The 57,671-nt window shown below is 65.6% G+C and carries 44 protein-coding genes (1 of these 44 running past the window's edge); 23 read left to right on the top strand and 21 right to left on the bottom strand.

Annotation, left to right across the window (positions count from 1 at the left end; all coding sequences use genetic code 11):
• The 5 genes from AC3A6M_RS22825 to AC3A6M_RS22805 form a co-directional block, all read right to left on the bottom strand.
• On the bottom strand, window positions 1–555 hold the start of the coding sequence (locus tag AC3A6M_RS22825) for an alpha/beta fold hydrolase (protein WP_487855010.1). The gene continues 1,116 nt to the left of window position 1, outside the view; 555 of the gene's 1,671 nt are visible here — the first part of the coding sequence; it begins with the start codon at window positions 553–555; the stop codon falls past the left edge of the window.
• A gap of 36 nt (window positions 556–591) precedes the next feature.
• Window positions 592–3,387, bottom strand: a complete 2,796-nt coding sequence (locus tag AC3A6M_RS22820) for a type VI secretion system Vgr family protein (protein ID WP_487855009.1) — start codon at window positions 3,385–3,387, stop codon at window positions 592–594.
• Between the two features lie 246 nt (window positions 3,388–3,633).
• A complete protein-coding gene (locus tag AC3A6M_RS22815; protein ID WP_487855008.1) occupies window positions 3,634–4,443 on the bottom strand; it encodes a TatD family hydrolase in 810 nt (269 codons plus the stop codon).
• Window positions 4,444–4,449: 6 nt separating this feature from the next.
• Window positions 4,450–5,154: a lipoprotein-releasing ABC transporter ATP-binding protein LolD gene (lolD, locus tag AC3A6M_RS22810; protein WP_487855007.1), complete on the bottom strand. Its 705-nt coding sequence runs from the start codon at window positions 5,152–5,154 to the stop codon at window positions 4,450–4,452.
• Window positions 5,155–5,191: 37 nt separating this feature from the next.
• Window positions 5,192–6,457, bottom strand: coding sequence for a lipoprotein-releasing ABC transporter permease subunit (locus tag AC3A6M_RS22805; RefSeq protein WP_487855006.1), 1,266 nt, complete (start codon window positions 6,455–6,457; stop codon window positions 5,192–5,194).
• A gap of 141 nt (window positions 6,458–6,598) precedes the next feature.
• Between AC3A6M_RS22805 and AC3A6M_RS22800 the strand changes: the two genes are divergently transcribed.
• From AC3A6M_RS22800 to AC3A6M_RS22785, 4 genes are all read left to right on the top strand, one after another.
• Window positions 6,599–7,678: a hypothetical protein gene (locus AC3A6M_RS22800; protein WP_487855005.1), complete on the top strand. Its 1,080-nt coding sequence runs from the start codon at window positions 6,599–6,601 to the stop codon at window positions 7,676–7,678.
• Window positions 7,675–9,372 carry a single-stranded-DNA-specific exonuclease RecJ gene (gene recJ / locus AC3A6M_RS22795; RefSeq protein ID WP_487855004.1) on the top strand — a complete coding sequence of 566 codons (1,698 nt, stop codon included), beginning with the start codon at window positions 7,675–7,677 and terminating at the stop codon, window positions 9,370–9,372. The genes AC3A6M_RS22800 and recJ overlap by 4 nt, the downstream gene beginning before the upstream one ends.
• A gap of 3 nt (window positions 9,373–9,375) precedes the next feature.
• Window positions 9,376–9,774 carry an alternative ribosome rescue aminoacyl-tRNA hydrolase ArfB gene (arfB, locus tag AC3A6M_RS22790; protein WP_487855003.1) on the top strand — a complete coding sequence of 133 codons (399 nt, stop codon included), beginning with the start codon at window positions 9,376–9,378 and terminating at the stop codon, window positions 9,772–9,774.
• A gap of 116 nt (window positions 9,775–9,890) precedes the next feature.
• Window positions 9,891–11,111 (top strand): M24 family metallopeptidase, encoded by a 1,221-nt coding sequence (locus AC3A6M_RS22785; protein WP_487855002.1) that lies wholly within the window; start codon window positions 9,891–9,893, stop codon window positions 11,109–11,111.
• A 3-nt stretch (window positions 11,112–11,114) separates the two neighbouring features.
• Here AC3A6M_RS22785 and AC3A6M_RS22780 read toward each other — a convergent pair whose 3' ends face one another.
• Window positions 11,115–11,582 (bottom strand): YybH family protein, encoded by a 468-nt coding sequence (locus AC3A6M_RS22780; RefSeq protein WP_487855001.1) that lies wholly within the window; start codon window positions 11,580–11,582, stop codon window positions 11,115–11,117.
• Between the two features lie 135 nt (window positions 11,583–11,717).
• Here AC3A6M_RS22780 and AC3A6M_RS22775 point away from each other — a divergent pair, with 135 nt between their 5' ends.
• The 4 genes from AC3A6M_RS22775 (at window position 11,718) to AC3A6M_RS22760 (ending at window position 14,104) form a co-directional block, all read left to right on the top strand.
• Entirely contained in the window at window positions 11,718–12,155 is a 438-nt protein-coding gene (locus AC3A6M_RS22775) for an MbcA/ParS/Xre antitoxin family protein (RefSeq protein WP_487855000.1), read from the top strand.
• The gene (locus AC3A6M_RS22770; protein ID WP_487854999.1) at window positions 12,156–12,851 is read left to right on the top strand and encodes an RES family NAD+ phosphorylase; all 696 of its coding nucleotides are present in this window, start codon (window positions 12,156–12,158) and stop codon (window positions 12,849–12,851) included.
• Between the two features lie 18 nt (window positions 12,852–12,869).
• Entirely contained in the window at window positions 12,870–13,202 is a 333-nt protein-coding gene (locus tag AC3A6M_RS22765; RefSeq protein WP_487855021.1) for a DUF2288 domain-containing protein, read from the top strand.
• A 191-nt stretch (window positions 13,203–13,393) separates the two neighbouring features.
• Window positions 13,394–14,104 (top strand): GAF domain-containing protein, encoded by a 711-nt coding sequence (locus AC3A6M_RS22760; protein WP_487854998.1) that lies wholly within the window; start codon window positions 13,394–13,396, stop codon window positions 14,102–14,104.
• 161 nt (window positions 14,105–14,265) lie between these two features.
• Here the strand turns inward: AC3A6M_RS22760 and AC3A6M_RS22755 are convergent, their stop codons facing one another.
• Window positions 14,266–16,272: a bifunctional 2',3'-cyclic-nucleotide 2'-phosphodiesterase/3'-nucleotidase gene (locus tag AC3A6M_RS22755; protein ID WP_487854997.1), complete on the bottom strand. Its 2,007-nt coding sequence runs from the start codon at window positions 16,270–16,272 to the stop codon at window positions 14,266–14,268.
• A 121-nt stretch (window positions 16,273–16,393) separates the two neighbouring features.
• Between AC3A6M_RS22755 and prfB the strand changes: the two genes are divergently transcribed.
• The 3 genes from prfB to lysS all read left to right on the top strand — a co-directional run bounded on the left by prfB (window position 16,394) and on the right by lysS (window position 19,771).
• A protein-coding gene (prfB, locus tag AC3A6M_RS22750) for a peptide chain release factor 2 (RefSeq protein WP_487854996.1) occupies window positions 16,394–17,498 on the top strand; the annotation gives its coding sequence in 2 pieces (ribosomal slippage) (window positions 16,394–16,474 and window positions 16,476–17,498; 1,104 coding nt in all).
• A complete protein-coding gene (locus tag AC3A6M_RS22745) occupies window positions 17,498–18,175 on the top strand; it encodes an HAD family hydrolase (protein ID WP_487854995.1) in 678 nt (225 codons plus the stop codon). The genes prfB and AC3A6M_RS22745 overlap by 1 nt, the downstream gene beginning before the upstream one ends.
• A gap of 33 nt (window positions 18,176–18,208) precedes the next feature.
• Window positions 18,209–19,771, top strand: coding sequence for a lysine--tRNA ligase (gene lysS, locus AC3A6M_RS22740; protein ID WP_487854994.1), 1,563 nt, complete (start codon window positions 18,209–18,211; stop codon window positions 19,769–19,771).
• Between the two features lie 199 nt (window positions 19,772–19,970).
• Here the strand turns inward: lysS and ppnN are convergent, their stop codons facing one another.
• Window positions 19,971–21,341, bottom strand: a complete 1,371-nt coding sequence (gene ppnN / locus AC3A6M_RS22735) for a nucleotide 5'-monophosphate nucleosidase PpnN (protein ID WP_487854993.1) — start codon at window positions 21,339–21,341, stop codon at window positions 19,971–19,973.
• 314 nt (window positions 21,342–21,655) lie between these two features.
• Between ppnN and AC3A6M_RS22730 the strand changes: the two genes are divergently transcribed.
• On the top strand, window positions 21,656–23,098 hold the full coding sequence (locus tag AC3A6M_RS22730; protein WP_487854992.1) for a peptide MFS transporter: 1,443 nt from the start codon (window positions 21,656–21,658) through the stop codon (window positions 23,096–23,098).
• Window positions 23,099–23,271: 173 nt separating this feature from the next.
• Here AC3A6M_RS22730 and sigJ read toward each other — a convergent pair whose 3' ends face one another.
• Window positions 23,272–24,162 carry an RNA polymerase sigma factor SigJ gene (gene sigJ, locus AC3A6M_RS22725; RefSeq protein WP_487854991.1) on the bottom strand — a complete coding sequence of 297 codons (891 nt, stop codon included), beginning with the start codon at window positions 24,160–24,162 and terminating at the stop codon, window positions 23,272–23,274.
• Window positions 24,163–24,310: 148 nt separating this feature from the next.
• Between sigJ and AC3A6M_RS22720 the strand changes: the two genes are divergently transcribed.
• The gene (locus AC3A6M_RS22720) at window positions 24,311–24,760 is read left to right on the top strand and encodes a carboxymuconolactone decarboxylase family protein (RefSeq protein WP_487854990.1); all 450 of its coding nucleotides are present in this window, start codon (window positions 24,311–24,313) and stop codon (window positions 24,758–24,760) included.
• 132 nt (window positions 24,761–24,892) lie between these two features.
• On the opposite strand, the gene AC3A6M_RS22715 is transcribed toward AC3A6M_RS22720, so the two are convergent.
• Window positions 24,893–25,264 carry a bleomycin resistance protein gene (locus tag AC3A6M_RS22715; RefSeq protein ID WP_487854989.1) on the bottom strand — a complete coding sequence of 124 codons (372 nt, stop codon included), beginning with the start codon at window positions 25,262–25,264 and terminating at the stop codon, window positions 24,893–24,895.
• A 248-nt stretch (window positions 25,265–25,512) separates the two neighbouring features.
• Between AC3A6M_RS22715 and AC3A6M_RS22710 the strand changes: the two genes are divergently transcribed.
• Complete coding sequence (locus AC3A6M_RS22710) at window positions 25,513–26,763, top strand: glycoside hydrolase family 1 protein (RefSeq protein WP_487854988.1); 1,251 nt, start codon at window positions 25,513–25,515, stop codon at window positions 26,761–26,763.
• A 4-nt stretch (window positions 26,764–26,767) separates the two neighbouring features.
• On the opposite strand, the gene AC3A6M_RS22705 is transcribed toward AC3A6M_RS22710, so the two are convergent.
• Together AC3A6M_RS22705 and AC3A6M_RS22700 are read right to left on the bottom strand one after the other, a co-directional pair.
• Window positions 26,768–28,624, bottom strand: a complete 1,857-nt coding sequence (locus AC3A6M_RS22705) for an ABC transporter ATP-binding protein/permease (RefSeq protein ID WP_487854987.1) — start codon at window positions 28,622–28,624, stop codon at window positions 26,768–26,770.
• Window positions 28,625–28,828: 204 nt separating this feature from the next.
• Entirely contained in the window at window positions 28,829–28,993 is a 165-nt protein-coding gene (locus AC3A6M_RS22700; protein ID WP_487854986.1) for a hypothetical protein, read from the bottom strand.
• 26 nt (window positions 28,994–29,019) lie between these two features.
• Between AC3A6M_RS22700 and AC3A6M_RS22695 the strand changes: the two genes are divergently transcribed.
• The gene (locus tag AC3A6M_RS22695; RefSeq protein WP_487854985.1) at window positions 29,020–29,271 is read left to right on the top strand and encodes a hypothetical protein; all 252 of its coding nucleotides are present in this window, start codon (window positions 29,020–29,022) and stop codon (window positions 29,269–29,271) included.
• A gap of 25 nt (window positions 29,272–29,296) precedes the next feature.
• Here the strand turns inward: AC3A6M_RS22695 and AC3A6M_RS22690 are convergent, their stop codons facing one another.
• Window positions 29,297–30,199: a LysR substrate-binding domain-containing protein gene (locus AC3A6M_RS22690; RefSeq protein WP_487854984.1), complete on the bottom strand. Its 903-nt coding sequence runs from the start codon at window positions 30,197–30,199 to the stop codon at window positions 29,297–29,299.
• 136 nt (window positions 30,200–30,335) lie between these two features.
• Between AC3A6M_RS22690 and AC3A6M_RS22685 the strand changes: the two genes are divergently transcribed.
• Window positions 30,336–31,262, top strand: a complete 927-nt coding sequence (locus tag AC3A6M_RS22685; RefSeq protein WP_487854983.1) for an NAD-dependent epimerase/dehydratase family protein — start codon at window positions 30,336–30,338, stop codon at window positions 31,260–31,262.
• 105 nt (window positions 31,263–31,367) lie between these two features.
• Here the strand turns inward: AC3A6M_RS22685 and AC3A6M_RS22680 are convergent, their stop codons facing one another.
• Window positions 31,368–33,641, bottom strand: coding sequence for an OPT family oligopeptide transporter (locus AC3A6M_RS22680; RefSeq protein ID WP_487854982.1), 2,274 nt, complete (start codon window positions 33,639–33,641; stop codon window positions 31,368–31,370).
• A gap of 247 nt (window positions 33,642–33,888) precedes the next feature.
• Between AC3A6M_RS22680 and AC3A6M_RS22675 the strand changes: the two genes are divergently transcribed.
• The 6 genes from AC3A6M_RS22675 (at window position 33,889) to serB (ending at window position 42,645) form a co-directional block, all read left to right on the top strand.
• Window positions 33,889–36,219 carry a penicillin-binding protein 1A gene (locus tag AC3A6M_RS22675; RefSeq protein WP_487854981.1) on the top strand — a complete coding sequence of 777 codons (2,331 nt, stop codon included), beginning with the start codon at window positions 33,889–33,891 and terminating at the stop codon, window positions 36,217–36,219.
• 204 nt (window positions 36,220–36,423) lie between these two features.
• Window positions 36,424–36,849 (top strand): hypothetical protein, encoded by a 426-nt coding sequence (locus tag AC3A6M_RS22670; protein WP_487854980.1) that lies wholly within the window; start codon window positions 36,424–36,426, stop codon window positions 36,847–36,849.
• Window positions 36,850–36,925: 76 nt separating this feature from the next.
• On the top strand, window positions 36,926–37,264 hold the full coding sequence (locus tag AC3A6M_RS22665; RefSeq protein WP_487854979.1) for a hypothetical protein: 339 nt from the start codon (window positions 36,926–36,928) through the stop codon (window positions 37,262–37,264).
• A gap of 79 nt (window positions 37,265–37,343) precedes the next feature.
• Complete coding sequence (locus AC3A6M_RS22660) at window positions 37,344–38,339, top strand: HDOD domain-containing protein (RefSeq protein ID WP_487854978.1); 996 nt, start codon at window positions 37,344–37,346, stop codon at window positions 38,337–38,339.
• Between the two features lie 7 nt (window positions 38,340–38,346).
• Window positions 38,347–41,793: a transcription-repair coupling factor gene (mfd, locus tag AC3A6M_RS22655; protein ID WP_487854977.1), complete on the top strand. Its 3,447-nt coding sequence runs from the start codon at window positions 38,347–38,349 to the stop codon at window positions 41,791–41,793.
• Between the two features lie 6 nt (window positions 41,794–41,799).
• Window positions 41,800–42,645: a phosphoserine phosphatase SerB gene (gene serB / locus AC3A6M_RS22650; protein WP_487854976.1), complete on the top strand. Its 846-nt coding sequence runs from the start codon at window positions 41,800–41,802 to the stop codon at window positions 42,643–42,645.
• Here the strand turns inward: serB and AC3A6M_RS22645 are convergent.
• The 7 genes from AC3A6M_RS22645 to AC3A6M_RS22615 all read right to left on the bottom strand — a co-directional run bounded on the left by AC3A6M_RS22645 (window position 42,642) and on the right by AC3A6M_RS22615 (window position 49,886).
• Window positions 42,642–42,917: a hypothetical protein gene (locus AC3A6M_RS22645; RefSeq protein WP_487854975.1), complete on the bottom strand. Its 276-nt coding sequence runs from the start codon at window positions 42,915–42,917 to the stop codon at window positions 42,642–42,644. The two genes, serB and AC3A6M_RS22645, sit on opposite strands and share 4 nt — an antisense overlap.
• Before the next feature lie 110 nt (window positions 42,918–43,027).
• Window positions 43,028–44,263: a sensor histidine kinase gene (locus AC3A6M_RS22640; protein WP_487854974.1), complete on the bottom strand. Its 1,236-nt coding sequence runs from the start codon at window positions 44,261–44,263 to the stop codon at window positions 43,028–43,030.
• Window positions 44,260–45,813, bottom strand: coding sequence for an ATPase domain-containing protein (locus AC3A6M_RS22635; protein ID WP_487854973.1), 1,554 nt, complete (start codon window positions 45,811–45,813; stop codon window positions 44,260–44,262). Before AC3A6M_RS22635 ends, AC3A6M_RS22640 begins: the two co-directional genes overlap by 4 nt.
• A 20-nt stretch (window positions 45,814–45,833) precedes the next feature.
• The gene (locus AC3A6M_RS22630) at window positions 45,834–47,531 is read right to left on the bottom strand and encodes a response regulator (RefSeq protein ID WP_487854972.1); all 1,698 of its coding nucleotides are present in this window, start codon (window positions 47,529–47,531) and stop codon (window positions 45,834–45,836) included.
• Between the two features lie 4 nt (window positions 47,532–47,535).
• Window positions 47,536–48,981 (bottom strand): DUF7125 family protein, encoded by a 1,446-nt coding sequence (locus AC3A6M_RS22625; protein ID WP_487854971.1) that lies wholly within the window; start codon window positions 48,979–48,981, stop codon window positions 47,536–47,538.
• A 249-nt stretch (window positions 48,982–49,230) separates the two neighbouring features.
• Window positions 49,231–49,518, bottom strand: a complete 288-nt coding sequence (locus tag AC3A6M_RS22620; protein ID WP_487854970.1) for a diguanylate cyclase — start codon at window positions 49,516–49,518, stop codon at window positions 49,231–49,233.
• A 5-nt stretch (window positions 49,519–49,523) separates the two neighbouring features.
• The gene (locus AC3A6M_RS22615; RefSeq protein ID WP_487854969.1) at window positions 49,524–49,886 is read right to left on the bottom strand and encodes a hypothetical protein; all 363 of its coding nucleotides are present in this window, start codon (window positions 49,884–49,886) and stop codon (window positions 49,524–49,526) included.
• A 222-nt stretch (window positions 49,887–50,108) separates the two neighbouring features.
• On the opposite strand from AC3A6M_RS22615, the gene AC3A6M_RS22610 reads away from it, so the two are divergent.
• The coding region (locus AC3A6M_RS22610) for a cadherin domain-containing protein (protein ID WP_487854968.1) at window positions 50,109–57,671 on the top strand (7,563 nt) is incomplete at its 3' end.

Raw genomic sequence — 57,671 nt, 5'->3', positions numbered from 1 at the left:
CTCGCAGGCCATCACCTCCTTCCAGTGGCGGCACACCACGCGCCGGTTATCCGAGGGATTGACTTCGAAAGTATGGTTCAGGCCAACGTACAGCCCGAACAGCAGGCTGCCGTACGAGTCCCAGTGCACCTCGCCCCAGTGGCGATCGCGCGCCTCTTTTTCGAGCATGCCGTAATTCCGTGCCTCCAGCGGCAGGTTGATGTCGCCGCCAGGATCGACCTCCAGCGTTTCCGGGTCGAGGATCAACTGGCGCACGCGGGCCCTGCGGTTCTGCCACACATACGCGGCCGAGAGTCCCTCGATCTTCCCGTTCGGCGGCCGCCAGGCCGCTTCTCCCCGCTTGAGGGCCTGGTTCGCCGGCTTGTTCGGATCCTGCGCCGCCCGCAGGTTCGTGCCCATGATCCCCGGCACCAGAATGACCGGCACCACCTTCGACGGCGGCATCGTGAACAGCCCACGGGTCTTGAGCGCCGTCGGCGTCAGCACCGTGCGTCCGGTCCAGCTGCCGTCCGGCTGGGGGACGAGGTTCGGCAAGGGGCGGGTCGGGTCGGGCATGGGTGCTCCGTGTGCGTGTTGGATGCGGGCCCGGACTCAGGCCCGGGCGGCCGGATCGTCTTCTTCGGGCAGGTAGGCCATGTCGACCCCGCCGATCATTTCGCCGATCAGCAGCGAGGTCCGGCCCTGGTCGTCGGTGCGCCCGGTGACGGTGCGGCCGTCCTCGAAGGTCGCGCGGTAGCGCTGGTTCGGGATCGGCGCGCCGGTCTGCAGGTGGCGCAGCACCACGTATTCGTCCGTGTGGAGGTGGGAGGTCGGCAGGCGCACGTCCCTCGGACTGGCGCCGCCGGGACCGAAGTACATGAAGTCCGAGCCCTTGTGGATCTGCTGGCTGCTGCTCTGGTGCGTGATCTTGCCGTCGGCCCAGTCGGTCGTGGCGCCGGGGGCGATGATCTTCACCGCCGGCGCTTCCAGTTCGATGCGCTCGGCGGCGAACAGGCTGATGCGGCCGGAGGACTTGATCTGGACGTTGCCCAGGTGGGTCTGGACGACGATGTCGCCGCGCCCCGCGCCGAGCTTCATGCCCAGCTCGTGGGCGAACATGCTCAGGCCGCGCGCGGCGCGCAGGAAGATGTTGCGGCCGGTCGAGACCTCGGCGTCGCCGGCGCTCACCACGTCGACCTTGCTCGATGCGCCCAGCGCCAGGTTGTCGCTGCTGGCGAAGATGGCGCCGGCGGGGGCGCTGGCCGCGACGATCGCGGCCCCGCCTCCCGCTCCGTCGGCGGCCACGTTGCTGCCCTCGTGCCAGCGCTTGAGCTTTTCCACCAGCGCGGCCAGGCGCTGCTGCGACGGCTCGTCCTCGTTGTGCACGGCCGCCAGCCTGCCCACTTCGTCGAGGATGCTGTGCATGACCTCGGCCAGGCCGACCAGGCCGGCGCGCGCGAGCTGGCTGGGGGCGCCGGCCTCGCCGCCTTCCGCGCTGATCAGCACGCCCTGCGCGCCGCGCAGCGCCACCGACAGCTCGCTGCGCAGTTCCGCGCCTTCGCCGCGCGGCGTGCCTGCGCCGTGGTCGCGCGGCTCGGTCAGGTAGCCCAGGTTCAGCTCCGAGGCGCCGTGGTCGCTGCCCAGCTGGGCGCTGATCTGGCCGCGGGTGTCGTCGAAGCGCAGCTGGTTGCCGCGCCCGCCGCCGATCTCTCGGGTGCGGGTGCCGGACAGGTAGCGGTTGCCGGGCAGTTCGCCGTAGCCGTTGAAGGCCGGCGGGGCCGAGCGCTGGTTGTAGAGCTGGGCCAGGATGATGGGGCGGTCCGGGTCGCCGCCCAGGAAGGCCACCAGCACTTCGGTGCCGACCCGCGGCAGCCCGACGGCGCCGGACTGGTGCTGGCTGCCGCTGCCGTTGCCGGCCCAGTTCGAGGCCACCCTCACCCAGGCGGAATCGGCCGGGGTACCGGACGCGCCGGCGCCGTGCGCATGCGCGTGGTCGGCCGCGCGCATGCCGGGAAAGCGGATCTTCACCCGGCCCAGGGCGTCGCAGTGCACGTCTTCGTTGGCGGGGCCGACCACGATCGCGCTCTGCAGCTGCGGATGCGGCAGGTCGGTACGCGGGTCGAAGGCCGGCACGATGGGAATGCCGCGCCGTACGGCCGTGAAGGCGATCCGCACGCGCCCGCCGGCATCCGGGGCGGGCGCCGGCCCGGCCGCGTCCTGCAGGGCCGACACCGGCGCCGCCAGCTCGCGCGGCAGGTTGTTGTCGGCCACCAGGCGCAGTTCGGTGATCACGAACTCGCGCCCGGATTCCGGATGGGTGTCGATCTCGGGGTGCCCTTCCAGCGCGAAGTACTGGCCGGCGCAGAAGTCGCGCACGCTGCCCTCGCCTTCGAAGCACTTCGATTCGAATTCGTGGCGGCTCATGCGCACGTGGCCCAGGCGCCAGTGGTCCTCGACGTCGTTGCCGGCGTGCGGCAGTTCGATCAGGTAGTCGTCGAGGGTGGCGGCGAGCTGGTTGCCGTTCGGTCCCTGGTCGGCCATGCCGCGGCTGCTGACCGTCATGAACTGGGCGCCGCCCGGGTTCTTGTAGTCCCAGCTGTGGCGGGTGGTGAGCCCCGGCTGCAGGCGCCGCGCGGCGGTCCAGGAGGTGACGGTGTCGCGGCCGCCGGCCACGCCGTCGCGGTGGTAGCGCACGCTGCCGGCGCCATTCCGTGGCAGGTTGCCGGCGTCGCTGAACAGCACCAGGGTGTGGGCCGGGGTGCGGTCGTGCGCCGGGTCGACCGCGGTGTTGCGGCTGCGACCGGGCCGGAACACCCAGCCGATGCCGCGCCGCTTCAGCAGCCGGCGCACGAAGGCGGCGTCGGATTCGTTGTACTGCATGGTCTGTTCGCGCGGCGGATACTGGCCCTTGTCGAACAGCGGATCGATCTCGAGCTCGAAGGCATTCGCCAGCACGGTGCTGGAGTGGCGCCATTCATCGCACAGCAGTTGCACGATCTCGAGTTCGTTCTGGTAGCGGAACACGCGGCTGCTGGTGCGTTTTTCCATGACCGCGAAAACGTCGCGCAGCACCAGTTCGTAGGCGGCCAGGCCGCCGTCCGAATCGCCGGCGCGCGCCTCGGTGACCAGGCCGCACACGCTGCGCACCTGGCCGCGGTCGGTGACGAACTGGATCTCGGCCGGCAGCGCGATGAATTCCTTGAGCGGCAGGTGCGGGCTGCTGGCCAGGCAGGCGATGCGGTATTCGATGCCGCCGCACACCGCCTCGCTGCCCACCACCCGCTGCGGCAGCAGGATGTCCTCGGCAAGCTGGCCGGCATGCGCGAGGCGCAGGCGCAGGGGGCGGCGGGCCGTGCTCAGGGATGGCTCGATCTGCAACGCCCGCAGGATTTCGCTCGCGCTTTCCACCATGTCTCCTTATGCATACCGCAAAACGGTAGGTGCATTCATTCTTCCATGGGACGGGGAGCAATCCGTTGCCGTCCGTCATACGGTTTAGGCCGGATCAAGATGGAACTTCGCGCGATCGGAATGGTCGTGACCCCTCGGAAACGGGAGCCGATGCGGGCCAGGGTGCGCGCCACGCTCCCATTGGGCGCACGCGATGGCACCATGCGCGCCGGATGGGTCCGGGCGCGAGGGATTAGGCGCAGTTCAAGGTGCGAGCAGGTTTTTCAGGCGCGGGATGGCGGCCAGCGCGCTGCGCCCGGTGGCGCCGCGGACCTCGTCTTCCGGCAGGCCGCGCAATCCGGCCAGCATCCGGCCGATCGCCGGCAGTTCCTCCGGGCTGTTGCGGCCCGGGTGGATCCAGCTCGGGGCGATGTCCGGCGCATCGGTCTCCAGCACGATGGCGTCGAGCGGGAGCTCCAGCGCCAGGCGCCGGATCTGCAGGGCGCGCGTAAAGGTCATGGCGCCGCCGAAGCCGAGGTGGAAGCCCAGGTCGATGAAGTTCCGGGCCTGCTGGAAGCTGCCGTTGAAGGCGTGGGCGATGCCGCCCGGCGGCCGGATCTGGCGAACATGTTTCAACACCTGGTCCTGCGAGCGGCGCACGTGGGTCAGCACCGGCAGCCCGAGGTCGCGCGCGATGCGCAGCTGCTCGCGCAGGAAGCGTTCCTGCTTCTCGCGCATCGCCGGCTCGCACAGCATGGGGATGAAGAAGTCCAGGCCGATCTCGCCGATGGCGACGAAGCGCGGGTCTTCGATCGCCGCCTCGGCCTGGCGGCGCAGCAGCAGCAGGTCTTCTTCGCGCGCCTGCGGCACGAAGATCGGGTGGATGCCGAGCGCGTAGCAGGCGTTCGGCGCCGCATGCGACAGCTCCTTGACGACATCGAAGTTGCCGCTGTCGACGGCCGGGATCACGATCATCGACACCCCGGCCTGCCCGGCCCGGGCCGCGATGTCCAGCGCATCGGGGAGCGCGCCGAATTCATGGGCGTCGAGGTGGCAGTGGGTGTCGATCCACATTACTGGTCAGTTCTCCGGCTGCAGTCCGTGCTCGGTCAGGCGCAGCACGCGGTCGCAGCGGCGCGCCAGTTCCGGATCGTGGGTGACGATCACGAACGCCGTGCCGAGGGTGCGCGAGAGTTCCAGCATCAGGTCGAAGATGGTCTCCGCCGTTGTGTGGTCGAGGTTGCCGGTCGGTTCGTCGGCCAGCACGCAGGCCGGCTCGGTCACCAGGGCGCGCGCCAGGGCCACGCGCTGGCGCTCGCCGCCCGACAGTTCGCCGGGCCTGTGGATGGCGCGCCTGGCCAGCCCGACGCGCGCCAGCATGGCCTGGGCCCGCGCCACCGCTTCCTCGCGCTTCATGCGCCGGATCAGCAGCGGCATGGCGACGTTGTCGAGCGCCGAGAACTCCGGCAGCAGGTGGTGGAACTGGTAGACGAAGCCCAGCGAGGCGTTGCGCAACTCGCCGCGCCTGGCTTCCGACAGGGTGGCGAAGTCCTCGCCCTGCAGCATCACGGCGCCGCCGCTCGGGGTATCCAGGCCGCCGAGGATGTGCAGGAGGGTCGACTTGCCGGAGCCGGAAGCGCCGACGATGGCCACCCGTTCGCCGCGGCCGATGGAAAAGTCGATGTTGTCCAGCACCTGCACCGCGTAGTCGCCTTCGCGGAAGGTCTTGCCGACGCCGCGGCAGGACAGGACCGGCGCGCCGGCAGTACCCATAATGTTCCTCATCTCGATTTCATTCACATTCAGCATCTCGTTCCGCATCTCATTCATAGCGCAGGGCCTCCGCCGGTTTCACGCGCGAGGCCGACCAGCTCGGGTACAAGGTCGCCGCGAACGCCAGCAGCACCGACACCCCGCCGATCTTGACAACGTCCGGCCAGCGCATGTCCGACGGGATCTCGCTGATCAGGTAGATATCCTTCGACAGGAACTGGATCCCGAACAGGTGCTCGATGAAGGGCACGATCACATCGATGTTCAGGGCCACCAGCACGCCCAGGCACACGCCGGCCAGGGTGCCCAGGATACCGACCAGCGCGCCCTGGATCATGAAGATCTTCATGATCGAGCGCGGCGACGAGCCCAGCGTGCGCAGGATCGCGATGTCGGGCTGCTTGTCGGTCACCGTCATCACCAGGGTCGAGACCAGGTTGAACGCGGCCACCGCGATGATCAGCGTCAGGATGATGAACATCATCCGCTTTTCGGTCTGCACGGCGGCGAACCAGTTGGCGTTCAGCTTGGACCAGTCGCGCATGACCAGGTCGCCGGACATCGATTTCTTCAGCTCCGCCGCCACCAGCGGGGCCTGGTGCATGTCGGCGATGCGCAGGCGCAGGCCCTGCGGCGCGCCGAGCCGTTCCATGCGCTCGGCGTCCTGCAGGTGGACGAAGGCCATGGCCGAGTCGAATTCGTAGTGGCCGGCTTCGAAGATGCCGACCACGGTAAAGCTGCGGGTGCGCGGCACCATGCCGGCGGGCGTGGTCTGGGCCTGGGCCAGCATCATGTTGACCTTGTCGCCGACGCCGACCCCGAGCGAGCGCGCCAGCACATAGCCGAGCACGATGTTGAACTGGCCCGGACGCAGGTCCTGCAGGCTGCCCTGGCGCACCTGGCGGCCGACGTCCGATACCTTGTGCTCTTCCTCGGGCAGGATGCCGCGGATGACGGCCGGCTTCATGGCGTCGTCGCGCACCAGCAGGCCCTGGGTTTCCACGAAGGGCGCGGCGCCGCGCACGGCCGGGTTGCGGAACGCTTCCTGCTCGGCCTGGCGCCAGTTCGGCATCTCGCCGCCGGCGTCGAACACCTCGATGTGGGCCAGCACGGACAGCATCCGGTCCGTCACCTCCTTCTGGAAGCCGTTCATCACCGACAGCACGACAATCAGCGCGGCCACCCCGAGGGCGATGCCGGATACCGAAATCAGGGATATGAAGGAGATAAAACTGTTGCGGCTGCTGCGCTTGCCGGCGCGCGTGTAGCGCAGGCCGACCAGCCATTCGTACGGCAATTTGTGGATGATGCTCATGGGCTCCATGGTAAATGCTGCTTAGGCCCGCAGTGTGCCATACAAAGCTCATCCATGTGAGGGGTTGTCACGATTGAAATGAAGATTGCGGTGCGGCAGACGCGGTTCTCGCGCAGCGCCCATTTGGCCTACAATACCGGCATGGCCCATATTTCGCTCGTCCTGCCGTTCGCCCTCCCCGTTCCTGAATTCGCCCCCGACCTGGTCCGCGCCCTGCAGGCCCCGGCGCTGGCGGCGCTGTTGTCGCGCACCTCGAGCGCGGCGCTGTACCCGCTGGAGCCGACCGCGCGCGTGCTGCCGCACGAGCTCTGGATCGCCCGTACGCTCGGCCTGGCCAATGGCGTCGCCCCCGGCATTGCCGCCAGCAGCATGCGCGGCTACGGCCTCGACCCGGGCGACGGCACCTGGTTCGTGGTGAATCCGGCCCACATCCAGATCGCCAGTTCGCACCTGATGATGGGCGACACGCGCCAGCTCGACCTGCGCGAAGACGAAGGCCGGGCCCTGTTCGAGAGCGCCCGCGCCTGCTGCGAGGATGCCGGCCACGCGCTGCAGTACGGCGCTCCCGACACCTGGTTCCTGCGCGCCGACGGCTGGGACGGCATCCAGACCGCCAGCCCGGACGCCGCGGTCGGCATGAACCTGACCGACTGGGTCCCGACCGGCGCCCAGGCCCGCGCCTACCGCAAGCTGCAAAACGAGGTGCAGGTCAGCTGGTACACCCATCCGGTGAACGCGGCGCGCGAAAGCCGCGGCCAGGCGCCGGTCAACGCGATTTGGCCCTGGGGCGCCGCCAGCGTGGCCGCCGAGCACGCGCAACAGCTGGTGGCACGCGCCGCCGGCAAGCTGGCGCCCGCGCCCAGCATCGCCACCTATGCCGCGCCGGGCTGGCTGACGGCCCTGGCCGAGCGCCGCCTGAACAGCCTGGACGGCATCGCCGGCCTGCTGAGCGACACCGGCAACGAAGCCGAAGGCGGCCGCCTGTTCGTATGCGGCAACGTCGCGGCGCCAGCCATCGCGGCCGACTGGCACGCCTGGCTGCAGGAAATGCAGGCCCTCGAACAGACCCTGTTCACGCCCCTGCTGGCGGCCCTGAAGGCAGGCCGCATCAAGACCCTGAAGCTGGTGCTGAGCCACCGCGACGGGCACCTGGAAATCACCAAAACACCGATGGCCCAGCGCAAATTCTGGCGCCGTCCGACCCTGGAACGCCTGACTTGAAGACCCGCATCGCCACCCGTCCCTGCCCGAGCCGACAGACCGAGCTGCTGCGCCAGGGCGGCATCCATCCCGTCCTGGCCCGCGTGTACGCCGCGCGCGGCCTGTCCGACCCGCGCGAGCTGGCCAGCGAACTGCAGGCCCTGCTGGCGCCGGGCGCCCTGATGCAGATCGACGCCGCGGCCGTCTACCTGGCCGACGCGATCGCGGCCGGCAAGAAGATGACGATCGTCGCCGACTACGACTGCGACGGCGCCACCGCCTGCGCGACCGCCCTGCGCGGCCTGCGCGCGATGGGCGCGAAGGTCGACTACATCGTGCCGAACCGTTTCGAGTATGGCTACGGCCTGACCCCGGAAATCGTCGCGCTGACGGCGCGCGAGAAGTCGCCCGACATCATCATCACGGTCGACAACGGCATCGCCAGCATCGACGGCGTCGAGGCGGCGCGCGAACGCGGCATCGAAGTCGTGGTCACCGACCACCACCTGCCGGGCGACGCCCTGCCGGATGCGCGCGTGATCGTGAATCCGAACCAGCCCGCGTGCGGCTTCCCCAGCAAGCACCTGGCCGGGGTCGGGGTCGTGTTCTACGTGCTGCTGGCCCTGCGCGCGGAACTGCGCAAGCGCGGCGTGTTCGACGCCGCCTCGCAGCCGAAACTGGACTCGCTGCTCGACCTGGTGGCGCTCGGCACGGTGGCCGACGTCGTGAAACTCGACACCAACAACCGCATCCTGGTGGCGCAAGGCCTGAAGCGCATGCGCGCCGGGCGGATGCATGCCGGGATCGCGGCGCTGTTCCGCGTGGCGGGCCGCGAAGCGCGCTGCGCCTCGCCGTTCGACCTCGGCTTCGCCCTCGGCCCGCGCCTGAACGCCGCCGGCCGGCTGGAAGACATGTCGCTCGGGATCGAGTGCCTGGTCACCGACGACGAGGGCCGCGCCTGGGAGATCGCCCAGCAGCTCAACGAGATCAACCTGAAGCGCCGCGAAATCGAGGCCGAGATGCAGGACACCGCCCTGCTGCACCTCGACGACTTCAATCCGCAGGACGCCAGCACCATCGCCGTGTTCGACGACGGCTGGCACCAGGGCGTGATCGGCATCGTCGCCTCGCGCCTGAAAGAGAAATTCTACCGCCCGACCATCACCTTCGCGCCGGCCGGCGACGGCTGGATCAAGGGGTCGGGCCGCTCGATCGCCGGCTTCCACCTGCGCGATGCGCTCGACCTGGTGTCGAAGCGCGTGCCCGGCCTGATCGACAAGTTCGGCGGCCACGCGATGGCGGCCGGCCTGTCGATCCGGCTCGAGCACTTCGACACCTTCCGCGACGCCTTCGAGGCGGTCGGACGCGCGTGGCTGAGCGAGGCCCAGCTCGAGCGCGTGGTCGAGACCGACGGCCCGCTGGAAGACGATTTCTACACGGTGCAGTTCATCGAGCTGCTGGACGGCCAGGTCTGGGGCCAGGGCTTCGCACCGCCCGTGTTCTGCGACGAGTTCCGCGTGGTCAGCCAGCGCATCCTGAAAGAGAAGCACCTGAAGCTGCTGCTGGAGCGGAACGGCCGGCGCTACGATGCGATCTGGTTCGGCAACACGGCCTCCCTGGGCGAGCGCGCGCGCGTGGCGTTCCGGCTCGACGCCAACGAGTACAACGGCGTCACCAAGGTGCAGCTGCTTGTCGAGCACGCCGAACCCGCCTGAGTCATGGCGGTCACGATCGATCCGCAGGAGGTCGAGTTCAGCGCGATCCGCGCCCAGGGTCCGGGCGGGCAGAACGTCAACAAGGTCTCCTGCGCCGTGCACGCGCGCTTCGACGTCGCCGCCTCCTCGCTGCCGGCGGCCGTCAAGGAGCGCCTGCTGGCGCTGCGCGACAGCCGCATCACCGAGGACGGCGTGGTCGTGCTGAAGGCCCAGCAGTCGCGCAGCCTGGAAGCGAACAAGGAAGATGCGCTGCGGCGGCTGCAGGAACTGGTCGACCGGGCGGCCGTGGCGCCGGTCGTGCGGCGGCCGACGAAGCCCACCCGCGGCTCGCAGCGGCGGCGGCTGGAGGCGAAGACGCGCAGCGGGCAGATCAAGGCGTTGCGGGGCAAGGTCAACGAATAACCCGCCTGATCAGCATCAAACCGGGGTCAGACTCCAAAATCAGGCAACAGCTCAGAAGACATTTCCAAAAACCGGAGTCTGACCCCGGTTTGACTAATAACACATCAGGAGGACGAATGGGTATTGGTGGCAACACCCGGCAGCAAGCGCTCGACACACTCGACAACATGACCGGCCGCGCGGTGCCAATCACCGTGGATGAACACCTGGCCCGCATCCAGCGCGCCCAGGACTTCATGCAATCGCATGGCATCGCCGCGGTCTATCTCGACGCGGGCAGCAACCTCACCTATTTTTCCGGCACCAGGTGGAGCCCGAGCGAACGCCTGGTCGGCGCCGTCCTGCCGGCGGTGGGCCAGCTGGCGTACATCGCACCCGCCTTCGAGGAAGGCACGATCCGGAAGTTCATGGTGGTTGCCGGCGAGATCCACTGCTGGGACGAGCATGAAAACCCGGCCGCCCTGCTGCGCGACGTCCTGGAAAAGCTGGGTGTCGAGGGCAGCAGCGACAAGCCGCCAAAACTCTTCATCGACGAAAGCACGCCCCTGCTGATGTTCGATGCGATCCGCGCAGCGACGCCGGGCTATATCCTGGAAAACGCGTATGCCCTGACCTCATCCTGCCGCATGTGCAAATCCGATGCGGAAATTGCCCTGATCCAGTGTGCGATGGACATGACGATGGCCGTCCACCGTGCCGCTGCGTCGATCCTGCATGAGGGGATCACCACCGCCGAAGTCGAAGCGTTCATCCAGCTCGCCCACAGGAAGGTCGGCGCGAGCGGTTCGTATTTTTGTATCGTGCTGTTCGGCGAAGCGACGTCCTATCCGCACGGCGTCAATTACGTCCAGACCCTGAAGCGCGGCGATACCGTGCTGATCGATACCGGCTGCAAAGTCCACAACTATATTTCCGACATCACCCGCACCTATGTGTTCGGCGAGGCTTCCGAACGCCAGCAATTCGTGTGGAATGCCGAAAAGCAGGCGCAGCAGGCGGCCTTCGACGCCGCCCAACCCGGCGTTCCCTGCGAAGAGGTGGACAAGGCCGCCCGGCGCTCGCTCGAAGCAAACGGATTCGGCCCTGGCTACAAGCTGCCCGGACTGCCGCACCGGACCGGCCACGGCATCGGCCTCGACATCCACGAAGGCCCCTACCTGGTGGGCGGAGAGCGCCGGCTACTCGCGCCGGGCATGTGCTTCTCGAACGAGCCGATGATCTGCGTGCCGGGCGAATTCGGCGTGCGCCTGGAAGACCACTTCTACATGACGGCGTCCGGGCCAAAGTGGTTCACCCGGCCGGCGAAGAGCCTGGAGCAGCCGTTCGACGCCGACTGACGCCTACTCGCCGACCTTGTCCTTGCACGGGCACGGCTGCTCGCCCCGGTCGAACACGATCTTCCACCGCCCGGGCGCTTCCAGCCGCCAGATCGAATTGAAGCGCCCGACCTTCTTGCCGCTGGCGTCGTAGACCGGGCCGCCGCTGTAGGCCAGGGTGCCGGATTCGACCACTTCGACCTCTTCCGGCTCCCACGAGAATGGCGCCTGCGCGCCGTCGTAGTACTTGCGCCAGGCCTCGGCGACGGCCGTGCGTCCGCGCAGGACGCTGCCCGGCCCGGCAAAGAACACCGCTTCGTCGGACAGGAAACCGGTAAAGGCCGCGTGGTCGCGCGCCTTCATGGTCGCCGCGAAGGCGCGCTCGGCCTCCGTGACCTGCTTCTTCAGCTCGGCATTCGATGGCCGCGCCGCGCTGGCGAAGGCCAGCATGAACATGCTGATGCACAAAACCCCAATCGACAGCAGACGCATGCGTCCTCCACGTTGAGAAGCAAGGAAATCGAAGATGAATAAGCGTGCAATTTTGTCATGGCAATACATTTTGCACAAGCTGCTTGCAGCAGGTCCGGAAGCGGAGTATAAATACTCCATATCCGGAGAATTCCTATGAGTCTCGCCTACGCTTACCCGAAAAGCCGTTTCGAACCCGACGTGCTGGTCGACCTGAACGACAAGGCCCAGCGCGAACGCCTGTCCAGCTCCGCGCTGAAAGGCTTCTTCCAGCTGGCCAGCGCCTGGCAGGTGCGCGACGAGGATGCGCGCGAGCTGCTGGGCGGCGTCTCATCGTCCGCGTTCTACGAGTGGAAGAAGAACCCGGGCCGGGTGCTGGAAGTCGACCGCATCACCCGCATCTCCTACCTGCTCGGCATCTACAAGGCGCTGCACATCCTGTACGGCGACAAGCTGGCCGACGAGTGGGTGCACCTCCCGAACAGCAATCCGGTCTTCAACGGCCGCGCCCCGCTCGCCTTCATGCTGGCCGGCGGCCTGCTCGCCATGCAGACCGTGCGCCGCCTGCTCGACGCCCGCCGCGGAGGGCTGTGAGTGAAGCCGGTACGGAAAGCCTTGCCTGGGCTGACCCTGCTGCGCCAGTTCGACACCGTCCGCCTGATCCCTTCCCGCTTCGCCGATGCCGAAGACTCGGTGCTGGCGCCGCTGGCGGAAAGCGATGCCGTGCTGCGCGACCTGTTCGACCTGGACAACGCCACCAACGACCGCCTGCGCGGCGAATCCGGCCTCCTGCCCGGGATCGGCGTGGACGAACTGGTGTTCGGCCTGCCGAACTTCCGCATGATCAACGCCGCCTACACCTACGCGCGCCCGGAAGGCAGCCGCTTCAACGACGGCGAACGCGGCGCCTGGTACTGCGCCTTCGAGCTCGAGACCGCGCTGGCCGAGGTCAGCTTCCACAAGACCGTCGAATACCAGGAAATCGGCCGCTTCGACGACAGCGTCAGCTACCAGGCCCTGCTGGCCGACTTCAGCGCCGGCTTCCACGACCTGCGCGGCACGGATGCCTGGCGCGACTGCCTCGATCCCGGCAGCTACATCGCCTCCCAGCGCCTGGCGGCCGAACTGCTGGAGGCCGGCTCGATGGGCATCATCTACCCCAGCGTGCGCCGTCCCGCGGGCACCAACCTGGCCTGCTTCCGCCCCGCGCTGGTCGGGAATGTCCGCAAGGGACAGGCGTATCGGTTAACATGGGCGGGCTCGCCGACGCCCACCGTCGACGCCTTCTGAAGATTCGACAGCATGAACATGAAAACCGATCCATTGAAAGACACCGAACTGCACGACAAGATCAACCGCGAGACCGCCCGCATCCACTGGTCCGAGCTGGAGCGCCATTTCGCCCACGGCGTGGTGATCTATGTAAGCCAGGAACTCGACCTGGTCGAGGTGGCGCTGCGCATCGCCCACGACGACAAGGAACCGATCGCGCGCTGGATGCGCGAAGGCAGGGTGGCGAAGGTGTCGGACGCCCAGGCACAGGCCTGGCAAGCCAGCGATGCGCGCCTGTGGGCCTCGGTCGTCAGCCCCTTCGTACTCGTCCAGCCCGACAAAGCAGCGCCAAACGACACCCTTCACTGATAAGATGATCGTGCATCATTGCCGAATGTGAGTGCATTGCCCGTCAAATTGATATAATCTATTGCAGATTGGAAAGTACATTCCAACTTCTAATTAATTTGGACAACGAGCATGTCGGCGAAATGAATCCGTTATGCTAACGGGATTCGAGGAAGTTTATGCACAGCAATACCACGACGGACGATCCAGTCATGACCACGAGCGAGGTCGCACGCCTGCTGGGCGTTGCCACCAGCACGGTGCAGATCTGGATGGAAAGCGGCGCGATCGAATCCTGGAAGACGCCGGGTGGGCATCGCCGCACCCGCTTGAGCCTGGTCCAGGGACTCCTGCACGGGAAGGACGACAACGCCCATCTGCGTCCCGCGGCCAGCAATGACAAGGAATTCCTGCCTGTGGCCGATCCGAACTATCCGGTGCGGGACGACGAACGCAGCCGCCTCGCGGCCGTCGGCGCCAGCGGCCTGGTCGACACGGAAGAGGAAGCCCGCTTCGACCGCATCGTGCGCCTGGCCAGCATGGTGACCGGTTCGCCGATCGCGCTGATTTCGCTGCTGACCTCGACCCGCCAGTGGTTCAAGGCCAGGGTCGGGCTGGAACCGCGCGAAACCCCGCGCGACTGGGCCTTCTGCTCGCACGCCGTGATGCAGGATGAGCTGTTCGTGGTCGAAGACGCCCTCGACGATGAGCGCTTCCGCAACAATCCGCTGGTCCAGCAGGAGCCGCACATCCGTTTCTATGCCGGCGTGCCGCTGCGCGACCGCTCGGGCCAGACGCTGGGCACCCTGTGCGTGATCGACCGCGAACCGCGCCGCCTGCGCGCCGCCGAAGTCCAGGGCCTGCTCGACCTGGCGGCGATCGCGTCTTCCGAGATCCAGGCCAGCCGGCTGAATCGCTTCTGATTGGCGCGGCGTGCAAACGGCGCGCCGGCCTCCGCGCAGGTAAGTCCGTCGTCCCCGCGCAGGCGGGGATCCAAGTTCTGCAGGCACCACGTTAATGCGGACAAGCCTGGGTCCCCGCCTGCGCGGGGACGACGAGTTAAGGGCGCGGGGACGACGGGTGCTTATCTCGCCAGATCCACCGCATACAGCGCAAATCCCTTCCCCTGCCCATCGTCCGCAGCCAGCTGCGACACATTCTCCAGCCCGGCCGCGCGCGCCAGTTCCAGCTTGCCCGGCGCCGAATGGAACACCACCGGCCCCTTGGTCTGCACCTTCGTGAAGCGCCAGCTGCGCTGGGCGCCGTTGGCCGCGCGGCTCAGGCGCTTCGCTTCCTTGATGTAGGCGATCAGCACGTCGCGGCTGGCATCGGGCGAGGCCAGCACGGTGCGGCTGCCGTCCAGGCCCGGGAAATTGCCGCCGCCGCTGGCGCGGTAATTGTTCGTCGCGACCAGGAATTCCTGGCCCGGCGCGAGCGGCGCGCCGCGCAACTGCAGGTTCCTGATGCGCTGGCCCGGCGGCCGGGTCAGGTCGATCTCGTAGCCCAGTTCCGATGACGTGATGGTGTCGAAGTTGTAGCCGGCAAAGCCGGTATTCACCAGTTCCTGCGGCGCGGTCCGGTCCGGGTCGATGGTGTTGAAGCGGCCCGCCGCCTTCTCCAGCCAGGCTTTCAAACCGGCGCCGTCGACCTTCACCACCGCCAGCGCATTCGGGTACAGGTAGAGGTCGGCGGCGTTGTTGAGCGCCAGGTCGCCGGCGGCGACGTCGGTGTAGTCGGCCACGCCGGCCGAGCCGCTCTTGAAGGGCGCCGACACCGACAGCACCGGCAGCTTCGCATACTGCGGCAGGTTGGCGGCCACGTAGCGCCGCACATAGTCGGCCTGGGCCTGGTTCACGACCTGGATCGCGGAGACGTCGCCGACGTCGGCGAAATAGGTCGACATGCGGAAGTCGGCGCTGCCGATCGGGGTCCTGACGTAGCGGATCGTGGCGTCGTGCTCGGCGCGCACCAGCTCCATCACCTGCGCGTCGGCCGCCACGTACTGCTTGTCCGGCTGCTGGGTGCTGCGGTTCTCGACGATCGCGGCATCCCGGTCGGCATGCCAGCGCTTGCCGTCGTAGCGCAGCTGCAGGCGCACCACGCCCAGGTTCTTGCCCCACAAATTGGCCATCACGGTGGGCACGCCGAACACCCTGCCCTTCACCTTATCGACGTGCGGCAGGTTGAACTGGGCGACGGTGCTGGACGGGTTCGGGAAGGGCTGGTGCGAATGACCCAGCAGCAGCGCGTCGATGCCGCCGACCTGGGCCAGGTAGTAATTACCGTTCTCCATCGTCGGCGAATACGGGCTGTCGTCCAGGCCGCCGTGCGAGATCGCCACCACCAGTTCCGCCCCTTTCGCGCGCATCTCGGGCAGGTAGCGCTTCGCGGTTTCGACCAGGCCCTCGGTATAGATCTTCCCTTCCAGCCAGCGGCGGTCCCAGTTCAGGATGGCGGGCGGGGTGAAGCCGATGATGCCGACCTTGACGCTGGCCTCGAACGGCCGGCCTTGCGCGTCGACGGCCCGGATGCGCTTGTCCAGGATGCGGTAGGGCGCGAACAGCGGCTTGTTCGTCTTCATGCTGTAGACGTTGGCCAGCACCACCGGGAAGCCCGGCCCGGCGCAGCGCCGGTCGGGCACGCCCTCGACCTGCAGGCGCTGGCCGGTCACCTGGCCGAGGTAGGCCAGGCCGAAATTGAAGTCGTGGTTGCCGATGCCGATGCCGTCGTAGCCGATCTTCTGCATCGCTTTATAGATGCCGAGCAGCTGGCCGCAGCGCAGCGGCTCGACGGTGGCCTGGTAATCGCCCAGCGCATTGCCCTGGATGGTGTCGCCGTTATCGAACAGCAGCGTGTTCGGGAAGTCGCGCCGCGCCTGGGCAATCAGCGAGGCGGTACGGTCCAGGCCCAGCGAGGGATCGGCCGCCAGCTTGAAGTAGTCGTAACCAACCACCGCCGAGTGCAGGTCGGTGGTTTCCAGCACGGCCAGCTCGGCGCTGGCGCCGGCCTTCGGCCTGGCGGCCAGGGCGGGCGCGGACAGGATGACGGTGGAAAGGACGAGGCAGAGCGGGCGGCGGAAACGGTATTTCATGATCCCATGATAAGTCAGCCCCCTGCCGATGGGCAAGGAAAGCATCCCAACGCGCGCCTGCGGCGCCGGCTGCGGTATAATCTCCGGTTCGATTCAACCTACTAAAAATACGTCACCGACCATGGAAGCTGAACGCATCAATGCCCTTTCCGCCCTGCTGAACGACCTGAGCAGCCGTGAAGCCGAACTTCGGAGGTATCTTTGACTTCGATCGGAAGTCGGAGAAACTAGAACAGGTCAACCAGGAGCTGGAAGACCCGACCGTCTGGAACGACCAGAAACGGGCGCTCGAACTCGGCAAGGAAAAGAAGGCGCTGGAAGGCGTCGTCCTGACCCTGGAAAAGGCCAGGGCCGACCTGAACGACTCGCGCGACCTGTTCGAGATGGGCCGCGAAGAAGGCGATGACGACACCATCGAGTCCGTCGAAGGCGATGCCGAAGCGATCAGGAAGGTCATCGAGCAGATGGAGTTCCGCCGGATGTTCAGCAATCCGATGGACCATGCGAACTGCTTCATCGACATCCAGGCCGGCGCCGGCGGCACCGAAGCCCAGGACTGGGCCTCGATGCTGATGCGCCAGTACCTGCGCTATTGCGAACGCAAGGGCTTCAAGGCCGAAGTGCTCGAGATTTCCGAGGGCGAGGTCGCGGGCATCAAGACCGCCACGATCAAGGTCGAGGGCGAGTACGCCTACGGCCACCTGCGCACCGAGACCGGCGTGCACCGCCTGGTCCGCAAGTCGCCATTCGACTCGGCCAACGGCCGCCACACCTCGTTCACCTCGCTGTTCGTGTATCCGGAAGTCGACGAGTCCTTCGAGATCGAGATCAACCCGGCGGACGTGCGCATCGACACCTACCGCGCCTCCGGCGCCGGCGGCCAGCACATCAACAAGACCGACTCCGCGGTGCGCCTGACGCACGCCCCGTCGGGCATCGTGGTGCAGTGCCAGAACGACCGCTCGCAGCACCGCAACAAGGCCGAAGCCTTCGACATGCTGCGCGCCAAGCTGTTCGAACTGGAGATGCGCAAGCGCATGGCCGAGCAGCAGAAGCTGGAAGATTCGAAGACCGACGTCGGCTGGGGCCACCAGATCCGTTCCTACGTGCTCGACCAGTCGCGCATCAAGGACCTGCGTACCGGCTTCGAGACCGGCAACACCAAGAACGTGCTGGACGGCGACCTCGACGAGTTCATTTCGGCCTCGCTGAAGCAAGGCGTCTGATGAGCGGGCCCGCCTTCATCTTCGACATGGACGGCACCATCGTCGACAACATGGCCTTCCACACGAAATCCTGGCTCGAGTTCTTCGCGCGCCGCGGCAAGGAGTACGAGGCCGAAGCCTTCTTCCGCGAGACCGCGGGCGCGCAGGGCCGCGAGATCCTGCGCGAGCGCCTGGGCGCGGACGTCACGGACGCGGAGATCCTCGAACTGGCCGCCGAAAAGGATGCGCTGTACCGTGAGATGTACGGCCCGCACCGCCGCGCGATCCAGGGCTTCGATGCCTTCGTGACCGCGGCCGACGAGCGCGGCGTGGCCTTGGCGGTCGCGACCTCGGCGCCGCCGAAGAACATCGTGTTCACGCTCGATGAACTGGACCTGCGCCGCCACTTCGCGGCGGTGGTCGGCGCGGCCGACGTCAAGCAGGGCAAGCCGCATCCGGACGTGTTCCTGAAGGCCGCCGAACAGCTGGGTGCCGATCCGCTTGAGTGCATCGTGTTCGAAGACGCGCCGCTGGGCGTGGAAGCGGCCCGCCGCGCCGGCATGCGCGCGGTGGTGATCACCTCCACCCTGCCCGCCGACGCCTTCGCGGAATTCGACAACGTGGTCCGGATCGTCGCCGATTACGACGAGCTGGACGTCGACGCGCTGCTCGCTTCCCTCGCTTCCCAGCCCCTGTAACGCGCCTGTGACCCAAACCTAGAGATACCTGATATGAGCACCGACAACCAAGAACAAGGCGCACAGAGCGCACAAGAAGCCGGCAACAACCTGGCCGCGGAAGACAACAAGATCATCGCCGAGCGCCGCGCCAAGCTGGCCGCGATCCGCGAAAAAGGCGTGGCCTTCCCGAACGATTTCGTCCCGCGGCACAAGACCGCCGACCTGGCCGAGACCTACGGCGGCTGGACCCGCGAGCAGCTCGAAGCCGAGCCGCAGCAGGTGGTGCTGGCCGGCCGCATGATGCTCAAGCGCGAAGCCGGCAAGAAGGCCGCCTTCGCCACCCTGCAGGATTCCTCCGGCCTGCGCGCCGACGGCCGCATCCAGATCTACGTCACCCTGGACAACACCGGCGAGGAAGCGATGGAAGCCTTCCGCCACTACGACCTGGGCGACATCCTGGGCGTGGAAGGCACGCTGTTCAAGACCAAGGTCGACGAACTGACCGTCAAGGTCACCAGCCTGCGCCTGCTGGCCAAGTCGCTGCGCCCGCTGCCGGACAAGTTCCACGGCCTGGCGGACCAGGAAACGAAGTACCGCCAGCGCTACGTCGACCTGATCATGAACGAAGAGACGCGCCGCACCTTCAAGGCGCGCACCGCCGCGATCGCGTCGATCCGCCGCTTCATGCAGGACAACGCCTTCATGGAAGTCGAGACCCCGATGCTGCACCCGATCCCGGGCGGCGCTTCGGCCAAGCCTTTCATCACCCACCACAACGCGCTCGACATGCAGATGTTCCTGCGCATCGCGCCGGAGCTGTACCTGAAGCGCCTGGTGGTGGGCGGCTTCGACCGCGTGTTCGAGATCAACCGTAACTTCCGCAACGAGGGCGTATCGATCCGCCACAATCCGGAATTCACGATGATGGAGTTCTACGCCGCGTACACCGACTACAAGTGGCTGATGGACTACACCGAGGCCGTGATCCGCCAGGCGGCGATCGACGCCCACGGCACCGCCGACCTCACCTACGGCGGCCGCCAGCTCGACCTGGGCAAGCCCTTCCACCGCTTGACCATCGTCGAAGCGATCAACAAGTACGCGCCGCACTACACCACCGAGCAGCTGCACGACGCCGAATTCCTGAAGAAGGAACTGCTGGAGAAGTTCGGCGTGAAGCCGCACGTGATCTCGGGCCTGGGCGCGCTGCAGCTGTCGCTGTTCGAAGAAACCGCCGAAGCCCAGCTGTGGGAGCCGACCTTCATCATCGACTACCCGGTCGAAGTCTCGCCGCTGGCGCGCGCTTCCGACAGCCGCGCCGGCATCACCGAGCGCTTCGAGCTGTTCATGGTGGGCCGCGAGATCGCCAACGGCTTCTCGGAGCTGAACGATCCGGAAGACCAGGCGGCCCGCTTCCAGGCCCAGGTGGCGGCCAAGGACGCCGGCGACGAAGAAGCAATGTACTACGACGCCGACTACATCCGCGCACTGGAATACGGCATGCCCCCGACCGGCGGCTGCGGCATCGGCATCGACCGTTTGATCATGATCCTGACCGATTCGCCGAACATCCGCGACGTGCTGCTGTTCCCGCACCTGCGCAAGGAAGACTGATGACTGGTGACGCGTGATGCGTCACGAAAAAAGGCGCGAAACGGGAAACCGTTCGCGCTTTTTTATATGTGTACCGCTTGAATCGTCGTTCCCGCGAAGGCGGGGACCCAAGTTCGTGGCGGACCACAAAAACTTGAATTCCCGCCTGCGCGGGAATGACGGTTTTTACGTTTGCGACGGGCGGCGCAGCCGCCACACTTCAACGAACCACGCGATAGCAGGGAATGTACTCTTTCCCCGGCAGCTTCATCCGGCTCTGCTCCACGAACGACTGCAGCAATTTATCCATCGGCGCCATGATCTCGTCCTCGCCATGGATCTCGAACTTGCCGTACTTCTCGATCGCGCGGATGCCCTCTTCCTTCACGTTGCCAGCCACCACGCCCGAGAAGGCGCGGCGCAGGTTGGCCGCCAGCAGGTGCGTCTCCTGGTTCTTGTGCAGCGACAGGTTGCGCATGTTTTCGTGGGTCGGGCGGAACGGGCGCTGGAATTCGGGGTCGATCCTGAGGCCCCAGTTGAAGTAATAGGCGTCGCTGCGCGACTTGCGGAATTCGCGCACCTGGCGGATCCCGGTGTGCATCTCCTGCGCCACCGCTTCCGGATCGTCGACGATGATCTTGTAGCGGTGCTGCGCGCGCTCGCCCAGGGTCAGGCCGATGAACTCGTCGATCTGCTCGAAGTATTCCTTGCTTGTGGCCGGGCCGGTGAACACCAGCGGGAACGGCATGTCGGCGTTCTCGGGGTGCAGCAGGATGCCGAGGATGTACAGGATCTCCTCGGCGGTGCCGGCGCCGCCCGGGAACACCACGATGCCGTGGCCGGTGCGGACGAACGCTTCCAGGCGCTTCTCGATGTCCGGCATGATCACCAGGTCGTTCACGATCGGGTTCGGGCTTTCGGCGGCGATGATGCCCGGCTCCGAGATGCCGAGATAGCGCCCGCCCTGCAGGCGCTGCTTGGCGTGGCCGATGGTCGCGCCCTTCATCGGTCCCTTCATGGCGCCCGGGCCGCAGCCGGTGCAGATATCCAGTTCGCGCAGGCCGAGCTGGTAGCCGACGTGCTTCGAATAGTTGTACTCGACCCGGTTGATCGAGTGGCCGCCCCAGCACACCACCAGGTTCGGGTTGCGCTGCGGCTGGATCACGTTGGCGTTACGCAGGATGTGGAAGACGGCGTCGGTGATGCCTTCCGGCCGGTTCAGGTCGAAGCGCGGGTTGTCCGTCACTTCGAAATTCACGTACACGATATCGCGCAGCACCGCGAACAGGTGTTCGTGGATACCCTTGATCATCTTGCCGTCGACGAAGGCGTGCGCCGGCGCGCCGCGGATATCGAGCTTGATGCCGCGCTCGCGCTGGATGATCTTGACGTCGAATTCCTTGTAGCGCTCGAGCAGCTCCTTGCCGTCGTCGATCGAACTGCCGGAGTTCAGCACGGCCAGCGCGCATTTGCGGAAGACCTGGTACAGGCCGCCCTGGCTGGTATCGAGCAGCTTCGCCACCTCCGCCTTCGACAGCACTTCGAGGCGCCCTTCCGGGGAAATCAATGTATCGACAACGTCGTTCGTCATGGTTCCAATCCCTTTCTTTACGGTGTTTCTTACAGTCTTGCTCTGTGGCTTTTACGCCAATATACGACAACTTACCGTAGTTTGCCCCCACGCTTGCACAGGCTTTGCAACACCATACTGTTGAGCTGGAAAAAGTTGCCTTAACGAGCAGAATTTCCACTACAATCCGACGCTATTGGATTGCGCCCTCATGCAGGACGGGCACGCCATCCAACCATTCCTATTCTTATAAAACGTATTTGGGGAGGAACCGCATGAGCGGTGCAGCTACTTCTACCGCCGAACAGAAAGCGGCCCCGGAATTCAAACAGATCATGGGACACCCAGCGCCGCTGTGGATGCTGTTCATGACCGAATTCTGGGAACGTTTCGCTTTCTACGGCATCCGTTGGGCCCTGGTGCTCTACATCGTCGCCCAGTTCTACGGCGGCAGCGGCGTGGGCGAGGCCGACGCCAACCTGACCTACGGTTCCTACCTGGCGCTGGTCTACGCCGGCGCGGTGTTCGGCGGCTACGTCGCCGACCGCGTGATCGGCTACCAGCGTTCGATCCTGGTCGGCGCGGCCTTCATGGCGGTCGGCCTGTTCGCCATCACGGTGCCCGATCCGAACGTGTTCAAGCTGGGCCTCGCCACGATCATCGTCGGCAACGGCATGTTCAAGCCGAACATCTCGGCCATGGTCGGCCAGCTGTACGGCATCAGCGACCAGCGCCGCGACTCCGGCTTCACCATCTTCTACATGGGCATCAACAGCGGCGCCTTCGTGGCTCCGATCCTGACCGGCATCCTGGCCAACGCCATGTCCGCCAAGACCGGCGTGCCCGACTACAAGGTCGTGTTCTTCTCGGCCGGCATCGGCATGATCCTGTCGCTGATCTGGTTCCAGATCGGCCGCAAGGGCCTGAAAGGCATCGGCGCCGCCACCGGCGCGCTGGCCAACCCGATGCGCGTGGTCGGGGTCGTGGTCGGCTCGCTGGTCGTGATCCCGGGCGTCTACTTCCTGCTGAAGCTCGGCGCCGAGAAGCTGCAAGGCATCCTGTCGGTGCTGTTCATCGTGCTGGCGCTGATGCTGATCGTCGAAGGTGTCCGCAACGGCAAGGTCTCGCGCGACAAGACCATCGCCATGATGATCATCTTCTTCTTCAACATCATGTTCTGGTGCTTCTTCGAGCAGGCCGGCAGCTCCTTCACCTTCCTGGCGAAGAACATCGTGCGCCGCGACTTCGGCGGCTGGGAATTCCCGGTCGGCTGGTTCCAGTCGGTGAACTCGATCGCGATCATCGTCTGCGCGCCGATCGTGGCGGCCGTGTGGGTCGCGCTGGGCCGCGCCAACCCGTCCATCCCGCGCAAGTTCGGCCTGGGCCTGATCTTCAACGGCCTGGCCTTCCTGCTGCTGATGTTCGCGCTGCAGCACCTGGTCGGCCTTGATTCCAAGATCCCGTTCTGGACCCTGTTCATGGTCTACGTGATCCAGTCCGTCGGTGAACTGTGCCTGTCGCCGATCGGCCTGTCGATGGTCACCAAGCTGGCCCCGACCCGCCTGGTCGGCCTGGGCATGGGCGGCTGGTTCCTGTCCACCGGCATCGGCAACAACCTGTCGGGCATCTTCGCCTCGATCGTGTCGGGCGAAAAAGGCATGACCGTGGAATCGGCGCTGTCGGGCTACACCTTCGGCTTCTGGGCCCTGATCGGCTCGGGCGTGCTGCTGTTCCTGATCGCGCCGCTGATCCAGAAGCTGATGCATGGCGTGAAGTGATCGATGGCGGGGCGTCGTTCAGGCGTCCCCGATTCGATGACAACGGCGGCCCGCGGGTCGCCGTTCTTGTTTTCGCCACGGGGATTTCCTTTCCGGCCTTACCAGAGGTTCAAGCCATCTTCGCTTAGCCACGTTCTTGATCCTGGCTACGGCAGCCTTGACCCCGGCAGGTATTACTCCAGTGAAGGAGTAGCTTGCAATTTGTCCGGATTTCGCACCACGTAAATGCGTGAAATCGTACCGGCGTCGATGCAGAACGATTGCACTGATTCAACCATCCCATCGATGTAACGAATTAGCCCAGGTTCGCCATTTACGCGCGCCATCCTATAGACGACCCGGTCACGGAACGCATTGTCGACTGCCCAATAAAGTCCAGCCACGCGTCCTGTCCCGATGAGAACCTTGTCCAGGGATGGCACTTTTCCTCCACCGTCGGCCCTGTATTCGACATCCACGGATAGCAGTGTTTTCATGGCGTCGCGATCGGCCTTGGCGGCCGCTTGCATGAATTTTTCGAGGACGACGCGATGCATATTCTTCGAGACCGCAAAGCGCGGACTATCCTGACGTATCCGTTCTTGCGCCCGGTGAACGAGTTGTCTGCAGGCGGCTTCGCTTTTGCCAAGCATGATTGCAAGGTCACCATAATCCTGGTCGAATACCTTCCGCATCAGGAACGCGGCACGCTCTTCCGGCGTCAGTCGTTCCAATATCCAGAGCATGGCGACAGACACATCGCTTGCCAATTCGGCGGCAGTCTCGGGCGTGTCTTCGACCATCTCGACCAGAGGTTCGGGAAGCCACCAGCCGGTGTAGGCTTCTCGCTCGTTTTTTCGGCTTCTCAAGCGATCGATCGACAGCCGCGTCGTGATGGTCACCAGCCAGGCTTCGATCGACCTGACTTCATCATGCGCGCTCGTGCAAAAGCGCAGCCATGCATCCTGGACGACGTCCTCTGCGTCGGCGCGCATCCCGAGCATGCGATAGGCAATCAAGAAAAGTCGAGGGCGTAGGGCTTCGAACACAAGCAAGTCAGCGCAGTCCATGGCTACCTTGGGCATCAATAAATCTTCCTAGACGATCCAGCCCTGGTCGTTGTGACGAATTCATCCGGTGCGTCACAGCGACGCGGAACTACACGTCTTGTGGAATGCGGCGGGCGGTGTTGCCCACCGCATTTCCAATAACAGCACGAAAGGAAGTAGAACGATGAATCGCGCAAACTGGTTTCAAGTCTCGCAAGAAGGCGCCAAGGCGCTGGGAGCACTCCACCATTACGCAACGACGGGCACGGCCCTGGCACCGGAACTGATTCACCTTGTTTTCCTCAGGACCTCTCAATTGAATGGTTGCGCGCACTGTATTGACGTCCACACCCGCGATCTCATCAAACACGGGATGTCCGTCGATAAGATTGTACTGGTGCCGGTATGGGAAGAAGCCGCCTATCTGTTTTCGAACCAGGAACAGGCAGCCCTTGCGTGGACGGAGGAGGTGACACGCGTGAGCGAAACCCATGCGTCAGACGAGGCATACGCGGCAGCATTGGCCGCGTTCGGAGAAAAAGCCTTGGTCGAACTGACGATCGTGATCGCTGCCATGAATGCAATCAATCGCATGGGAGTCAGTTTCCGCTTGAAACCGCGTGCGAAGGCTTGACAATGATTAGGCGGGGAACATCGTTGTTCTGCGCCTCGCCGATCTCGAGAGGCATCGATGATCTCGCGGAGTGTCACGAACGTTGGCAACCAACCCAAGGTGGCCGGTCGCCCGCATGCGTTCCGCTTTTTGCTAGATGACCTCGCCGATACGAAGAAGATTGCCATCCAGATCGACAACGGCAAATTCCTTGAGGCCCCAAGGCTTGTCTTCCAACGGATAGATGCGCGGCCTGCCAGAGTTGGGCAAACCGCTGGCCAAGCTCGCTTCGTACAAGCTTCGAACGTCGCTCACGCGAATGTAGCAGCCCGCCCAGGACGCGTCTGGATCCAGCTCTGCGTGGGCGAAGAAGTGAAGTTCGATGGCGCCGCGTTTGAAAATGGCATAGTCCTGGTTGAACCCGTGCGCGCCCCCTTCGAAACCCAGCCGCCGATAAAATTCCGTTGTCGCCCTGACGGAACGGCAAGGAAGCACGGGTATGGCGAGATCGGTATTTTCATTCATATCGAGGTCTGTTTAATAGCGGTGGCAGCGACAGCGGGAGTGTCCGGCATGGGCCCGTACATCGACGCCCAGCCCAGTCTATGAGTTTATTGCAGTCATGACAAGTGGCAAGTATGCCAGGCTTTCCTGGCTGCCCGACTGTCCCCTCGCCTGTCAGCCGGCTCGGCACCGGCCAGGCGCACGCCTCAAAACGCAGCCACTGCGAACTCATGGCATCCTACGACCTCGACTTGAGGAAGGAGAGCTGCATGGCGAAGCGTCCCGGAATATTTCCCACATTCTTTCTGTCCGGTTTCGAATGCTCCAGTTTCCTCTGGGGCGATGGCCAAGGCGTGCGGCGCGACCTGATCGCGGAGACCGGGCACGACCGCCATGCCGCCGAGGATTACCGGATCCTGAGCGAACTGGGCATCGCCGTGGCCCGCGAGGGCATCCCGTGGCCGATGGTGGACCGCAAGGGCTGCTGCGACTTTTCCATGATCGATCCCTTCATCGAGGCCATGAACGCGTCGAAGATCAGCCCGATCTGGGACCTCTGCCACTACGGCTACCCGGATGACCTCGATCCGTTTTCGGACGCCTTCACGCAGCGCTTCGCCGATTATTGCCGCGCCGCCGCGGAGTATGTCTGTCCGAAGGTGCGCGGTCCGCACTTCTTCACGCCCATCAACGAGATCACCTTTTTCTCCTTCTGCGCCGGCGAATGGGCCTGGGCCGCGCCGCACCGCTGCAGCCGCGAGGACCGGATGCGCTTGCGGCTGGCGCTGTGCAAGGCCGCGATCGCCGGCGTGAAGGCGATCCGCGAAGTCGATCCGGAAGCGCGCATGATCCACATCGATCCGCTGGTGCGGGTGGTGGCGCCGCGCGATCGTCCCGACCAGATCGAAGCGGCGCGCATTGAAACCGAAGTCGACACCTTCATGGCCTGGGACATCATCTGCGGGCGCGAGCATCCCGAATTCGGCGGCTCGCCCGAGATCCTGGATATCGTCGGCGCCAACAATTATTCCTTCGGCCAGATGGAATACCGCGAGCACGGGCCGCATGCGGCGCTGCCGCCCGGCGACGACCGCATCGCGCCGCTGTGCGACATGCTGCAGACCGTGTGGGAACGCTATCGGCGGCCGATGATCATCGGCGAAACCAGCGGCATGGGCGATGGCCGCGCCAGCTGGCTCCATGACGTGATGTGCGAATCGCTGGCGGCGGTGCACCGCGGCATGGACCTGCAGGGCGTGTGCCTGTTCCCCGCGGTCGACATGCCGGACTGGCATACCGGACAGTGGCTGCACAACGGCATCTGCGACGTGTGCGAGGACAACGGCGACCTGAAGCGGCTGCCGGACCGGGAGTACATCGACGAATTGCGCCGCTGGCAGAAGGAGCTGAACCGGGTCACCAGGCTGGACGAAGACCCGTACAGCGACCCGGTGGAGCTGCAGGACGTGATCGATGCGGCGCACCGGCTGAACATGAAGCCGGACAAGAACTGGTCCTGATCCGCTATCCAGCCACGGCCGCCGGCCGCGCTTGCGGCACCGGCAGCACGCCGCCGCCACCGGCGGGCGATGCGGTAAGCGGCGCGTCGAAGTCGTAAGTACGCGCTTCATGCACCTCCCAGCCGCCATCGCCCGTCAAATGCAGCACGTGGGTATGGTGGCGCAGCACGGCGGCGCGGTGCGCGATGCTGATCAGGGTCGCGCCGCTGTCACGCAGGCGCCCGTACAGCGAGGCTTCGTTGCCGCTGTCGAGCGCGCTGGTCGCTTCGTCCAGGATCACGATGCGCGGCTTGTGCACCAGCACGCGGCCGAAGGCCAGGCGCTGCTGCTCGCCGACCGACAGCAGCTTTTCCCAGTCCTGCTCGGCGTCCAGCCCGCCTACCCGTTCGGCCAGGCGCGGCAAGTGCACCTGCTCCAGGATCTCCAACAACTCCGCGTCGCTCAGGCTCGATTCCACGCTGGGGTAGATCAGCTGGCTGCGCAGCGTGCCCAGCTGCAGATAAGGCTGCTGCGGCAGGAAGAAGAAATCCTCCAGCGGCGGGTGGTGGATCACGCCGCTGCCCCTGTTCCACAGGCCGGCGATCGCGCGCAACAGCGAGCTCTTGCCGCAGCCGCTGTCGCCGGTGATCAGCAGCGCATCGCCCGGCTTCAGGGCCAGGCTCAGCTCCTTGATCAGGACCCGTTCGGATTGCGGCGGATGCAGGGTCAACGATTCCAGCGCGATCTGTTCGCCCGCGCGGGCCTGGATGCGCGAGGCCTCGCCGGCGTCGACGGGCTTGCTCCCCGCGTTCGGCAGCACCAGGTTGGACAAGGCCTGCAGGCGGCCGATGCCCGCCACGAAGCGGCTCAGGCTCTCGAAGTTGTCGACGATGACGCCCACCGCGCCGAGCACCGCGGTGAATGCCCCGGTCGCCTGGATCGCCCGCCCGACTTCCAGTTCGCCGGACAGGACCTGGCTTGCCAGCAGGACGCCCGGCAGCACGAGCGTGAGCTGGCTGAAGGTGCGCTGGAAGAAATTGAGGGCGCACTGCTTCCTGATCAGCGCGGCGTAATTGCGGAACACCTTGTCGAACTTGCTGTCGATGTGCGAACGCTCCTGCGCCTCGCCGCGGTAGAAGGCGATCGATTCGGCATTTTCGCGCACGCGCATCAGGCTGAAGCGGAAATCCGCCTCGCGCCGCAACTGCCAGAAATTCAGCTGGATCAGCGGATTACCGAACAGATAAAGCGCGCCGACGGTGCCGACCGTTGCGTACACCGCCAGCACCCCGACCAGCAGGTGCGAAATCTTCCACAACACGGCGCTGAAGGCGACCAGCTGCATCGCCGACCCCAGGAAGATCAGCAGGAAGTTGATCGACCTGCCCGTAAACGTGTTGATGTCTTCGCTGATGCGCTGGTCCGGATTGTCGATCTCGGGGTCGGACCCGAGCTCGTAGTATTTGCGGCCGGTGAGGTAGCCGTCGAGGAAACGGCCGGTCAGCCAGCGCCGCCAGTGATTCGCGAACACGTCGCGCATGTAGTAGTAGAAGGCATAGGCCGGGACCGCGACCGCCAAGGTCAGCAGGCAGGCCCGCACCGCGTTCCAGAAGCGGTCGCCCTCCCTGGCCGCCAGCGCCGAGGTCATCTCGCCGGCCTGGTTGTTCAGCATCACCGCCACCTTGGTCTCGACCAGCATCAGCACGATCAGCAGCAGCAGCAGGGTCCAGGCCTTCTTCTTTTCGTCGCCCAGCCAGTAGGGTTTCGCCACGCGGACGAATTGCTTCCAGCCCTCGAGCGACAGGGCGGGCACGCGTCGGCGTTTTTTCGGTGCCGCCGGGGCGTCGTTGGCGGCGGCGTCGTTGTTCAAGGAGGTGGCCATGGTCGCTTCCAGTAAGTACAGTGCAACCAGCATACGCGCCGGAATGAACCGGTTCGGTGCGGAAACGGACATAGCACGCATCGCACCACCGGGCGCCAGGCGCCGTGACAAAGCGTGGATTTTTCATCCGCGTCCGCATGCTACCCTGCAACACCATTCGGTTTTCTTCACGCGTTCCCTGCTCCGCTACCTTGCCCTTCCCATTCACTGAAGCGAAATCGTATGTCCCTTTTCTCCGCAAACAAATTGATCGCCAGTGCTTTGCTGTGCTGCCTCATGCCGATTGGCCAGGCGCAGGAACTGGACAAGCCCTGGCAATTGCAGGTCATGGATCTGGAACATCGCGTCAGGATCGAGGCGACGATCCATTCACCGATGAAACGGCGCGGTCGTGCATGGGTGGCGACTGGAAGCGCATCGTCGTCGACGCCGCGACAGCCCGGGACGAGAATTTCTTTCCCTTGCATGAACCGCTCGCGTACAAACTGGAGCACGGCAGGCTGACCCTGGGGCGGACCGTCCTGTGCGACGGCTACCTGTTCATGAGCGGGAAACTGGAAGAGCCCGCCGTCCAGGGCGATTACTACGCATTGGGTCTGGGCGGCGGCAAGAACCTCGGCTTTTTCAGCCTGAAGAAGGTCCGGTAGCACCGCTTCCGTCACGGAACGGCATTCAGGCCACGCCATCCAGCGTGCGCCGCATCGCCTCCATCTCATCCACGATCCAGGCCCGGAAGTGTTGTACCTTCGACATCGCTTCCTTGTGCGGGTTCACCAGGAAGCGGTAGCCATTGCCGTAAGGCGCGCTGCGGCAGTTCAGCACGCGCAGCGCGCCGGAGGCGATGTCCTGGAACGCGATACCGTAAGGCACCAGCGCCACGCCCTGCCCGGCCACCGCGGCCTGGGCCAGCACGCCCCAGTGGCTGAAGGTGCGCGAGAAGTCGTATTTGCCCTTCAACGCCTTGTTCTCGTTCAGCAGCTGCAGCCAGGCTTCCGGCGTGCGCTCGCACAGCAGCGGAAAGCGCGCCAGGTCGGCCAGGGTGAGCTCCTGCCGCCCGTCGGACAGCAGCTCGGGGCTGTAGACCGGCACCAGGCGCTCGCGGAACAGCATGGCCGGGTCGCCGTCCTTGACCGGGCCGAAGCGGATCGCGACATCGACGCCGTCGTCCTGCAGGTCGACCGGGGTGTCGTTCGAATCGATGCGGATGTCGAGTTCCGGATGCAGCTTGGTAAAGCGCGGCATGCGCGGCACCAGCCATTTGATGGCGAAGGAATGGGTGGTCGAGATGCGCAGGATGGCTTCCTCGTCGCCGCGCTGCAGTGCGGCGACTTTCGCGCGCAGGTCGCCGAGCGAGCGGCCGACCGCGATCGCCAGTTCCTGGCCCTTGGCGGTCAGGGCGATGTGGCGCGGATGGCGCACGAACAGCGGGAAGCCGACCGCCTCTTCCAGCTGCTTGACCTGCAGGCTGACCGCGGCCGGCGTCTTGTGCAGCTCCTGGGCCGCCAGCTTGAAGCTGCCCCAGCGCGCGGCGCATTCGAAATCGATCAGCCCGGACAGGCTGCGCAAGGGCTTCACCAGGCCACCATGCGTAAGTTTTTCTTATTCATCGCATCGTTTTTTTCTTGTTTGAACAATTGCTGCACTGCATACAAAATATAGCGGATTCGCCACGAACCCGCTAGCTCTTCAGTGCATTAGCGTAAGGAAAACCATGTCCAAGAACATCCTGGTGATCGGCGGCACCCGTTTCATCGGCAGGCTGCTCGTCCAGCGGCTCCTGCGCGCCGGCCATCGCGTCACCATCGCCACCCGCGGCTATGCGCCCGACCCGTTCGGCGACCGCATCCAGCGCATCCGCACCGACCGCCGCAACGAACTCGCGATGCGCAGCGTGGCCAAGGCCGGCCCCTTCGACATCGTCTACGACCAGATGTGCTACAGCCCGCTCGACGCGGCGATCGCCGTGCGCACCTTCGCCGGCCAGGTCGGGCGTTATGTGATGACCTCGACCATCGACGCCTACCGCATGCTCGGCTTCGGCGCCGAAGGCCCGCTGGCCGAGTCCGCACTGGCCGTCGAGGCCCAGCCGATCGACACCCAATACCCCTGGCACGACCCGCGCCGCGCGGTCGAATGCTATGTGGCCGGCAAGGTGCAGGCCGAGGCCTACCTGGTCCGCGACGGCTCGCTGCCGCTGGCGACGCCGCGCCTGGCCCACGTACTGGGCGGACCCGAAGACTTTACCGGGCGCCTGGCCCACTACGTCGAACTGGCGCGCGCCGGCGGCACGCTGGCATATTCCGGCGAAGATGCGGCAGTGTCCTTCCTGACGGGCCACGGCGCGGCCGACTTCCTGTTCTGGACCGGGATGCAGGATTTCACGGGGCCGGTGAACGCGGCCTGCGACGGGGCGCTGTCGGCCTGCCAGTTGTACGAGCGGGTCGGCGGGGTGCTGGATACGCCGGTCCGGATGCGCCGCATGGATTCGCCGGGCGAGCCGGGGCAGCTGTCGCCCTTCGATGTGCCCGGGAAGATGGTGCTGGATACCTCGCGCGCGAAGGCGCTGGGGTACGCGTTCGGGCATTCGGACGAGTGGCTGGACCACACGATTCGCCAGCACGACCTCGCGTTCGTTTAAAACGCCTGCCCGTCAACGTCGTCCCCGCGCAGGCGGGGACCCAAGTTCTGCCTGCGTCACGTTAACGCCTGCAACCTGGGCCCCCGCCTGCGCGGGGACGACGGCTCAAGACTTGCTGGCCTTCTCCCTACCCACCCAGTACAGCAGCACGATCAGGCCCGCATACGGCAGGATCGACAGCGCATCCGCACCCGCCCCCGCGAAGAACGGGTTCACCGCTTCCGCCCACTTGGTCATCGCATTGTCGAAATCGGTCAGCACGCCGGCCGTGATGGCGATGATGATGCCGGCCAGTGCGCCGCCGGCGATGTAGCCGGAGGCCAGCAGGGTGCCCGAGCTGCGGTCGCCCGCGGCCTGCAGTTCTTCCTCCTTCAGGCCGGCGTACTGCGGCAGCTTGTTGTTGCGGCGGTCGACCAGCCAGCGGATCAAGCCGCCGATCGCGATCGGCAGGGTCGAGACCAGCGGCAGGTAGACGCCCACCGAGAACGCCAGCGCCTGCACCCCGGCCATCTCCAGCACCACGGCGATCATCACGCCGAACAGCACCAGGGTCCATGGCAGCTGCTGGTCGAGGATGCCCTTGATGATGTAGGACATCAGCACGGCCTTGGGCGCATCGTATTTCTTGACCTCGGAGCCGTCCGGGCGGGTGTGGAACTGGCCGTTGATGCCCGGGTCGACCAGCCAGGCCAGCGAACCGTCGTCGCGCACCAGGTACTTGCCGGCCGGGCCGCCCGCGGTATCCAGCTTCTGCCAGACCTTGTAGGTGGCGTGGTCGCCCGACGCCTGCGGTCCCTGCAGCTGCGCGGTCTGGGTCAGCTTCGACGCGTCCGTGGTCACATGCGGCGCCACCTGGGCGGCCGGCACGTAGACGGTGCCGGCATCGTTCAGCTTCAGCAGGATCGGCCCCAGGATCAGGCTTGATGCGAAGGCGCCGGCCAGGATCGCGTACTGCTGCAGGCGCGGGGTCGAGCCGACCAGGAAGCCGGTCTTCAGGTCCTGCGACGTCGTGCCGGCATTGCTGGCGGCGATGCAGACGATGGCGCCGACCGACAGCGCGGTCACGTAGTAGCGCCCCCCGGTCCAGCCCATCGCCAGGAAGATCAGGCAGGTAAACAGCAGGGTCGCCACCGCCATGCCCGAGATCGGGTTCGAGGACGAGCCGACCTCCCCCGTCAGGCGCGACGACACGGTCGAGAACAGGAAGCCGAACACCAGGATCAGCAGTGCGCCCAGCAGGTTCATGTGCAGCGGGGTGGCGAAGGTGATCACGGCGATGATGCCCAGGCAGCCGATCAGCACCCACTTCAGCGGGATGTCCTGGTCGGTGCGCAGCGCCGGATCAGCTTTTGAACCAGCGCCGGGCGAACCCGACTTGAAGCCGGCCAGGCCGCCCTTCAGGCCATTCCAGATGGTCGGCAGCGAGCGCGCCAGGCTGATCAAGCCGCCGGCGGCGACCGCGCCGGCGCCGATGTAGAGCACGTAGGCGCTGCGGATGTCGTCCGGGCCCATGTCGCGGATCAAAGTGGTCCCCGGCGCCAGCGGCACGGTGAGCAGGTCGCCGAAGAACTTGATCATCGGGATCAGCAGCAGATAGGACAGCACCCCGCCCGCCGCCATCGTCATCGCGATGCGCGGGCCGATGATGTAGCCGACGCCCAGCAGCTCGGGCGAGATCTCGGCGCCGGCCGAACCGGCCTTCAGCGGCGCGCCGAACACGAAGTTGACGGTGTCCTTCCACAGCTTGAGCGAGATGCTCAGCACCTTGTACAGCAGGCCGATGCCGAATCCGCCGAAGATGATGAAGGCGCGCTGGCGTGCCGCCTTCTCTTCGTCGGAACCTTCGACGCGCACCTCGCCGGCGGCTTCGCGCGACGAGGGCGTGGCGGCCGCCTTCAGCACCTCGGCGCAGGCCGTGCCTTCCGGGTACTTCAGCTCGCGGTGCTGGTCGACGATCATGGTGCGGCGCATCGGGATCATCATCAGGATGCCGAGCAGGCCGCCCAGCACGCCCACCAGCATGACGCGCGAGATCTCGAGGTCGAAGCCGAGGATCATGATGGCCGGCATGGTCACGCCCAGGCCGAAGGCCAGCGATTCGCCGGCCGAGCCGGCGGTCTGGGTGATCGAGTTCTCGAGGATGGTCGATTCGCGCCCGCCCGCCTTCCTGGCCATGCCGAACAGGGTGATCGCGATCACCGCCACCGGGATCGAGGCGCTGACCGTCAGGCCGACCTTCAGCACCAGGTAGAGCGAAGAGGCGCCGAAGATCATGCCCAGCACCGTGCCCATGATCAGGGCGCGCAGGGTCAGCTCGGGCAGTTGGGCCGACGCCGGGATATACGGCTTGACGGCGGGCGGATGCGGGTCGTACGGCATGGGGTTCCTAGGTGCGTATAAGTGCGGGTATCGCCTTGCTGAACTGCAGGGACCAAAAGGCGATCCCTTGAATTGACATGAAGGTCGCACTATGGCACATGCCGTAGTGGAAGAAAAGCGGATTATAATTTTGTGGTAGACCGTGTTTACGCCCTGTCGGCACGGCGATCTTCCGGTCATCTGACCGTCATCAGAGAGTTTAGTTTTGGCAACTACGAGTACACCGGCCCCGCGCCGGCCCAACCGCTTGCGCGGATTCATCTTCCTGGCCCTGGCCGTCATCCTCCTGTTCGTCGCCGGCGTCGTCGGCTACGTCATGTTCCGCGTCCTGCCCAACGTGCCCGCGCTCGACGCCGTCACCGATTACCGGCCCAAGATCCCGCTGCGGATCTACACCGCCGACAACGTCCTGATCGGCGAATTCGGCGAGGAGCACCGCGACTTCGTGCCGATCCAGAAGATCCCCGACCTGATGAAGAAGTCGCTGCTGGCGATCGAGGACGCGCGCTTCTACGAGCACGGCGCGATCGACTTCCAGCGCGGCCTCGGCGCGGTGGTCGCCAACCTGCGCCACGGCTTCGGCTCCGGCGGCGCCTCGACCATCACGATGCAGGTGGCGCGCAACTTCTTCCTGTCGCGCGAAAAGCACCTGACCCGCAAGGCCAACGAGATCGCGCTGGCGTACAAGATCGAGGCCGCCCTGTCCAAGGACGAGATCCTCGAGCTGTACATGAACCAGATCTACCTGGGCCAGCGCGCCTACGGCTTCTCCAGCGCCGCGCGCACCTATTTCAACAAACCGCTCGACAAGCTCAGCGTGGCCGAGATGGCGATGCTGGCCGGCCTGCCGCAGAACCCGTCGCGCCACAATCCGGTGGCGAATCCGAAGCGGGCGCGCGAGCGCCAGCACGCGGTCCTGAAGCGCATGCGCGAACTGGCCTACATCAGCGAGGCCCAATACCAGCAGGCGCTCAAGGAGCCGCTGCGCGTAAACACCCGAGGCCAGGAATTCGACACCCACGCCGAGTACGTGGCCGAAGCGGCGCGCCAGGCGGTCTACAACCAGTTCAAGGAAGAGGCCTACACCCGCGGCATCAAGGTCACCACCACCATCCTGAAGGCCGAGCAGGACGCGGCCTACAACTCGGTGCGCCGCAACGTGATCGCCTACGACCAGCGCCACGGCTACCGCGGGCCGGAAGGCCGCATCGAACTGCCCGACGATCCGGTCGAGCGCGAGGACGCCATCGCCGATGCGCTCGGCAAGCGCCCGAGCAGCGACGGCCTGCTGCCGGCCGTGGTGCTGTCGAGCTCGCCGAAATCGGTGCGCGTCGAGACCATCGACGGCGACGACGTCACCATCACCGGCGCCGGCCTGAAGTTCGCGGCGGCCGCGCTGTCCTCGTCGGCCAAGGAAGAGCGCCGCATCTCCACCGGCGCGATCGTGCGCGTGGCCAAGGACGCCAAGGGCAACTGGTCGATCACCCAGGTGCCGCAGGTGGCCGCGGCCTTCGTCGCGATCGACGCCAACACCGGCGCCTACCATGCGCTGGTGGGCGGTTTCGACTACAACCTGCAGAAGTTCAACCACGTGACCCAGGCCTGGCGCCAGCCGGGCTCCGGCTTCAAGCCCTTCATCTACTCGGCCTCGCTCGAGAAAGGCTATTCGCCGGCCACCCGCATCCTCGACGCGCCGCTCGACATGCCGGGCGAGGACGCCGGCAAGACCTGGTCGCCGCAGAACGACGACTTCAAGTGGGACGGTCCGATCACCATGCGCCGCGCGCTCGCGGAATCGAAGAACGTGGTATCGGTGCGCCTGCTGCGCGCCATCTCGGTGCCCTACGCCCATGAATTCGTCGGCAAGTTCGGCTTCGACGTCGCGCGCCAGCCGGCCAACTACACCATGGCCCTGGGCACCGGCGCCGTCACCCCGCTGCAGATGGCCGGCGCCTACGCCGTGTTCGCAAACGGCGGCTACCGGGTCCAGCCCTACCTGATCGCGAAGGTCGAGGATGCCGACGGCAAGGTGCTGGCCGAAGCCCGGCCGCCGGCCGCGCACCAGGAAGACCAGCGCGTACTCGACCCGCGCAACGCCTTCATCACCGACACCATGCTGCGCGACGTGACCCGCTACGGCACCGGCGCCGCGGCCACCAAGGAGCTCGGCCGCAGCGACATCGCCGGCAAGACCGGCACTACCAGCGACGCGGTCGACGGCTGGTTCTCGGGCTACGCCGCGAACGTGGTGGCGGTGGCCTGGATGGGCTACGACGACCCGAAATCGCTGGGCGGCCGTGAGTTCGGCGCCACACTGGCGCTGCCGATCTGGATCGACTACATGCGCGTGGCACTGGCCAAGCGTCCGCCGGAAGAGCGCGTGCAGCCGGAAGGCGTGATGCGGGAAAACGACGATTGGGTCTATGCCGAGTTTGCCGAAAGCCCGACCTTCGGCGGCATCGACCTCGACCAGCAGCCGGCGCCCGACCCGAACGCGCCGCTTGACCCGAACGCGCCTGCGCAGCCGCCGCCGGCCGAGAAACCGCAACAGCAGCAGCTGCAGAACAGCCTGTTCTGACGCGCTTCCGGCAGTTCCATCAAAGGCCCCGCAGCACGCGGGGCTTTTTCTTTTTGCGAACATATCGCGGCAAATGCAGTTCTTTTTGCGGAAAATTGGAAGAAGAACGTCGTCCTGATCCTACAACGGCGGACGTACTCATCCTATTTTGGACACTCCACCTCAACCCCATGATGGCGTCATCCACCACATAAGGAGAAGACGATGAAAACATATCAAGGCGTTCTGATCGGTGCCCTCATGGCGATGAGCCTGGCAGCCTGCAGCTCGACCAAGAGCACGTCCAGCGACGACATGGGCACCCGCACCTCGTCGGGCGCGACCTCGAGCGGCACCACCAGCTCGGGCACCTCCGGCACCAGCGGCACCTCGACCAGCGACTGGGGCAGCTCGGGTTCGGGCACCTCCGGCACTTCGGGCACTTCAGGCACCTCCGGCACTTCGGGCACCTCGGGCACCTCCGGCACCTCCGGCACTTCGGGCACCTCGGGCACCGGCACCACCAGCGGCACCGGCACCACCGGCAGCATGGGCACCGGCAGCTCGGGCACCTCCGGAACCTCCGGCACCTCGGGCACTTCCGGCACCGGCACCACCACCACGGGTACCTCGGGTACCGGCACCCGCTGAGCCACAGATTTCCGATGCGGCAAGCCGGCTTCGCGCCCGCTTGCCGCTTTTCGTCGCCTACCATAAGGAACACAGCATGAAGACCATCACCACCGCACTCCTCGGCGCCGCCTTCGCATTCAGCCTGGCCGCCTGCAGCTCCACGAAAACGTCTTCCGACGACAGCACGATGGGCAGCTCCAGCAGCGGCACGGCCACGGCCACCGGCTCGGCGGCGGCCAAGGGCAACTCCAACGCCAACGGCACCGGCCAGCCGGGCGGCGGCGCCGGCACCACGGGCGCCACCGGCACCGGCAGCAGCGGCACCAGCGGCACGACCGGCAACACCGGCACTTCCGGCGCCGTCATCGACGACACCACCGGCACCCCGCGCCCTGCCGGCAGCGCCACCGGCACCGGCACCAACGGCCAGTAAGGCCGGCCCCGCGCCGCGCACCGGTTCGCAGCCCGCCCTCGGGTAGAATGGCGCCTGGAGGATCGATGGGCGCATTGCGATGAAAAACTGGATTGCGCGGCTGTTCGGCGGCGGCGACGGCGGCGCGCCGCAGACGGCCGCCGTTGCGGCCGCACCGCCTGCGCACGCCCCTGCGGCGGCGGCATTCGAACCGGACCGCGGCCACGACTTCTGGCGCTGGCTGACGGCGGGCGCCGCGGCCACGGCGCCGACCGCGCAAGCCCTGCCGCATGCCCGGCTGGTGCTGGGCGAACTCGATCGCCTGATCGAAGCGCCGCTCGACGCCGCCGGCCTGGTCCCGCGCGTCCCCGACGTCATTCCCCAATTGCTGCGCAGCCTGCGCGACGAGGCCGCGTCGAGCGCCGACCTGGCGCGCCAGGTAGCCCGCGACCCGGCCCTGGTCGCGGAACTCATCCGCGAAGCCAACAGCCCCTTCTACCGTTCGTCCAGCCAGGTGCGCACGATCGACGCCGCCCTGCTGGTGCTGGGCCGCAACGGCCTGCGCATGCTGCTCGCCCGCGCCGCCTTCCGTCCGCTGATCGGCATGCAGGGCGGCCGCCACAGCCGCCAGGCGGGGCCGCGCATCTGGAACCATACCGAACAATGCGCGCGCGCCGCCAGCCTGCTCGCGCCCGCCATGGGCGCCGATCCCTTCGAGGCCTATCTCGCCGGCCTGATGGCCGACCTCGGACTGATCGTCGCGCTGCGCCTGTTCGACGGCATGCTGGAAGCGGACGCCCTGCCCCAGGATCCCGCGTTCGTCGGCGCCCTGCTCGCGCGCACGCGCACGCTGGCGGCGCGCGTGGCCCTGCAGTGGGACCTGCCGCCGCCGATCGCCGCGGCGATTTTGGGCGCGCAGGGCGAAGGACCGTCCGCCGGCCAGCCGCTGGCACTCGCGCTGGGCCGCGCCGAACGGCTTACCGCCCTGCGCCTGCTGCTCGACGCCGGCATGCTGGATGCCGGCGATCCGGCCGTGAGCGGCCTCGACGCCGCATCCGCGCGGGTGCTCGAACGCCTCGCGCCGGCTGACTTATAATCTCCGTATGCCTTTCGACCTGAAAAAACACCTCCCCAAACCCGGTCAACGCTTTGCCCTGCCGACCCTGCACGGTTCCTCGGACGCCTACGCGCTGGCGCTCGCCGCGCTCGCGCTGAAGGCAAACAAACAGATGCTGACCGTGATCGTGGCGAATGCCAGCGACGGCCAGCGCCTGCTCGACGAGATTCCCTGGTTCGCGGACGGCAAACTGGCCTGCCACCTGCTGCCGGATTGGGAAACCCTGCCCTACGATGCGTTCTCGCCGCACCAGGACCTGGTGTCGGAACGCCTGGCGACCCTGCACGAGATCCGCAACGGCCAGTGCGACGTGCTGGTGGTGCCCGCCACCACGGCCCTGGTGCGGCTGGCCCCGCCCTCCTTCCTGGCCGCCTACACCTTCTTCTTCCGCCAGGGCGAGAGCCTGGACGAAGCGAAGCTGAAGGCCCAGCTGACCCTGGCCGGCTACAGCCACGTGACCCAGGTGATGTCGCCGGGCGAGTACTCGGTGCGCGGCGGCCTGATCGACCTGTTCCCGATGGGCTCCGCGCTGCCCTACCGCATCGACCTGTTCGGCGACGAGATCGAGACCATCCGTACCTTCGACGCCGACACCCAGCGCTCGCTGTATCCGGTGAAGGAAGTGCGGCTGCTGCCGGGCCGCGAATTCCCGATGGACGAACAGGCGCGGACCGCGTTCCGCGGCCGCTGGCGCGAGCGCTTCGAGGGCGACCCGAGCCGCTCGCCGGTCTACAAGGACATCGGCAACGGCATCGCCTCGGCCGGCATCGAATACTACCTGCCGCTGTTCTTCGAGCAGACCGCGACCCTGTTCGACTACCTGCCCGAGGAATCGCCGCTGGCCATGGTCGGCGACATCGAAGGGGCGATCCAGCGCTTCTGGGCCGACACGGAATCGCGCTACAAATTCCTGAAGGCCGACCGCGAACGCCCGATCCTGGAGCCGAAGGAGATCTTCCTCGGCGCCGAGGACTTCTTCGTGTGCGCCAAGCCGCACGGGCGCTGGACCATCGCGCGCGATGCCGACCCGGCAGCCTCCGAGCTGTCGGCGACTATCCCCGACATCGCCGTCAACCGCCGCCTCGACGACCCGCTGTCCAACCTGCGCGCCTACCTGATGCGCGTGGATACCCGGGTGATGATCTGCGCCGAGTCGAACGGCCGCCGCGAGACCCTGCAGCAGTACTTCAACGAGTACAAGCTCGACCTGTCGCTGGTCGAAGGCTTCGACGGCCTGCGCGCGACCGACGCCAAGGTCGTGCTGGGCGTGGCGCCGCTGCAGGCCGGCTTCGAGCTGTCCGAGGAATCCGTCGGCCGGCTGGTGTTCATCACCGAGACCGAGCTGTACGCCGGCGGAGGCAAGCGCGCCGGCAGGAAGAAGCAGGAAGCCACGTCGCAGGTCGAGTCGATGGTGCGCGACCTGTCGGAACTGAAGATCGGCGACCCGGTGGTGCACATCAACCACGGCATCGGCCGCTACATGGGCCTGATCAGCATGGACCTCGGCGAAGGCGACACCGAGTTCCTGCACCTGGAATACGCCAAGGAGACCAAGCTGTACGTGCCGGTGTCGCAGCTGCACGTGATCTCGCGCTACTCCGGGGCCTCGCCGGAAGACGCGCCCCTGCACACGCTCGGCTCCGGCCAGTGGGACAAGGCCAAGAAAAAGGCCGCCGAGCAGGTGCGCGACACCGCCGCCGAGCTGCTGAACCTGTATGCGCGCCGCGCCGCGCGCCAGGGCCACTCCTTCGAATACTCGGCGGTCGACTACCAGAACTTCGCCCAGAGCTTCGGCTTCGACGAGACCCCGGACCAGGCCGAGGCGATCGCCAACGTCATCAAGGACATGACCTCGGGCCGCCCGATGGACCGCCTGGTGTGCGGCGACGTCGGCTTCGGCAAGACCGAAGTCGCGCTGCGCGCCGCCTTCATCGCCGTCATGGGTGGCAAGCAGGTGGCGATCCTGGCCCCGACCACCCTGCTGGCCGAGCAGCATGCGCAAACCTTCAGCGACCGCTTCGCCGACTGGCCGGTGCGCATCGCCGAGCTGTCGCGCTTCCGCACCGGCAAGGAGATCAACAACGCCATCAAGGGCATGGCCGACGGCACCGTCGACATCGTGATCGGCACCCACAAACTGCTGTCGCCGGACGTGAAGTTCACGCGCCTCGGCCTGGTCATCATCGACGAGGAGCACCGCTTCGGGGTGCGCCAGAAGGAAGCGCTGAAGGCCCTGCGCGCCGAAGTCGACGTGCTGACCCTGACCGCGACCCCGATCCCGCGCACGCTGGGCATGGCGCTGGAAGGCCTGCGCGACTTCTCCGTGATCGCCACCGCGCCGCAGAAGCGCCTGGCCATCAAGACCTTTGTCCGCAGCGAAGACGGCTCCATCATCCGCGAAGCGGTCCTGCGCGAACTGAAGCGCGGCGGCCAGGTGTACTTCCTGCACAACGAGGTCGAGACCATCGAGAACCGCCTGGCCATGCTGCGCGAACTGCTGCCCGAGGCGCGCATCGGCGTGGCCCACGGCCAGATGCACGAGCGCGACCTGGAAAAGGTGATGCGCGATTTCGTGGCGCAGCGCTTCAACATCCTGCTGTGCACGACCATCATCGAGACCGGCATCGACGTGCCGACCGCGAACACCATCATCATGCACCGCGCCGACAAGTTCGGCCTGGCCCAGCTGCACCAGCTGCGCGGCCGCGTCGGCCGTTCGCACCACCAGGCCTACGCCTACCTGCTGGTGAACGACGCCCTGAACCTGACCAAGCAGGCGCAGCGCCGCCTGGACGCGATCCAGGCGATGGAGGAACTGGGCAGCGGCTTCTACCTCGCCATGCACGACCTCGAGATCCGCGGCGCCGGCGAAGTGCTGGGCGAGAACCAGTCCGGCGAAATGCTGGAGGTCGGATTCCAGCTGTATTCCGACATGCTGAACGAGGCCGTGAAGGCGCTGAAGGCCGGCCGCGAGCCGGACCTGGCCGCGCCGCTGTCCTCGACCACCGAGATCAACCTGCACGTGCCGGCCCTGCTGCCGTCCGACTTCTGCGGCGACGTCCACGAGCGCCTGTCGATTTATAAACGCCTGGCGAACTGCGAGACCCAGGACCGCATCGACGACATGCAGGAAGAGCTGATCGACCGCTTCGGCAAGCTGCCGGATGCGGTGAAGGCCCTGATCGAGACCCACCGCCTGCGCATCGCCGCCAAACAGGTCGGCATCGTCAAGATCGACGCCCATGCGGAAGCGGCCAACCTGCAGTTCATGGAAAAGCCGCCGATCGACCCGATCAAGATCATCACGCTGATCCAGAAGAACCGCCACGTCAAGCTGGCCGGCCAGGACAAGCTGCGCATCACGGCCGCGATGCCGGACCTGCCGGCGCGCGTGAACCAGGTCAAGCAAACCATCAAACAATTACTCGCCTAATCCGCCATGTCCAAAAAACTGATCCTCCAAGCCCCCGCGGCCGGCCAGGCCTTGCTCGCGCAGGTCGCCAGCCTGGCCAGGCCGCGCAGCAGCACCGCCATCCACGCGCACGCGCTGCGCTGCGACGGCTTCGACTTCACGCCGCAACTGAAGGCCGAGGTGGAGGCCGCCGCGCATGCGGCCGGCGTCGACGCCACCTTCATCGACGCCGGCCGCAGCCTGGCCGACTTCAGGCTGGTCGCGATGGACATGGACTCGACCCTGATCACCATCGAGTGCATCGACGAGATCGCCGACATGCAGGGCCTGAAGCCGCAGGTGTCGGCGATCACCGAGGCCGCCATGCGCGGCGAACTGGATTTCTCGGAAAGCCTGAAGCGCCGCGTGGCGCTGCTCGAAGGCTTGCCGGTCGAGGCGCTCGGGCGCGTGTACGAAGAGCGCCTGCGCATCTCGCCGGGCGGCGAAGCGATGCTGGAGGCGGTGCAGGCCGCCGGCCTGAAGACCCTGCTGGTGTCGGGCGGCTTCACCTTCTTCACCGAGCGCCTGAAGACCCGGCTGGGCCTGGACTACGTGCACGCCAACGTGCTCGAAGCGGAGGGCGGCGTGCTGACCGGACGCGTGGTCGGCGGCATCGTCGACGCCGAGGAAAAGATGCGCACCGTGCAGCGCGTGTGCGCGGAACTCGGCATCGACCCGCGCCAGGCCATCGTGATGGGTGACGGCGCCAACGACCTGAAGATGATGGGCATCGCCGGGCTGTCGGTGGCGTTCCGCGCCAAGCCGGTGGTGCGCGCGCAGGCCGACGTGGCGCTGAATTTCACGGGCCTGGACGGCCTGCTGGCGATCCTCTAGAACGTCGAGCAGTTGAAGAAGCCGCGATGGCCGAAGCAGCTGGTCGTCGTCGGCGTGGTCCGGTAGCGCTGGATGGCGTTCTTGGTGTCCAGCGAGAGGATGCAGGAGCGCCACTGCTCGGAATCGCGCGCATTGCCCAGCCGTTCGCAGGCCGGTCCGTACACCGCGATCATCTCGTCCACTTCGCGCTGCTGCTGCGCGGCCCGCTCCGCCTGCGTGGCGGCACAGCCTCCCAGCAGCAGGGCCAGTGTCAATGCCATTGTCGTGCGCATGATAAATCCCCTTCTCGGCTTCCCGCGCACCCACTGGGGCGCGACGGCGAACAGCGACTGTTCACCGGTTAATTCCCATTCGGTGGCACAAGGTTCTAGGGGAACCGCAATCAGCCGGCGACGAGAGGCAGGCGGATCGCGAAGGTGGCGCCCTGGCCGCGGCCGGCGCTGCTGACGCTGAGCGTGCCCTCGTGCAGTTCGACGATGCGGCGCGCGATGTAGAGGCCCAGTCCGAGTCCGGCGGCATTGTCGTGCTGCTGCAGCCTGAAGGCGCCGAACACGTGCGGCAGGTCTTCCGCTTCGATGCCCTGGCCTGAGTCGATGACGTCGATCTCGACCATGCCCCCGGACTGCCGGATCTCGATGCGGATGCTGCCGCCCATCGGCGTGAATTTCACCGCGTTGACCAGCAGGTTCCAGATCACCTGCTGCAGACGCCGGCCGTCCGCCTCGAAGCGGATATCGTCGCCGTAGTCGGACGGCGTGACCTGCACCAGGATCTCCTTGGCGTTCGCCTGGACTTCCACCGTCGAGATGGCGTCGCGCAGCACCTGTCCCAGCACGACCGGCGCGCGTGCGATCGACATCTGCCCGGTCAGCGTGCGCGCCGCGTCGATCAGGTCTTCGACCATGCCCACTTCCTGGCGCACGTGCACGCGCATCGATTCGAGTCCGCTGACCGCTTTCGGCGGCAGCTCGGGCATGGTGCGCAACAGCAGTTCGATGCGCATCGAGATCGCCGACAGGGGCGTGCGCATCTCGTGCGAGACCGTCGCCAGGAACAGTTCGCGGGTCCGGTTCACGCGCGTCAGGTCGTCGATGGTTTCGCGCTGGCGGTCGAGCGTCGTCGAGAGAGTCTTCAGCAGACCGGCATAGGTGCTCATGCGCTGGTCGGACACGGGCGCATCGAGGCGCGCCTCGTTCCACAGCAGATGGCCGGCCAGCCCGATCTGCTTGGCGATACGCTCGCAGGCCAGCGGCGAGCTGAAGTCCGCGAAGCGCCAGCCGAACACCAGCACCCCGTACACCTGGCCGCGCAGCAGGAGCGGCTGGGTGCACACGCGGAAGCCTTCGCCGAACTGTCCCGCGACCGACGCCCGCTGCGCGCACGCCTCCCGCACCAGCGTGCGCTCGTACGCCGTGCCGGGGCCGTCCTCGTGCCACAGGGTCGAACGCTCCGCCAGCAGTTTCGCCATGCGCGAACCCGTCAGGGGGCCGATCTGGCGCACGCCGGCCGCGTCGTAGGCAGACGTGACGAGGCCCGTCGCTTCGGTGAACTGCCGTAGCGGCGTCTGCCAGTCGTCCCAGTCGACCGGCGGCTTGTCTGGCAGTTCGGCCGTAATCACCTGGGTGTTTCGGTCGGCAGGCGCGCCGAGTCGGGTAGCGGGGCGCCGCTGGCCAGCGCTTCTTCGATGGCCGGGCTCTGGCGCGAAGGCGAGCGTGACAGCAGGCCGTAGTAGGACGAGAACGGCAGTTGCGGCACGGCCGGGGTATCGCTGTCGCGTTCTTCGATCAGCACCAGGCCGCCGACGCCGATCTCGTATTCGCGCGTGACCTGCACGTTGCGGCTGCCGCGCACCTTGGGCACGGCCAGCGCCCGGCGCAGGACGGTGGAGATTTCCACGTAGTTGAGCAGGATGATGTTGTCGACCAGGTGCGAACCCTTGAGTTCCTCGCTGATCTGCGACACGCCCAGCAATTCCGGACTCTCGTAGTTGAACAGGGTCGTGGCCAGACGGTTCTTGAAGAAGCTGGCCAGCGCGTACAGGTAGTCGGCGACCTCGCTGACGCTGGTCATTTCATACACGGCCACCGAATCGAGCACGATGCAGTCGATGTCTTCCTGCTCGACCAGCTTGACGATGCGGTCGAAGTGCACGTCCAGTTCGAGTTCCAGCGGCGACTCGTAGTGGATGAACAGCTTGCCCGCGTCGATCAGGCCCTGCAGGTCGAAACCGAGCGACTTGGCGTTGCGGATCAACTGGCGCGGATGCTCGTCCAGGCTCACCAGCAGCGCCTTGTGGCCATGCTTGATGGCGTCGCTCAGGAACTGGACGCTGAACACGGTCTTGCCGGTGCCGGAGATGCCGCTCACCAGCGTCACCGAGCCTTCGTAGATGCCGCCGTCCATCATCTTGTCGATGGCCGGCGAACCGGTCGACAGGCGCCGTTCCGAGGTCGGCTGGTCGGCCGAGGTGACCGGGCGCGACTGGGCGCGGCGGTACACGTGCACGCCGATCTCCGGCTCGATCCGCATGGTGTGGCTGCCGCCGATGAAATCCTGGCCGCGCGACTTCATCACCGTCAGGTGGCGGGTCGCCCGGCGCCGCGCTTCGCCGAGCGAGAGCGAGATGATGGTGTCGAACACGAAGCGCTCGTGCGCCAGCACGCCGGCCAGCGTCTCGTCGCGCTCGGCCGTCACCATGGTGGTCACGCCCAGGCGCGTGAGGCCTTCGATGAGGAGGTGGACGTCCTCGCGGAACGGCATGTCGTGCACGTCGGCGTACAGGCGCAGCGGCGTCAGGCCGTCGATCAGCAGGCGCTTGGCGCCCATCGCCACCAGCGCGGCGGCGAAGGCGCCGTCGCCGCTGCGGAACTCGCTCAACAGCACGGCCGGGCTGGTCTGGATGATCTTGATCTTGCCCTGGTCGATCATGCCCTGCAGGTCCCAGTTGAAGCCGGCCGCGTCGCGCAGCAGCTTGCCCGGATCGAGTTCGAACGACACGATGGCGCCGGGCTCGTCGTAGTCCTGGGCGCCGTGGTAAATGAAACCCAGCCCGAACGTGGTCTTGCCCGACCCGGGCGGACCTTCGACGATTAGGTTGTTGTTACGAGGAAATCCTCCGTGCAGTACTTCGTCGAGCCCGGCGATACCTGTCTTTACCAGTTCGTTCATCGATTTGCCCTTTTCAAGTGTTACAGCTTAACATGCGACGGCGCAACAGTCTCGAGACCCCATTGCCTCGCCCGTGCGATCGCACTTCCCATATCCTGCAGCGCATAAGGCTTCCGGATGAATTCCACTTCCAGTTCCCGCAGGCGCTCCGGCGCCAGCACATAGCCGCTGGCCAGCACGATCGGCAGGCGCGGACGCCGCGCGCGGAAGGCCGCGGCCAGGCCGATGCCGTCCAGCGAGCCGGGCATCATGACGTCGGACAGCACCACGTCGATGCCGTCGCAGCCCAGCGCCAGCGCGGCGTCGCCGCTCGCGGCCTCGACCACCTCGCAGCCGAGCGCCTGCAGCAGGGCGACGGCCTGCTCGCGCACCATCGCATCGTCCTCGACGCACAGCACGCGCAATCCCGGCGGAAGGTCGGCGCCCGCCTCGGGCGCCGCCGGCCGGGCGCTGGGAACGTCGGCCGCGCGCGGCAGCAGGATGCCGACGGTGAGACCGCCGGACCGCCGCTCCAGGTAGGCATGGCCGCCGCTCTGGCGCGCAAAGCCCTGCACCTGGGACAGGCCGAGGCCCGTGCCCACGCCGGCAGGCTTGGTGGTGAAGAAGGGCTCGAAGGCGCTGGCCGCCGTTTCGTCACTCATGCCGCTGCCTTCGTCTTCCAGCGCCAGGCAGACGTAGTCGCCGGACGGCAGGGCGGCATCGGCATGGCGGGCATCCGGCAGGCTGCGGTTGTCCAGCACGAGCCTGACGCTACCCCCATGCGGCATGGCGTCGCGCGCATTGATGGCCAGGTTCAGCAGCGCCACTTCGAGCTGGGTCGGATCGGCGAAGACCGGCCACAGCCCGGCGTCGGCGCGCACCTCGAACGTGATGCCGGCGCCCAGCGCCTGGCGCAGCAGGTCCTCCAGTTCGCCGATCTGCGCCTGCAGGTCGATGGCGGTACTGGCCAGCGGATGGCGGCGCCCATAGGCAAGCAGTTGCCCGGTCAGCTTGGCCCCTTTGCCAGTGGCGCGGCCGATGCTGGTCAGCGCGCGTTCGATGCGGCTGTCGTCCGCCGTACGGGTCAGGAGGCGCAGCAGCTCGACGGCGCCGGAGATCACCTGCAGCAGGTTGTTGACATCGTGCGCGACGCCGCCGGTCAGGCGCCCCAGCGATTCCATGCGGCGCGCTTCCAGCAGGGCTGCCTCGGCGCGTTTGCGCTCCTCGATTTCCCTGGCCAGCGCCGCGCTGCGCTCCTCGACGCGCCGTTCGAGTTCGCCGGCATGCCCGGCCAGGGCCGCCAGCTGGTCGCGGATCTGGTATTGCAGCAGGCGGGTGCGGCGCGCCGAGCCGAGCGCCATGCGCAGGGCTTCGCGCGACAGCGGCCGGTGGATCATGGTGACGTTCCCCAGTTCGGCCAGCGCGGCGAGCCGGCTGCCGGCACTCGGTGCGCGCTTGCTGCCGGTCAGCGCGATGATGGGGATATCCGACCAGATCGGCTGGGCCCGCAGCAGCGCGCCCAGCTCGGCGTGCGAGCAGGCCGCCAGTCCTTCTTCGGTGATCACCAGCAGCAGCGCGTGCTCGTCGACATGGGCGTACAGCTCGGCCGCGCTGGCGCAGATCGCGCTGGGTATGCCGTCCTCGTCGAGCACGGAACGCACGGCGTCGGCATCGCGGCCGAACGGCGCCAGCACCGGCACCGTGTGCGGCGCCGGAAGGTCGAAAACGGCCGTGACCATGGCGTCAGACGGCCCCGATCACGCCGGCCATCAGGTTGTGCACCGCCGTGATCTTGTCTCCCACCTCGACCCCGTCCTCGGTCAGCAGGAATTCGCGGATCTCGTGGCTGTGCCGGCCATGGCGCTTCTTCAGCACGGAAATGGCCTTGCGTACGTCGCCGTCACGCTCGTAGAAACGCAGCGAGATCATGTTGTCCGTCATCAGGCTGAGTGCGTCCGGTTCGCGCGAGGTGTCCAGGTTGGCCGAATGGGCGCCGATCACGATCGACATCACGCCCATGTTGGCGAGATAGGCGAACAGCTCGTTCATCTGCAGCAGCATGGCGCGTTCTTCGCGGATCACGTCCAGGTAGGAGTTGACGCTGTCGATGATCACCAGGCGCACATCGTGGTCTTCCACATGGCGGCGCACGCGCCAGACGAAGGCGCCCGGCGAAATGCGCGACGGGTTGATGCGCGTGATCAGGAAGCCGGGCGGATCGTCCTGCCCTTCCTCGCTGCCCATGTGATTGATCATGCGGGAGCGCAGGGTCATCTCGCTTTCGTCGAAGGTGAAATAGGCCGCCTTTTCGCCGGCGTCGATCAGGGAGATCGCGTACTGCAGGGCGAGCGTCGACTTGCCGACGCCGGACGGGCCGACGATCATCGTCGAGGTGCCCGAGACAAGGCCGCCGCCCATCAGGGCGTCCAGTCCGGGCGCGCGGCTGAGCAGTTCGGCGGTCTGGTGCGGACGGCTGTGCTCTTCCGCGATCAGGCTGGGGAAGACCAGCACTTCGCCGGTCGTGATCGCGAAGTCGTGCCAGCCGCTCTGGAAGTCGCCGCCGCGCAGCTTGGTGACGCACAGCGTGCGCCTGGCCGAGCCGAAGCTGCGGTCGCGCATCTCCAGGCACAGCACGCCATGCACGGCGCTTTGCAGCTCGTATTCGGGCTTGGCCGAGGTCTGGTCGTCGAGCAGCAGGATGGTCGCGCCCAGGGAGGTCAGCTGGTGGCGCAGCTGGATGATCTGGCGCCGGTAATGCGAGCTGTCCTGGGCCAGCAGGCGGATCTCGGCCATCGAATCGATCACCACGCGCGACGGCTGGTGTTCGCGGACCGTGGCGGCGATGGCGTCGACCAGCTTCGACAACTCGCTGTCGGCCGGCAGCAGCACGCTTTGCTCCTGGTTGAAGGCCTGGTCGACCGGCATCCGCTCGCTGATATGGATGCCCTGCAGCGACCAGTTGTGGTTCTGCGCCGTGGCCAGCAACTCCTGGCGGGTCTCCGACAAGGTCACATACAGGCAGGTTTCGCCGGCCTTGACGCCTTCGATCAGATAGCGCAGGCCGATGGTGGTCTTGCCGGTGCCCGGACGGCCTTCGACCAGATGGATGCGGCCGCGCAGCAGGCCGCCACGCAGGATCGCGTCGAGTTCGGGAATGCCCGTGGGGAGGCGGGTAATGCATTGGTCCATATGATGCGTCTGTCATCTTCCAGGCAAGCCGGCGGCTCACGAGAAGGGGTTGGTCGATTCTGCAAAAATGTTCACGGATTGTAACGCTGTCCTTACATTTTGTTAGCACGATTGAAACACTATGGACGGGTTCGCTTCCCGCGTGGCGCGACGGCGCCATCGCCGGGCGCACGTGTCCGTCTATTCGTCTGGAAAATGATGGGTGGATTCTGCTGCGGAGCGCTTGAAGCGGGATCCGCCGTGACGTGCTCAGGGCCGTGAGCCGGAGCCCGGGACCGGAACGTGCTCATGCGAGCGCACCTGGTTGCGCCCCTCGTTCTTGGCAAGGTAGACGGCCGCATCCGCCGCGGCGAACAGGTCGTTGATACCCTGTTTTTGTTCCATCGACGCCACGCCGATCGACACCGTGACCTGCAGCCTCGGCTTGTCCAGCAAGGGGGCCCGCGCAATACCGGCACGGATGCGCTCGCCGACTTCCATCGCCGTGGCCAGGGACGTCTCCGGCAGGACGACGAACCAATGATGAACTTCTCCCATGGTCCTTATCGCTGGCCGGCACATTTCGCTGGATAAGTTACCGCTCGATTATCTTGGATTATAACGGCCGACTTTAGAACCCGACGAGTACATGTATCGGAATTGTTCCAGCTGCCATCATTTACCCGGCTTAACTCATCTGATTTGCCTGTCAAGATTACACAAGAACGCAATACGAATTGTTCAGTTAAATTTTTCCCAATCGTGCCCCGGCTCTGCTCACTGGTGGCAAGCAGTACAAAAAGACCATACCAAACAGGATAAAAGTACCCTACCAAGCGGCTGTCATTGATATTAGATTGGTAGATAGTATTTACAGCCGATTTGAAAACGAGAAATTCCAGGACTAAACCGTCGAATTTATTCATTATTTCCGGGATAACAAACAGTTGCCAGAATTTACCCGACCTGAATCAGATGACCGGGATCACTTCAATTCGTTCCCGGATCTCGACTGCGGCGACCAGAGCCATCAATATGCCGATAAAACGGTTCACCCCAGGGAATCAAATAATCATCTTTCGGCACCTGCAAAAAACATTAACAACGAGGCGGATCCAAGGATCCATCCTGATTGAGAGAGGCATAATATGGCCACCTTGACTGGAACAAAAAGGGATGAAGTACTGACCGGGACATCGGGAGACGATATCATAGTTGGCGGCGGCGGCGCCGACACACTCCAGGGCGGCGCCGGAAACGACACCATTACCTACCAAAACGACAAACGAAGGACAATTATCGATGGCGGTACCGGCATCGATACGCTTATCGTCAACCAGACTGCCTCAATTAATCTTTCCGCTCCCAACCAGGATGTCGGTTCGACCAATGTGACACTCACCGGTTTTGAAAACGTCAACGGTTCCGCTTCTAACGGCGTACTGAACCTTACCGGGGCAAGCGGTGCAAACATCCTTACAGGTGGCTCGGCCAACGACATCATCGCCGGCGGGGGCGGCGCCGATAGATTGTCCGGCGGAGCGGGGAACGACAGGATCACCTACCAGAACGACGCCGCCAACACCTTCATCGATGGAGGGATCGGCATTGATACCCTGGTACTCAACCAGAGCACGACCATCGATCTGACGGCGGCCGACCAAGACATAGGCTCGGCGAATGTCACCGTCACCGGCTTCGAAAATGTCTCGGCGTCCGGCTCGACCTCGGCAGTCTCCTTGACCGGCAATGCCGGCGCCAATCAACTGACCGGCGGGTCTGGCAATGATATTATCGTGGGTGGCGGTGGGCAAGACACGCTCAGCGGCGGCGCTGGAAACGACATCATCACTTATCAAAACAACCAGAAGGGAACCGTCATCGACGGCGGTACTGGTATTGATACGCTAATTGTCAACCAAACTGCAACCATTAACCTTTCTTCGAATGACCAGGATACTGGCTCTCAAAACGTCACCGTTACTGGCTTCGAAAACGTCGATGCCTCGCGGTCTGTAGCGGCAGTCAACGTGACTGGCTCGATCGACGATAATTCGCTGATCGGCGGTTCAGCGCGTGACATATTGAATGGGGGCGGCGGCAACGATGTATTGCAGGGCGGCGATGGCGCCGATACATTAACCGGAGGGGCTGGCGCCGACATATTCGCTTACTTCAACGAATCCAATTCACCATCCGGTTCTGGTTCCGATGTGATCTCGGATTTCCAAGCCGGCGTCGACAAGATCGACCTGAGTGCACTATTGGGCCCCACCGATCTCGCTTGGGGAAACAAGACCGCGATAGCGAATGGCGTCTGGTACGCGAATATTGGCAGTAGTACCTTTGTATATGTCAACACAACAGGTACCGCAACCGCGAATTTCGCCATTGAATTACGCAACGCGCAGAACCTTGCCCTGACTATTAGTGACTTTATTGGCGTTATTGGTAATTCCCCGCCGGTATTCATATCGCAAGACAAATTCAATGTCGCCGAGAACACTACTGCAGTCGGCATCGTACATGCTACGGATGCAAACCCCGGGTCCACGCTGAGTTACACGCTCGCGGCACTTGACGACGCAAGCCTGTTCACGATCGATGCAAACACCGGTGCATTGAGTTTCAGGATAGCCCCAGATTTTGAAGCACCGTCGGATTCTGGTCGCGACAATATCTACAATCTGACGGTCCAGGTCACAGACGGCACCAACGTCACTTCCCAGGCAATCGCGGTGAGCGTTACCGATGTCGACGATAGCCACATTTTCCTGACCACGGCAGACGACATCGTCAATGGCGGTGGCGAGGACAACGTGATCAACGCAAATGCCCAGACCCTGAACCCCGGCGACCAGATCAGCGGCGGTGGCGGCAACGACACCCTGCAGCTGAACGGTCCGGGCACCTACCGGCTCGACCAGTTGGCCCAGCTGGTGGGCATCGAACAGGTCTCGATCGTCAATGAGGGCGGCAACGCAGCCGCCGTCTACCTGCGCGATGGCGTGGACCTGACGGTGACCGGCAGTGGTGTCACCGACGCCTTCATCCTGTCCACCGGACGGGACACCATCCACGCCAACGATGGCAGCGACCGGATCAATGTACAGGCAATCGGGCAGCTCGGTGCCGGCGATGTGATCGATGGTGGTGCCGGCTCCGATACCCTCGCCATCGGTGGTGCCGGGCCATTCGACCTGACCCGGGCCAGTTACCAGAACATGGAGCAGCTGTTGTTCAACGGCGGCAGTGGCGCCACGATCATCGTCGACCAGGCGGTGATCGACGCCTTTGCCGGTTTCAGCGGTGGCAACTTCACGGAACAGATGCAGACCGCCAGCGCGAGCCTGGACCTGTCGAACAAGACCATCGAGCGCTTCGGCAGCATCGGCAGCAGCAACACGAGCGGCACCACATTCACGGTCAGCGATGTCGGCACGGCCCTGCTGATCCGTGGCGGGCCCGGCAGCGATGCCATCGTCGCCAGCAATCTCACCTTCACCGAGGCCCAGCGCACCCAGATATTCGACCAGGGATCGGTCGATACCATCACGGACGCCAGCGGCACCTATACCAGGGGCGGCAACGGTGGCGCGACGATCAAGCTGACCACGGCAGACGACATTGTCAATGGCGGTGGCGAGGACAGCCTGATCAGCGCAAATGCCCAGACCCTGAACCCCGGCGACCAGATCAGCGGCGGTGGCGGCAACGACACCCTGCAGCTGAACGGTCCGGGCACCTACCGGCTCGACCAGTTGGCCCAGCTGGTGGGCATCGAACAGGTCTCGATCGTCAATGAGGGCGGCAACGCAGCCGCCGTCTACCTGCGCGATGGCGTGGACCTGACGGTGACCGGCAGTGGTGTCACCGACGCCTTCATCCTGTCCACCGGACGGGACACCATCCACGCCAACGATGGCAGCGACCGGATCAATGTACAGGCAATCGGGCAGCTCGGTGCCGGCGATGTGATCGATGGTGGTGCCGGCTCCGATACCCTCGCCATCGGTGGTGCCGGGCCATTCGACCTGACCCGGGCCAGTTACCAGAACATGGAGCAGCTGTTGTTCAACGGCGGCAGTGGCGCCACGATCATCGTCGACCAGGCGGTGATCGACGCCTTTGCCGGTTTCAGCGGTGGCAACTTCACGGAACAGATGCAGACCGCCAGCGCGAGCCTGGACCTGTCGAACAAGACCATCGAGCGCTTCGGCAGCATCGGCAGCAGCAACACGAGCGGCACCACATTCACGGTCAGCGATGTCGGCACGGCCCTGCTGATCCGTGGCGGGCCCGGCAGCGATGCCATCGTCGCCAGCAATCTCACCTTCACCGAGGCCCAGCGCACCCAGATATTCGACCAGGGATCGGTCGATACCATCACGGACGCCAGCGGCACCTATACCAGGGGCGGCGGAGCACCCGGTACTCCGCCGGAATTCACCTCGCCAGCCGCGTTCAGCATCCCCGAGAATACCACCAGCGTTGCCACCGTCAGTGCCACCGACCCCGATCCAGGCACCACGCTGGTCTATTCGCTTAGCTCGCTTGGCGATGGCGCATTATTCACCATCGGGGCGGAAACCGGTGTACTGAGTTTCAACACCGCGCCAGACTTCGAAACCCCGGCCGATCAGGACAACGACAACACCTACCATGTTACGCTCCAGGTTTCGGATGGAACGCACATCACCCTGCAAGCCATTGCAGTGACTGTGGCGGACGTTGCCGAAAACACGGCCGCGCCGAAGATCACCTCCCCGGAGACGTTTAACACGGTCGAGAACACGACCGCCATCGGGACGGTAAGCGCTACCGACCCCGACCCCGGCACCACGCTGGTCTATTCCCTGGCAGCGCTTGACGACGCCAACCTGCTGTCAATTGACGCGAACACTGGCGTGCTGACGTTCAAGGTGGCGCCGGATTTCGAGGCGCCGGCAGATGCAGGCGGCGACAACGTGTACAACGCGACCGTACAGGTCTCGGATGGCAGCAACGTCACGTCTCAGGCGATTCAAGTGGTGGTGACTGATGTCGCGGAAAACACCGCCGCGCCCGTTTTCACTTCGCCAGATGCGTTCAATGTTCAAGAGAACACGACTGCCGTCGGCATGGTGAGCGCAAGCGACGCCGACAGCAGTTCCCTGACCTATTCGCTGTTCGAGGGAGACGATGTCGACAAGTTCGCGATCAATCCGACAACCGGAGCGCTTGTCTTCCGTTCCGCCCCGAATTATGAAAACCCGACCGATATCGGGGCCGACAACGTCTATAACGTCACGGTGCAGGTATCCGACGGAAGCCTGGTGACCAGGCAGGCGATCACCGTAACGGTCACCGATGTGACCGATTCCCTGTTTACCCAGGGAGACGACTCGATTAACTTCGCGTCGGTCACCGCAGGTGCCTATCCCGACGGAAGCCAATACGATGCGCTTGGCGGGAACGACGATGTTCGGCTGCCCGGCACGCTTGCCCAGGCGATCGCATCGGGGTATGACACCACGCATCAGTTCTACGGTGGCGCTGGTGACGACACCATCACAGGCGGCGCGTTCAACAGCCTGATTAATGGGGGCGACGGCAAGGACAACGTTGTCGGGGGCTCCTACGCGGATACGCTCTGGGGTGGTGCCGAGGCGGACTTGCTCAATGGTCTCGGATCCGACGACATACTCTATGGTGAGGGAGGGACTGACGAACTCTTCGGTGGGGACGGAAACGACACGCTCGACGGTGGAGATGACATCGACATGCTGCATGGGGGCGCCGGCAATGATGTCCTGATCGGTGGTCCGGGCGCGGATACGCTCGATGGTGGTGCCGGCGATGACATCTTCCGGTTCGGCTTCGGCCTGCCACGGTCCGATAGTGCCCCGACAACCATCGATACCATCGTCGCGTTCGGACGCAGTGCGTCGGATCCCAATGGCCGCGACCGTATCGACTTGCCTTCATTCAGCAATAACCTGCCGCTCGCCTTCAATGAACACAGTGATCCGGCGGAGCATGTCTTCGATACCTATAACGGCACTAACCAGGGCATTCAGCTACCGGCTGAACGCGTGCATGACGGATTCGCAGACGTCAACTGGCAGTACAACAGTGCCCTTCAGCGCCTTGAAGTGTGGGTCGACGCGAACGACGATGGACAGTTCAGTGAAGTCGACTTGCTCCTCTACTTGCCCAGTATCGATGGCAAAGTGCAGGCCCTGACACTGGACGACTTCGTCGACAACTTTGTCGTCTGGCGTGGGAATGACGAACCAAATACCTATCCGGGAACGGACGGAGATAACATTGCCTACGGCCTGGGCGGCAACGACATTATGATGGGCAATGGCGGCGCAGACACCCTGTATGGTGGCCGCGGCAACGATAGTCTCCACGGCGGCACAAGTGCCTACGGCACCATCGACCAGCTCTACGGCCAGGAGGACGACGACACGCTGTACGGCGACGATGGCATCGATGTGCTGTACGGCGGCTCGGGCAATGACACCTTGTACGGTGGCAACGATGGCGACCAGTTGTATGCCGACGGCGGCAAGAATGCCGACGGCAGCCCGTCGCTGGACGACGCCAGCGCCACCAACACGCTGCTGGGTGGACTGGGCAACGACCTGCTCTACGGCGGCGCCGGCCAGGACCACCTCGACGGTGGAGATGACAACGACCAGATCTACGGCAACGACGGCAACGATATCCTCGAGGGGGGAAACGGCGATGACCTGCTCAGTGGCGGCGCCGGGGCCGACGTCCTGTACGGCGGCGCGGGCAATGACCAGCTGACGATCATGGGCGGGGTCTATGGCGAAGGCAGCCAGGCCGATACCCTCGACGGCGGCAGCGGCGACGACCTGCTGGAAGTGTACACCGCGGGCGCCGCGCATGTGCTCAGGGGCGGCGACGGTGCCGACGTGTTCCGCCTCGACTATTGGCAGGCCGGTACGGCTTCGGACATCGGCGAGCTGTCCTCGCACGTCAGCGCACCGGTGACGATCACCGATTTCAACGAAGCCGAAGGCGACCGCCTGGCGATCGGCGTGCGCTTCGTGGCGGGAGCGTTCCTCAGTAGTGCGGTATTCCGCGGGGAGCTGCCCGCCGGCTTCGGTAACTTCGACGCCAGCATCGGCCAGGCGATACCGGGCGCGGACGACCTGGGGCAGGATTTCCTGCAGTTGTGGACCTTCCAGCAAAACGGCAAGACCATACTGTTCGCCGACAGCAACCGTAACTTCACCGTCGACGCCGACGACTTCCGGCTGGACCTGGATAATGCGCCCGTGCTGTCGCAGGACAGCTTCGTGCCCGGCACCTTCCTGGCCAGGGTCGGCACCACGGGCGACGACTCCCCCGCTACCCTGCCCTGGCTCGCCGGCAGTCCCGGCGACGATGTATTCTATGGCCTGGCCGGGAACGACACCCTGATGGGGGCCGATGGCGCCGACATGCTCTACGGCGGCACCGGCAAGGACACCCTGTATGGCGGTGCCAACGTTTACAGCACCATCGACCAGCTCAACGGCCAGGAAGGCGACGACACCCTGTACGGTGGCGATGGCACCGACCTGGTGTACGGCGGCGCGGGCAACGACATCGTCGACGGCGGCAACGATGCCGACCAGTTGTATGCCGACGGCGGCAGGAACGCCGACGGCAGCCAGTCGCTGGACGACGCCAGCGCCACCAACACGCTGCTGGGTGGACTGGGCAATGACCAGCTCTACGGCGGCGCCGGCCAGGACCACCTCGACGGTGGCGGCGACAACGACCAGATCTACGGCAACGACGGCAACGATATCCTCGAGGGGGGCGATGGCGACGATATGCTCAATGGCGGCGCCGGGGCCGACGTCCTGTACGGCGGCGCGGGCAATGACCAGCTGACGATCCTGGGCGCGGGCTTTGGCGAAGGCAGCCAGGCCGACACCCTCGACGGCGGCAGCGGCGACGACCTGCTGGAAGTGTACACCGCGGGCGCCGCGCATGTGCTCAGGGGCGGCGACGGTGCCGACGTGTTCCGCCTCGACTATTGGCAGGCCGGTACGGCTTCGGACATCGGCGAGCTGTCCTCGCACGTCAGCGCACCGGTGACGATCACCGATTTCAACGAAGCCGAAGGCGACCGCCTGGCGATCGGTCTGCGCTTTGTGTCGGGAGCGTTCGTCAGCGGTGCGGTATTCCGCGGAGAGCTGCCCGCCGGCTTCGGGAACTTCAACGCCAGCATCGGCCAGGCGGTACCGGGGGCGGACGACCTGGGGCAGGATTTCCTGCAGTTGTGGACCTTCCAGCAGAACGGCAAGACCATACTGTTCGCCGACAGCAACCGTAACTTCACCGTCGACGCCGACGACTTCCGGCTGGACCTGGATAATGCGCCCGTGCTGTCGCAGGACAGCTTCGTGCCCGGCACCTTCCTGGCCAGGGTCGGCACCACGGGCGACGACTCCCCCGCTACCCTGCCCTGGCTCGCCGGCAGTCCCGGCGACGATGTATTCTATGGCCTGGCCGGGAACGACACCCTGATGGGGGCCGATGGCGCCGACATGCTCTACGGCGGCACCGGCAACGACACCCTGTATGGCGGTGCCAACAGCACCCCCAACACGTACGACCAGCTCAACGGCCAGGAAGGCGACGACACCCTGTACGGTGGCGATGGCACCGACCTGGTGTACGGCGGCGCGGGCAACGACATC

The sequence above is a fragment of the Telluria sp. Soil_C_11 genome (assembly GCF_057657395.1).
Note: the sequence above shows the minus strand (reverse complement) of the source record. Positions and strands in the feature narration are given on the sequence as shown.

Bases quoted from the DNA above. Each gene is read 5' to 3' on its own strand.
- lolD (WP_487855007.1), bottom strand. From the start codon at position 5,154: ATGAGGAACATTATGGGTACTGCCGGCGCGCCGGTCCTGTCCTGCCGC.
- AC3A6M_RS22615 (WP_487854969.1), bottom strand. From the start codon at position 49,886: ATGAATAAATTCGACGGTTTAGTCCTGGAATTTCTCGTTTTCAAATCG.
- AC3A6M_RS22815 (WP_487855008.1), bottom strand. From the start codon at position 4,443: ATGTGGATCGACACCCACTGCCACCTCGACGCCCATGAATTCGGCGCG.
- AC3A6M_RS22705 (WP_487854987.1), bottom strand. From the start codon at position 28,624: ATGGCCACCTCCTTGAACAACGACGCCGCCGCCAACGACGCCCCGGCG.
- AC3A6M_RS22800 (WP_487855005.1), top strand. From the start codon at position 6,599: ATGGCCCATATTTCGCTCGTCCTGCCGTTCGCCCTCCCCGTTCCTGAA.
- AC3A6M_RS22720 (WP_487854990.1), top strand. From the start codon at position 24,311: ATGAATCGCGCAAACTGGTTTCAAGTCTCGCAAGAAGGCGCCAAGGCG.
- AC3A6M_RS22645 (WP_487854975.1), bottom strand. From the start codon at position 42,917: ATGCGCACGACAATGGCATTGACACTGGCCCTGCTGCTGGGAGGCTGT.
- AC3A6M_RS22695 (WP_487854985.1), top strand. From the start codon at position 29,020: ATGGGTGGCGACTGGAAGCGCATCGTCGTCGACGCCGCGACAGCCCGG.
- arfB (WP_487855003.1), top strand. From the start codon at position 9,376: ATGGCGGTCACGATCGATCCGCAGGAGGTCGAGTTCAGCGCGATCCGC.
- mfd (WP_487854977.1), top strand. From the start codon at position 38,347: ATGCCTTTCGACCTGAAAAAACACCTCCCCAAACCCGGTCAACGCTTT.
- lysS (WP_487854994.1), top strand. From the start codon at position 18,209: ATGAGCACCGACAACCAAGAACAAGGCGCACAGAGCGCACAAGAAGCC.
- AC3A6M_RS22635 (WP_487854973.1), bottom strand. From the start codon at position 45,813: ATGAACGAACTGGTAAAGACAGGTATCGCCGGGCTCGACGAAGTACTG.
- AC3A6M_RS22670 (WP_487854980.1), top strand. From the start codon at position 36,424: ATGAAAACATATCAAGGCGTTCTGATCGGTGCCCTCATGGCGATGAGC.
- AC3A6M_RS22715 (WP_487854989.1), bottom strand. From the start codon at position 25,264: ATGAATGAAAATACCGATCTCGCCATACCCGTGCTTCCTTGCCGTTCC.
- serB (WP_487854976.1), top strand. From the start codon at position 41,800: ATGTCCAAAAAACTGATCCTCCAAGCCCCCGCGGCCGGCCAGGCCTTG.
- AC3A6M_RS22665 (WP_487854979.1), top strand. From the start codon at position 36,926: ATGAAGACCATCACCACCGCACTCCTCGGCGCCGCCTTCGCATTCAGC.
- AC3A6M_RS22685 (WP_487854983.1), top strand. From the start codon at position 30,336: ATGTCCAAGAACATCCTGGTGATCGGCGGCACCCGTTTCATCGGCAGG.
- AC3A6M_RS22660 (WP_487854978.1), top strand. From the start codon at position 37,344: ATGAAAAACTGGATTGCGCGGCTGTTCGGCGGCGGCGACGGCGGCGCG.
- AC3A6M_RS22805 (WP_487855006.1), bottom strand. From the start codon at position 6,457: ATGAGCATCATCCACAAATTGCCGTACGAATGGCTGGTCGGCCTGCGC.
- AC3A6M_RS22765 (WP_487855021.1), top strand. From the start codon at position 12,870: ATGAAAACCGATCCATTGAAAGACACCGAACTGCACGACAAGATCAAC.
- AC3A6M_RS22745 (WP_487854995.1), top strand. From the start codon at position 17,498: ATGAGCGGGCCCGCCTTCATCTTCGACATGGACGGCACCATCGTCGAC.
- AC3A6M_RS22710 (WP_487854988.1), top strand. From the start codon at position 25,513: ATGGCGAAGCGTCCCGGAATATTTCCCACATTCTTTCTGTCCGGTTTC.
- ppnN (WP_487854993.1), bottom strand. From the start codon at position 21,341: ATGACGAACGACGTTGTCGATACATTGATTTCCCCGGAAGGGCGCCTC.
- AC3A6M_RS22680 (WP_487854982.1), bottom strand. From the start codon at position 33,641: ATGCCGTACGACCCGCATCCGCCCGCCGTCAAGCCGTATATCCCGGCG.
- AC3A6M_RS22775 (WP_487855000.1), top strand. From the start codon at position 11,718: ATGAGTCTCGCCTACGCTTACCCGAAAAGCCGTTTCGAACCCGACGTG.
- AC3A6M_RS22780 (WP_487855001.1), bottom strand. From the start codon at position 11,582: ATGCGTCTGCTGTCGATTGGGGTTTTGTGCATCAGCATGTTCATGCTG.
- AC3A6M_RS22620 (WP_487854970.1), bottom strand. From the start codon at position 49,518: ATGGGAGAAGTTCATCATTGGTTCGTCGTCCTGCCGGAGACGTCCCTG.
- AC3A6M_RS22755 (WP_487854997.1), bottom strand. From the start codon at position 16,272: ATGAAATACCGTTTCCGCCGCCCGCTCTGCCTCGTCCTTTCCACCGTC.
- AC3A6M_RS22625 (WP_487854971.1), bottom strand. From the start codon at position 48,981: ATGGACCAATGCATTACCCGCCTCCCCACGGGCATTCCCGAACTCGAC.
- AC3A6M_RS22730 (WP_487854992.1), top strand. From the start codon at position 21,656: ATGGGACACCCAGCGCCGCTGTGGATGCTGTTCATGACCGAATTCTGG.
- AC3A6M_RS22700 (WP_487854986.1), bottom strand. From the start codon at position 28,993: ATGGATCGTCGCCTCGATCCTGACGCGATGTTCCAGATCCATGACCTG.
- AC3A6M_RS22785 (WP_487855002.1), top strand. From the start codon at position 9,891: ATGGGTATTGGTGGCAACACCCGGCAGCAAGCGCTCGACACACTCGAC.
- AC3A6M_RS22630 (WP_487854972.1), bottom strand. From the start codon at position 47,531: ATGGTCACGGCCGTTTTCGACCTTCCGGCGCCGCACACGGTGCCGGTG.
- AC3A6M_RS22760 (WP_487854998.1), top strand. From the start codon at position 13,394: ATGACCACGAGCGAGGTCGCACGCCTGCTGGGCGTTGCCACCAGCACG.
- sigJ (WP_487854991.1), bottom strand. From the start codon at position 24,162: ATGCCCAAGGTAGCCATGGACTGCGCTGACTTGCTTGTGTTCGAAGCC.